At 39.9% G+C, this 57,671-nt stretch carries 54 protein-coding genes and 1 pseudogene (2 of these 55 running past the window's edge); 16 read left to right on the top strand and 39 right to left on the bottom strand.

The window, feature by feature from the left end; genetic code table 11:
- Window positions 1-68: the 3' portion of a LysR family transcriptional regulator gene (locus ACNKW3_RS03895; protein WP_427397957.1), read on the top strand. 811 nt of this gene lie to the left of the window's left edge; 68 of the gene's 879 nt are visible here — the last part of the coding sequence; its start codon lies beyond the left edge, outside the window; its stop codon occupies window positions 66-68.
- 50 nt (window positions 69-118) lie between these two features.
- On the opposite strand, the gene ACNKW3_RS03890 is transcribed toward ACNKW3_RS03895, so the two are convergent.
- The gene (locus tag ACNKW3_RS03890; protein WP_427397956.1) at window positions 119-496 is read right to left on the bottom strand and encodes a VOC family protein; all 378 of its coding nucleotides are present in this window, start codon (window positions 494-496) and stop codon (window positions 119-121) included.
- 206 nt (window positions 497-702) lie between these two features.
- Window positions 703-1,674 (bottom strand): GTP 3',8-cyclase MoaA, encoded by a 972-nt coding sequence (gene moaA / locus ACNKW3_RS03885; RefSeq protein WP_427397955.1) that lies wholly within the window; start codon window positions 1,672-1,674, stop codon window positions 703-705.
- 126 nt (window positions 1,675-1,800) lie between these two features.
- On the opposite strand from moaA, the gene moaB reads away from it, so the two are divergent.
- From moaB to ACNKW3_RS03860, 5 genes are all read left to right on the top strand, one after another.
- Window positions 1,801-2,307, top strand: coding sequence for a molybdenum cofactor biosynthesis protein B (moaB, locus tag ACNKW3_RS03880; protein ID WP_427397954.1), 507 nt, complete (start codon window positions 1,801-1,803; stop codon window positions 2,305-2,307).
- Entirely contained in the window at window positions 2,307-2,798 is a 492-nt protein-coding gene (gene moaC / locus ACNKW3_RS03875) for a cyclic pyranopterin monophosphate synthase MoaC (protein ID WP_427397953.1), read from the top strand. Before moaB ends, moaC begins: the two co-directional genes overlap by 1 nt.
- A complete protein-coding gene (gene moaD / locus ACNKW3_RS03870) occupies window positions 2,795-3,043 on the top strand; it encodes a molybdopterin converting factor subunit 1 (protein ID WP_427397952.1) in 249 nt (82 codons plus the stop codon). Before moaC ends, moaD begins: the two co-directional genes overlap by 4 nt.
- Before the next feature lie 3 nt (window positions 3,044-3,046).
- Window positions 3,047-3,469: a molybdopterin synthase catalytic subunit MoaE gene (gene moaE / locus ACNKW3_RS03865; RefSeq protein WP_427397951.1), complete on the top strand. Its 423-nt coding sequence runs from the start codon at window positions 3,047-3,049 to the stop codon at window positions 3,467-3,469.
- Between the two features lie 116 nt (window positions 3,470-3,585).
- Window positions 3,586-4,662 (top strand): acyltransferase family protein, encoded by a 1,077-nt coding sequence (locus ACNKW3_RS03860; protein ID WP_427397950.1) that lies wholly within the window; start codon window positions 3,586-3,588, stop codon window positions 4,660-4,662.
- Here ACNKW3_RS03860 and ACNKW3_RS03855 read toward each other — a convergent pair.
- Window positions 4,643-5,800 carry a serine hydrolase domain-containing protein gene (locus tag ACNKW3_RS03855; RefSeq protein WP_427397949.1) on the bottom strand — a complete coding sequence of 386 codons (1,158 nt, stop codon included), beginning with the start codon at window positions 5,798-5,800 and terminating at the stop codon, window positions 4,643-4,645. The genes ACNKW3_RS03860 and ACNKW3_RS03855 overlap by 20 nt on opposite strands.
- Before the next feature lie 218 nt (window positions 5,801-6,018).
- Between ACNKW3_RS03855 and ACNKW3_RS03850 the strand changes: the two genes are divergently transcribed.
- Both ACNKW3_RS03850 and ACNKW3_RS03845 read left to right on the top strand, forming a co-directional pair.
- Window positions 6,019-6,705: an ABC transporter ATP-binding protein gene (locus ACNKW3_RS03850; protein WP_427397948.1), complete on the top strand. Its 687-nt coding sequence runs from the start codon at window positions 6,019-6,021 to the stop codon at window positions 6,703-6,705.
- Window positions 6,695-7,936, top strand: coding sequence for an ABC transporter permease (locus ACNKW3_RS03845; RefSeq protein WP_427397947.1), 1,242 nt, complete (start codon window positions 6,695-6,697; stop codon window positions 7,934-7,936). The genes ACNKW3_RS03850 and ACNKW3_RS03845 overlap by 11 nt, the downstream gene beginning before the upstream one ends.
- 584 nt (window positions 7,937-8,520) lie before the next feature.
- On the opposite strand, the gene ACNKW3_RS03840 is transcribed toward ACNKW3_RS03845, so the two are convergent.
- The 6 genes from ACNKW3_RS03840 to ACNKW3_RS03815 all read right to left on the bottom strand — a co-directional run bounded on the left by ACNKW3_RS03840 (window position 8,521) and on the right by ACNKW3_RS03815 (window position 17,957).
- Window positions 8,521-9,441 (bottom strand): PEP-CTERM sorting domain-containing protein, encoded by a 921-nt coding sequence (locus ACNKW3_RS03840; protein WP_427397946.1) that lies wholly within the window; start codon window positions 9,439-9,441, stop codon window positions 8,521-8,523.
- A 179-nt stretch (window positions 9,442-9,620) separates the two neighbouring features.
- Window positions 9,621-12,350, bottom strand: coding sequence for an XrtA/PEP-CTERM system TPR-repeat protein PrsT (prsT, locus tag ACNKW3_RS03835; RefSeq protein WP_427397945.1), 2,730 nt, complete (start codon window positions 12,348-12,350; stop codon window positions 9,621-9,623).
- 142 nt (window positions 12,351-12,492) lie between these two features.
- A complete protein-coding gene (locus ACNKW3_RS03830; RefSeq protein ID WP_427397944.1) occupies window positions 12,493-13,353 on the bottom strand; it encodes a ThiF family adenylyltransferase in 861 nt (286 codons plus the stop codon).
- Window positions 13,354-13,378: 25 nt separating this feature from the next.
- Window positions 13,379-14,233, bottom strand: coding sequence for a PEP-CTERM/exosortase system-associated acyltransferase (locus ACNKW3_RS03825; protein ID WP_427397943.1), 855 nt, complete (start codon window positions 14,231-14,233; stop codon window positions 13,379-13,381).
- A 715-nt stretch (window positions 14,234-14,948) separates the two neighbouring features.
- Complete coding sequence (locus ACNKW3_RS03820; RefSeq protein WP_427397942.1) at window positions 14,949-17,276, bottom strand: efflux RND transporter permease subunit; 2,328 nt, start codon at window positions 17,274-17,276, stop codon at window positions 14,949-14,951.
- Between the two features lie 162 nt (window positions 17,277-17,438).
- Window positions 17,439-17,957, bottom strand: coding sequence for a DUF2058 domain-containing protein (locus ACNKW3_RS03815; RefSeq protein ID WP_427397941.1), 519 nt, complete (start codon window positions 17,955-17,957; stop codon window positions 17,439-17,441).
- A 146-nt stretch (window positions 17,958-18,103) separates the two neighbouring features.
- On the opposite strand from ACNKW3_RS03815, the gene ACNKW3_RS03810 reads away from it, so the two are divergent.
- Complete coding sequence (locus ACNKW3_RS03810) at window positions 18,104-18,850, top strand: PRC-barrel domain-containing protein (protein WP_427397940.1); 747 nt, start codon at window positions 18,104-18,106, stop codon at window positions 18,848-18,850.
- A 97-nt stretch (window positions 18,851-18,947) separates the two neighbouring features.
- On the top strand, window positions 18,948-19,802 hold the full coding sequence (locus tag ACNKW3_RS03805; protein ID WP_427397939.1) for a substrate-binding periplasmic protein: 855 nt from the start codon (window positions 18,948-18,950) through the stop codon (window positions 19,800-19,802).
- Window positions 19,803-19,807: 5 nt separating this feature from the next.
- Here the strand turns inward: ACNKW3_RS03805 and ACNKW3_RS03800 are convergent, their stop codons facing one another.
- The 3 genes from ACNKW3_RS03800 to ACNKW3_RS03790 form a co-directional block, all read right to left on the bottom strand.
- Window positions 19,808-21,700, bottom strand: a complete 1,893-nt coding sequence (locus tag ACNKW3_RS03800) for a M48 family metallopeptidase (RefSeq protein WP_427397938.1) — start codon at window positions 21,698-21,700, stop codon at window positions 19,808-19,810.
- 3 nt (window positions 21,701-21,703) lie between these two features.
- Window positions 21,704-22,297 (bottom strand): LemA family protein, encoded by a 594-nt coding sequence (locus ACNKW3_RS03795; RefSeq protein WP_427397937.1) that lies wholly within the window; start codon window positions 22,295-22,297, stop codon window positions 21,704-21,706.
- A gap of 153 nt (window positions 22,298-22,450) precedes the next feature.
- Window positions 22,451-23,368 carry a LytTR family transcriptional regulator DNA-binding domain-containing protein gene (locus tag ACNKW3_RS03790; protein WP_427397936.1) on the bottom strand — a complete coding sequence of 306 codons (918 nt, stop codon included), beginning with the start codon at window positions 23,366-23,368 and terminating at the stop codon, window positions 22,451-22,453.
- Window positions 23,369-23,447: 79 nt separating this feature from the next.
- Here ACNKW3_RS03790 and ACNKW3_RS03785 point away from each other — a divergent pair, with 79 nt between their 5' ends.
- The gene (locus ACNKW3_RS03785; RefSeq protein WP_427397935.1) at window positions 23,448-24,599 is read left to right on the top strand and encodes an acyltransferase family protein; all 1,152 of its coding nucleotides are present in this window, start codon (window positions 23,448-23,450) and stop codon (window positions 24,597-24,599) included.
- 47 nt (window positions 24,600-24,646) lie between these two features.
- On the opposite strand, the gene ACNKW3_RS03780 is transcribed toward ACNKW3_RS03785, so the two are convergent.
- The 3 genes from ACNKW3_RS03780 to ACNKW3_RS03770 form a co-directional block, all read right to left on the bottom strand.
- A complete protein-coding gene (locus ACNKW3_RS03780; protein WP_427397934.1) occupies window positions 24,647-25,057 on the bottom strand; it encodes a gamma-glutamylcyclotransferase family protein in 411 nt (136 codons plus the stop codon).
- A gap of 68 nt (window positions 25,058-25,125) precedes the next feature.
- The gene (locus ACNKW3_RS03775; protein ID WP_427397933.1) at window positions 25,126-27,297 is read right to left on the bottom strand and encodes a prolyl oligopeptidase family serine peptidase; all 2,172 of its coding nucleotides are present in this window, start codon (window positions 27,295-27,297) and stop codon (window positions 25,126-25,128) included.
- A gap of 35 nt (window positions 27,298-27,332) precedes the next feature.
- Window positions 27,333-27,938, bottom strand: a complete 606-nt coding sequence (locus tag ACNKW3_RS03770; protein ID WP_427397932.1) for a hypothetical protein — start codon at window positions 27,936-27,938, stop codon at window positions 27,333-27,335.
- Window positions 27,939-28,052: 114 nt separating this feature from the next.
- Between ACNKW3_RS03770 and purT the strand changes: the two genes are divergently transcribed.
- Window positions 28,053-29,234, top strand: coding sequence for a formate-dependent phosphoribosylglycinamide formyltransferase (purT, locus tag ACNKW3_RS03765; protein ID WP_427397931.1), 1,182 nt, complete (start codon window positions 28,053-28,055; stop codon window positions 29,232-29,234).
- 11 nt (window positions 29,235-29,245) lie between these two features.
- Here the strand turns inward: purT and ACNKW3_RS03760 are convergent, their stop codons facing one another.
- The gene (locus ACNKW3_RS03760; RefSeq protein ID WP_427397930.1) at window positions 29,246-29,584 is read right to left on the bottom strand and encodes a VOC family protein; all 339 of its coding nucleotides are present in this window, start codon (window positions 29,582-29,584) and stop codon (window positions 29,246-29,248) included.
- 202 nt (window positions 29,585-29,786) lie between these two features.
- Here ACNKW3_RS03760 and ACNKW3_RS03755 point away from each other — a divergent pair, with 202 nt between their 5' ends.
- Window positions 29,787-31,265: a methyl-accepting chemotaxis protein gene (locus tag ACNKW3_RS03755; protein WP_427397929.1), complete on the top strand. Its 1,479-nt coding sequence runs from the start codon at window positions 29,787-29,789 to the stop codon at window positions 31,263-31,265.
- 117 nt (window positions 31,266-31,382) lie between these two features.
- Here the strand turns inward: ACNKW3_RS03755 and ACNKW3_RS03750 are convergent, their stop codons facing one another.
- Window positions 31,383-32,066, bottom strand: a complete 684-nt coding sequence (locus ACNKW3_RS03750; protein ID WP_427397928.1) for a cupin domain-containing protein — start codon at window positions 32,064-32,066, stop codon at window positions 31,383-31,385.
- A 108-nt stretch (window positions 32,067-32,174) separates the two neighbouring features.
- On the opposite strand from ACNKW3_RS03750, the gene ACNKW3_RS03745 reads away from it, so the two are divergent.
- The gene (locus ACNKW3_RS03745) at window positions 32,175-32,714 is read left to right on the top strand and encodes an isochorismatase family protein (protein WP_427397927.1); all 540 of its coding nucleotides are present in this window, start codon (window positions 32,175-32,177) and stop codon (window positions 32,712-32,714) included.
- A 4-nt stretch (window positions 32,715-32,718) separates the two neighbouring features.
- On the opposite strand, the gene ACNKW3_RS03740 is transcribed toward ACNKW3_RS03745, so the two are convergent.
- The 13 genes from ACNKW3_RS03740 to ACNKW3_RS03680 form a co-directional block, all read right to left on the bottom strand.
- Complete coding sequence (locus ACNKW3_RS03740) at window positions 32,719-33,483, bottom strand: polysaccharide deacetylase family protein (protein ID WP_427397926.1); 765 nt, start codon at window positions 33,481-33,483, stop codon at window positions 32,719-32,721.
- A gap of 63 nt (window positions 33,484-33,546) precedes the next feature.
- Window positions 33,547-34,815: an amidohydrolase family protein gene (locus ACNKW3_RS03735; protein WP_427397925.1), complete on the bottom strand. Its 1,269-nt coding sequence runs from the start codon at window positions 34,813-34,815 to the stop codon at window positions 33,547-33,549.
- 109 nt (window positions 34,816-34,924) lie between these two features.
- Window positions 34,925-35,599, bottom strand: coding sequence for a nitroreductase family protein (locus tag ACNKW3_RS03730; protein ID WP_427397924.1), 675 nt, complete (start codon window positions 35,597-35,599; stop codon window positions 34,925-34,927).
- A gap of 75 nt (window positions 35,600-35,674) precedes the next feature.
- Window positions 35,675-36,949, bottom strand: a complete 1,275-nt coding sequence (locus tag ACNKW3_RS03725) for a sensor histidine kinase (RefSeq protein WP_427397923.1) — start codon at window positions 36,947-36,949, stop codon at window positions 35,675-35,677.
- A 29-nt stretch (window positions 36,950-36,978) separates the two neighbouring features.
- The gene (locus tag ACNKW3_RS03720) at window positions 36,979-38,310 is read right to left on the bottom strand and encodes a sigma-54-dependent transcriptional regulator (RefSeq protein ID WP_427397922.1); all 1,332 of its coding nucleotides are present in this window, start codon (window positions 38,308-38,310) and stop codon (window positions 36,979-36,981) included.
- A gap of 16 nt (window positions 38,311-38,326) precedes the next feature.
- Window positions 38,327-39,544, bottom strand: a complete 1,218-nt coding sequence (locus ACNKW3_RS03715) for an ABC transporter permease (protein WP_427397921.1) — start codon at window positions 39,542-39,544, stop codon at window positions 38,327-38,329.
- A 10-nt stretch (window positions 39,545-39,554) separates the two neighbouring features.
- A complete protein-coding gene (locus tag ACNKW3_RS03710) occupies window positions 39,555-40,868 on the bottom strand; it encodes an ABC transporter permease (RefSeq protein WP_427397920.1) in 1,314 nt (437 codons plus the stop codon).
- A gap of 1 nt (window position 40,869) precedes the next feature.
- Window positions 40,870-41,586 (bottom strand): ABC transporter ATP-binding protein, encoded by a 717-nt coding sequence (locus ACNKW3_RS03705; RefSeq protein ID WP_427397919.1) that lies wholly within the window; start codon window positions 41,584-41,586, stop codon window positions 40,870-40,872.
- A 14-nt stretch (window positions 41,587-41,600) separates the two neighbouring features.
- A complete protein-coding gene (locus ACNKW3_RS03700) occupies window positions 41,601-42,860 on the bottom strand; it encodes an efflux RND transporter periplasmic adaptor subunit (RefSeq protein WP_427397918.1) in 1,260 nt (419 codons plus the stop codon).
- 254 nt (window positions 42,861-43,114) lie between these two features.
- Window positions 43,115-43,513: a cytidine deaminase gene (locus ACNKW3_RS03695; RefSeq protein ID WP_427397917.1), complete on the bottom strand. Its 399-nt coding sequence runs from the start codon at window positions 43,511-43,513 to the stop codon at window positions 43,115-43,117.
- Between the two features lie 38 nt (window positions 43,514-43,551).
- Window positions 43,552-46,197 (bottom strand): AAA family ATPase, encoded by a 2,646-nt coding sequence (locus tag ACNKW3_RS03690; protein ID WP_427397916.1) that lies wholly within the window; start codon window positions 46,195-46,197, stop codon window positions 43,552-43,554.
- Window positions 46,198-46,279: 82 nt separating this feature from the next.
- Complete coding sequence (locus tag ACNKW3_RS03685) at window positions 46,280-47,194, bottom strand: M14 family metallopeptidase (RefSeq protein ID WP_427397915.1); 915 nt, start codon at window positions 47,192-47,194, stop codon at window positions 46,280-46,282.
- A gap of 85 nt (window positions 47,195-47,279) precedes the next feature.
- Complete coding sequence (locus ACNKW3_RS03680; protein WP_427397914.1) at window positions 47,280-47,714, bottom strand: TerB family tellurite resistance protein; 435 nt, start codon at window positions 47,712-47,714, stop codon at window positions 47,280-47,282.
- Between the two features lie 312 nt (window positions 47,715-48,026).
- On the opposite strand from ACNKW3_RS03680, the gene ACNKW3_RS03675 reads away from it, so the two are divergent.
- Window positions 48,027-48,701 carry a hypothetical protein gene (locus tag ACNKW3_RS03675; RefSeq protein WP_427397913.1) on the top strand — a complete coding sequence of 225 codons (675 nt, stop codon included), beginning with the start codon at window positions 48,027-48,029 and terminating at the stop codon, window positions 48,699-48,701.
- Window positions 48,702-48,778: 77 nt separating this feature from the next.
- Here ACNKW3_RS03675 and ACNKW3_RS03670 read toward each other — a convergent pair whose 3' ends face one another.
- The 9 genes and pseudogenes from ACNKW3_RS03670 to exaC all read right to left on the bottom strand — a co-directional run bounded on the left by ACNKW3_RS03670 (window position 48,779) and on the right by exaC (window position 55,573).
- A complete protein-coding gene (locus ACNKW3_RS03670) occupies window positions 48,779-48,988 on the bottom strand; it encodes a hypothetical protein (protein ID WP_427397912.1) in 210 nt (69 codons plus the stop codon).
- A 12-nt stretch (window positions 48,989-49,000) separates the two neighbouring features.
- Window positions 49,001-49,090, bottom strand: a pseudogene (locus ACNKW3_RS03665) (hypothetical protein); the annotation flags it as partial.
- A gap of 5 nt (window positions 49,091-49,095) precedes the next feature.
- Entirely contained in the window at window positions 49,096-49,644 is a 549-nt protein-coding gene (locus ACNKW3_RS03660; RefSeq protein WP_427397911.1) for a (R)-mandelonitrile lyase, read from the bottom strand.
- Between the two features lie 233 nt (window positions 49,645-49,877).
- Window positions 49,878-51,197, bottom strand: coding sequence for a M20 metallopeptidase family protein (locus tag ACNKW3_RS03655; protein ID WP_427397910.1), 1,320 nt, complete (start codon window positions 51,195-51,197; stop codon window positions 49,878-49,880).
- 53 nt (window positions 51,198-51,250) lie between these two features.
- Entirely contained in the window at window positions 51,251-51,832 is a 582-nt protein-coding gene (locus ACNKW3_RS03650; RefSeq protein WP_427397909.1) for a DUF6151 family protein, read from the bottom strand.
- Between the two features lie 27 nt (window positions 51,833-51,859).
- Window positions 51,860-52,174 carry a divalent-cation tolerance protein CutA gene (gene cutA / locus ACNKW3_RS03645; RefSeq protein WP_427397908.1) on the bottom strand — a complete coding sequence of 105 codons (315 nt, stop codon included), beginning with the start codon at window positions 52,172-52,174 and terminating at the stop codon, window positions 51,860-51,862.
- Between the two features lie 94 nt (window positions 52,175-52,268).
- Complete coding sequence (gene ubiK / locus ACNKW3_RS03640; protein WP_427397907.1) at window positions 52,269-52,520, bottom strand: ubiquinone biosynthesis accessory factor UbiK; 252 nt, start codon at window positions 52,518-52,520, stop codon at window positions 52,269-52,271.
- Window positions 52,521-52,685: 165 nt separating this feature from the next.
- Window positions 52,686-53,888: an enoyl-ACP reductase FabV gene (gene fabV, locus ACNKW3_RS03635; RefSeq protein WP_427397906.1), complete on the bottom strand. Its 1,203-nt coding sequence runs from the start codon at window positions 53,886-53,888 to the stop codon at window positions 52,686-52,688.
- A gap of 167 nt (window positions 53,889-54,055) precedes the next feature.
- Entirely contained in the window at window positions 54,056-55,573 is a 1,518-nt protein-coding gene (gene exaC / locus ACNKW3_RS03630; RefSeq protein ID WP_427397905.1) for an acetaldehyde dehydrogenase ExaC, read from the bottom strand.
- 381 nt (window positions 55,574-55,954) lie between these two features.
- Between exaC and ACNKW3_RS03625 the strand changes: the two genes are divergently transcribed.
- Window positions 55,955-57,671 carry the 5' portion of an efflux RND transporter permease subunit gene (locus tag ACNKW3_RS03625; protein ID WP_427397904.1) on the top strand. The gene runs 818 nt beyond the window's last position, so 1,717 of the gene's 2,535 nt are visible here — the first part of the coding sequence; the start codon lies at window positions 55,955-55,957; its stop codon lies beyond the right edge, outside the window.

Here is a 57,671-nt window from a genome sequence, read left to right as displayed (position 1 = left end):
CTCAAGCACTTTTAGAATTCCTAAAGCAAGAAGTCCCCGCCAAGCACTTACTCAGGATGACGGGGTAGCATATTAGCGGATTCAGAAATCGTTAAATATTGCTTACCAGGGCAAGATACTACTGCATCGAATGCAACCCGATCATGTTTCCTTCAGTATCAAAAGCAAGCACTATAAATCCATGCTCTCCAATAGACATTTTACTGCGCTCTACCTTACCGCCAGCAGCTTCAATACGAGATTCTTCAACAGCGCAATCATCGCATGAGAAATACACAATGGTGGAATTCCCACCAGCCTTAACATCACCAACTTCGACCAAGGCACCGGAAGCCCCGTAGGTATCCATACATGACGGGAACATCATCATTTTAAAGTTTTCATTGGTGGGATCTGCTAATGGCTCAAAAGAGACATTAAAAACACTTTTATAAAACTCACTCGCTCTATCCATATCGTCGACATATATCTCGAACCAACCTACGGGATTTTTCATTTCCATTTTTACACTCCTTTATAGTTAAAAGTAAGAGCACTGCGTCCTTTTGTTGAAATTAGACATCTCTATTATTGCTGTATATTTATACAGCAATATATACGCAGAATTGGAATGCCGCAACAAGTTTTAACCAATGATTAACATTCGATTGGTATGCCATTGTATTGTTTGAAAATATAATTTAATTATCGACTAAAACAGGGCTAGCCGCCAAGCATGGCGAGATGGGTAGTTGCGCCGGTAAATCCTTGCTGTAATTCATGACTAATTTTTTTATCCGTCATAGCGGATTGAATTGCTGATACAGTGGCGTCCACGTCTTGCATTTGTAGATATCGGCGAAGTTCAATGCCTTGTTCCGCAAATAAACATAAATGCAATTTACCTAATGCGGATACTCTTAGTCGATTGCAGTTTTTACAAAAATCCTTACTGTAAGGCATTATTAAACCAATGCGGCCAGCATAATCAGGGTGCGAAAATTCTTGAGCAGGCCCATCAAGCTTGCTACGAATGCACAGTTGCCAACCTTCCGATAACAATTGTTGCTTAAGTTGCTCTCCACTGAGATGATTCCGCTCAAAAAAAGATAAATTATCCCCGGTTTGCATTAACTCTATAAAGCGTACCGAAAAGGGCTTATCTTTAAGCCAGTGTTGAAATTCAGATAAAACGTTTGGATTATATTGTTTCAATAACACTGCATTTATCTTAATAGATGATATTCCCATCTCTGCGGCTTTATTTAATCCAGATAAAATCTTGCTGTGTTGGGTAGATCCTGTAATAGCGGTAAACATCCGTGGATCTAGGCTATCTAAGCTTAAATTCAAAGCATCAAGACCTGCATTTACCAAGGATTCAATTTTGTTTTCTAAATTAAACCCATTGGTGGTCATAGCAACTCGCTCTATTCCAGGGGTATTCTTAGCGATTTTGACAATCTCGACCAAATCTTTTCGCAAACAGGGTTCACCGCCGGTAATCCTCACTTTTTTAGTACCTAGCTGGGCAAAAGCTTGCAGCAAAGTGCTAATTTCATCTAAAGAAAGAAACTCGCGTGAACTATCACATTGGTAACCATTTGGTAGACAATAGTTGCAACGAAAATTACAAACGTCGGTTATCGACATTCGTAAATATTCGAATCGCCTGCCAAAATTGTCTGTTAGCATTATTGTATTATCTCTACTCAAATGAAGCTCAGGTACTATATTACACTAGCCTATTTTGCATTCCAGACTGATTTGTTACTATTCATAACTAATGCGTAAACTTTCTACATAATTAAAGGAACCCTTGTGTCCGCTAAGACAAGTCTTCAAATCGCTATTCTTACCATTTCAGATACCAGAACTATAGACACCGATACTAGTGGAGGCTATTTGGTCACCGCAGTGGAAGCTGATGGACATCAGGTGTATGAAAGAAGCATAGTCAAAGACAATATCTATCAATTACGTGAAATTGTGAGTCGATGGATAGCCGATGAAAATATTCATTGCGTTGTGACTACTGGCGGTACCGGCTTTACTCCAGCTGATGTAACACCTGAAGCTATCAAGCCACTTTTTGATAAAGATGTAGATGGTTTTGGTGAATTATTTAGAGCACAAAGCTTTGAGACTATTGGCACCTCAACTATCCAATCACGTGTCTTTGCTGGGTTTGCCAACCAAACGGTAATTTTTTGCTTACCGGGTTCTACAGGCGCTTGTAAAGACGGTTGGAAACTTATTGCGCCACAACTTGATAGTAATAATAGACCTTGCAATTTTGTCGAACATATCACTAAGAAGCATCAATAATGACTCAATTAACCCATGTTAATCAAAAGGGTGAGGTAAACATGGTCGACGTGGGCGACAAGGAACAAACTCAGCGTGTGGCTGTGGCTGAAGGCTTTATTTATATGTCGGGCAAAACCATCGATCAGTTGAACGAGCAACAAAATAAAAAAGGCGATGTTATTACCACAGCGAAAATAGCCGGCATTATGGGTGCAAAAAGATGCAGTGATTTGATTCCCTTATGTCACCCTCTAATGTTAAGCAAAGTTGATGTAGATATTTTTGTTGAGCAATCTGAACAAAGATTAAGAATTCAAGCTATGTGCAAGCTAAATGGCAAAACGGGCGTTGAAATGGAAGCATTAACGGCTGTCAGTGTAACTGCACTGACGCTTTTTGACATGTGCAAAGCATCAGATCCTGCGATGCGTATTGAAGGTATCAAAGTACTCACAAAAACTGGTGGCAAAACTGGTGATTGGAAACATCCCTCGGTGAATGCCATATGATTCAAATTTGCTTTTTTGCAAGTCTGCGTGAACAGTTAGGAGTTACTAACTTAAGCATAGAGGCGCGTGAAAATTTAACTGTAAAAATGGTTGCTGAAGAAATAGTTAATACTCACTCCGATTGGGCTGATATTTTTCAAGATAAGCAGCTTCTTTGTGCGGTAAATCATCAAATTGTGAGTCCTACGACCATTGTAAAAGATAATGACGAGGTTGCCTTTTTCCCTCCAGTGACTGGCGGCTAAATAATGATCAAAATTCAACAGATAGATTTCGATGTCGGTGTGGAATATAACAAACTCACTGATGCCAACCCAACGGATGGTGCAGTTGTATTTTTTGTAGGCTTAGTAAGAGATTTTAATCAGGGCCATGAAATCACTGGAATGACCTTAGAGCATTACCCTCAAATGGCAGAAAAACAGCTTGCAGCCATTGTTGATGAAGCGAAAAGTAAATGGCAACTAGGCCGAGTCTCGGTAATTCATCGAGTAGGAAACTTGCAAGTTAACGACCAAATAGTTTTTGTTGGCGTCTCTTCTCAACACAGAGAGCAAGCTTTTCAAGCTGCAAGTTATATTATGGACTATTTGAAAACTCGTGTACCCATTTGGAAAAAGGAAACAACCAATCAAGGAACACGATGGGTTGAAGCTGGAATTAAGAGTTAGAGAACAAAAATAAGCCTCAGATATCAGTATGAAGTTTGCCTAAATGCGGAATCTGGTATTAGGATTTATTATTCACTACCGATAAATAACAGATAAGAGTTAAAAAGGACGACAACTTGCGAATTAATCACCTTGATGGTTTACGAGGCTTAGCCATACTGTTGGTGTTCTTTTATCACTCCTACGCTAGGTGGAGTGAAATTGTGCCTTATGGCGATAAATGGCAAAGCGTTATTTTTTTTACTTTCGGTAATACTGGCGTCCAGCTATTTTTCCTTCTTTCTGGTTTTGTAATATATATGACGCTAGAGAGAAGTTCCGGCGCATTAACCTTTATAAAAAAGCGTTGGCTTCGTTTATTTCCTGCAATGTTGATCTGTAGCTTATTGTCTTATTTCACTGCATCCTTTTTTATCGAACGCCCTGCGGGCCAACCAGAATTCACAGATATATTACCCGGCTTAACATTAATAGATCCAGACTGGCTCGGGTGGTGGACAGGGTTAGCTTTTAGTCCATTAGAAGGCGCCTATTGGTCAATTTATGTTGAAGTTAAGTTCTATCTATTTGCAGCCGTTTGTTATTTCTTTATTAGCAAAGATAAACTTCCTTGGTTTATTTTCGGCGCATACCTATTTGCTGTATCTATCACCCAAATGCCGATTATTTCAGACTTACAATGGCTAGAACCTATTCGATGGCGTATTCCATTTTACTCACTTGAACACTTTGGTTGGTTTGCCTCTGGATGCTTTTTTTATCGTTTTATGATTGACAACAAAAAGTATAATTTTGCAATTGCATTAGCAGTAGGAATACTCGCCTCTGTAACAACATCTGCAGGCCAAACTGACAAGTTTTTCGTTTTGTTATTTTTGGTAGCTCTGTTCGCCACAAGCCTAATCTCACCTGTAATTCAAAAGATATTGGCAACTAGGTTTCTACTCTTTTTTGGATTTATTAGTTATCCACTGTATTTAATACATGAAAACATGCTCGTAGCCTCTGTCATTAAACTTGGTAAATTTGTCGACCCCGACGTGGCGCTCTTAGCACCATTGGTCGTTTTAAGCGGGCTATCAACTGTTAGTTATTTAATCGCCAAATTTGCAGAACCCGTTATAAAGAACCAGCTCAAAACCTTAACCAATGTTGGTAATCTAAGAAAAAAAATTAATAAAGCCGATCTCTAGCTGAAGCACTCTGTATTGCAACTTCCGGACTATTATTTTTTGCAACAATAAATTTGTATATGCTGTTAATGGTTTCTTCTGGATAGTTATCGATATCGTTCGTAGAAACAAAAATAAACAAATCCAAATCTGGGAAATAGCTAAATTCAGCAAAGTTATAACCATTTGAGCCATTGTGAGTAATACGGTCATGCTCATTCAATTCAGTAATTGCCCAACCGTACCCATAAAACCAGTTCTGCTCTGGATTCTCCTTAACATGGGGAGAATGCATAAGATTCCAGCTTTGTTCGGTTAAAACCTGTTGATCACGTATAGCTAAATACCATTTAAACATATCATCTTGCGTTGAAAGAAAACCACCCGCGCCCTCGAACCATCTTTCTCCAGGTTTTTTCAACAAATGGGATAATGAATGTCCGACACTTTTACTTTTCGCCTTTATTTTAAACATGCGCTGGAACGCATTCTGATCGGCTCCGTAATTAATTGCTAGTTTATTGCGCTCATATTTAGGAAGCCTGTACCCTGTATAGCTCAAACCGGCTGGCAATAGAATATTTTGTCGAATATAAGCCTCCCAATTTTGACCGCTGACTTTTTCAATAATTCTGGCAAGTAGGCTATATCCAATATTCGAATAGGCATAACTTTCGCCAGGTGAAAACACTAGCTTGGTATCAAAAGCTCTTTGAGGTAATGACGAATGAGGCATCAAGCCATATAAAGGCTCCTTATCAAAATTCGCCATGAATCCCGAACTTTGGGTCAAAAGGTGATGTACCGAGATTGCCTTTTTATCTTCTGGCACATTATCAAAGAAGCTTTCTAGGGTGTCATTGACGGATAGCTTCCCTTGCTCCTGCAATTTAAGAATGGCCGTTGCAACAAACTGTTTTGTTACCGAACCAATACCAAACACTGTATCCTTATCATAAGCAATTTTTTGTTCTCGATTGGCAATTCCATATTGTTGTTGAAATACTATTTGCCCCCCTTGGGCAATGATAAGATTACCTGAAAACGCTTTTTCGGTTAGTGCTGTATTAATATCTTTTAGATCTGTAATACCTTGAGCTAGGGCTGAAAATTGTAGAAATGTTAAGAAAGGCAGTAAAAACAAATTCCCGAATTTCATTTTACTTTTTTCCCCTTTTTGCTAGCGTTGTTTACCGACACTTGACCGGAAATTTACCTATTTTTGTTCATTTTTTTGTGTTTTTCTACCTAATCGTATCGGTGGAAATGACAAAAAGGGTATAGGTCAACTAAGAATTAAACTGTCAGTATCCTTAGTTAGGATGCTATCATAAATTCTAAAATTCGATTATTTACTCTAGGATAAAGTTACCAGTTATGCCGCCAGTACCTGCCGTACAAGTTACAGATCTGTGTTATACCTACTCCCAGTCTGCGCAATTCGTAATAGATATTAAGGATTGGACGCTTAACAAAGGGGAAGGTATTTTTCTTTATGGACCTTCGGGCTGTGGCAAAAGTACATTACTTAACCTTTTGGCGGGCGTTTTAAAGCCAACCGCCGGAGAAATAAGACTCTTAGGCGAAGATTTTTCAAAATTGAAAAACCGTCAGCGAGACAAATTTAGAGCCCAGCATATAGGTGTAGTTTTTCAACAATTCAATTTAATTCATTATCTAAGCGTGCTCGATAATCTACTGCTAGCGACCAAGTTCAGTGGTACTAGAGTAAATAAAGATGAAATATCACATCTTGTAACCGAACTGCAATTATCCGTAGATATATTCAATAGAAAAGCAAGTCAGTTAAGTGTGGGGCAACAACAACGAGTAGCTATTGCCAGAGCTTTAATAAACAAGCCAGAACTGCTTATTGTAGACGAACCGACCTCAGCCCTAGATGAAGATGCAAGAGATAGCTTTATGCAACTCTTAGTATCCTTAACTCAAACTTTCGGTTGTACATTGATTTTTGTAAGCCATGATAAAACCCTCGCCAAATATTTTCACACTAGAGTAAATTTTACAGAACTAAATCAGGGAGTTATGCCCAATGTTAGTTAAACTTGCTTTTGAAAGTTTAAAAAGTCGATCTAGTTCCGTCATCCTAACCCTTTTGTCCATCATTATCAGCGTGGCTTTATTAATAACCGTTGAACACGTCAGATTAGAGGCAAAAAATAGCTTTAACCGCACCATCTCAGGCGTTGATTTAATCGTTGGCGCACGTACAGGACAAATTAATGTATTACTGTATTCAGTTTTTCGGGTAGGTAGCGCATCTAATGTCATGAGTTGGGAAAGCTATCAAGAGTTGAAAAGTAATCCGATGGTTGCGTGGAGCGCGCCAATTTCCTTAGGTGATTCCCATCACGGACACTCCGTTATAGGGACAACTAAAGATTATTTTGAACATTACAAATATGGTAACAAGCAACCTCTAACTTTTAGCTCGGGGGACGTATTTAATGATATTTTTGGTGCGGTTGTAGGCGCCGATGTTGCCGCCGAAAATAATTACAAGGTAGGTGATAAGATTGTCTTATCCCACGGAACGGGTCATGTCAGTTTTAGTCATCATGATCAAGCGCCATTTCACGTTACTGGAATCTTAAAGTCCACGGGAACGCCAGTGGATCAAACTATACACGTGAGTTTGCAGGGTTTAAATGCTGTACACCTCTCTAAAACAGCGTTATCCAAGGTTGTAGAAGCTTACAACAACAAGCAGCACGTAGATTTACCTGAATCTGGAATAAACGCGGTATTTTTAGGCCTATCATCCCCAATAGCCTCATTGCAAATTCAACGCAAGGTAAATACTTACGAAAAAGAAGCCTTATCTGCAATTATCCCCGGTGTAGCTTTGAATGAACTTTGGCAACTCATAGGCATGGTAGAGAACTTATTACTGGTCATAGCTTTTATGATTCTCATCGCTTCCATTCTTGGGCTTTCAACAATGTTGCTAGCCAGCATGCGCGAACGCCATCATGAATTTGCAGTCTTAAGAGCAATTGGAGCGGGTCCATTGGTCATATTTGGCATGATTCAAATTGAAGCTTTATTGTTAGCTTTCACTGGCGCTGTCTTGGCTTTATTAGTTGTTTGGTTAGGGCTACATTTGAGTAGCAGCTATTTAAGCGAGCATTTTGGTCTATTCATCGATACCAATATTTTTCATGCAAATACTTTTATCTTGTTCGCTATTGTTATGTTGGTGACATGCTTTATTGCTTTCATACCAGCGATTTCAGCGTATAGAACTGCATTACATACTGGTTTATCCAAATAGAGCAATATTCTTCGAGCATTAAGCTTAGTTATCGATGATAAATACTGCTATCAGTTATGCTTTAATTTGTTGAATGTAATAGTGCTAACGTGCAATGATTGATTCAATAGTCCTCCAAACAAAGCTATGCAAAAACCTAATGATGTATTATAGCGGTCTTTAATCTCTGGACGAATTAGCCACATATTAAGTATCCCCCAAAGTAGCTTGTTGCATTTCCAGTTGTTACCGACATTCTTTTTGTGGTTACCGCGAATTTTCTATCTAGTTAAGGATCTTATTTCCAGACCGCCGCAACTTTTGCTACCAAAGAAATAGTTAAAATAGGTTAACTATTTTACACAAATGGTTGTTTAAATATTTGGACTGATACATCTATTTGAGAAATAGATTTTTTAACTATCTGGCATGCTAAACGAAAGTTTGAGTGATCAGGAATGATCAAATTTGGCCAGATTTAACCAAAAGGATGTGTTGTTTTTATGAATTTGATCAATGTTGAAAAGTGTAAAAAGATTTGACGATCTGTACAAAAAGAAAAAACCGGCCATTAGGCCGGTTTTTCAGATTCACCAAACGAGGTCTTATTTTCTACGACGTGAAGCTACGCCAAAACCAATGATGCTTAGTCCAAGAAGCGCTAACATGCTAGGCTCTGGAACTAGACTAGCAGCGATACTTCCGTCCAAACCAGACTGACGTGCAGCTTGACCTGAAGAAGTAACAAATAAATCGCTAGCAGTAGGGATTACTGGAGTATCACCGTCTGGGTCAACGTTAGTATCTAGGTTCAACTTCGCATAATCATCGCTTGTTACAGCATCAAGAGCTAATTGCCCAGCGTCTTGGAAGTTGCCGTAATCGTCTTCAACGAAGAAGAAGCCTAGCTCAGCTGAAACGATGTCAAAAAAGATGTTAAGATTTGCAGCTTCAATGCTAGAACCTGTTACTTCAGCAAGCATGATTGAACGGTCGTTCGCATCATTAAGTAAATCGTTGAAGAAAAACTCAATGTAACCAGTGTAATACTGAGGACCTGCAGGCGTTAAGTTTGCAGTCAATGAATACTCTACTTGGATATCCCAAGTTTGTAAGAAACCTTCGTTATCTGTTCCTAAAGGCGGTACAAGTGGGCTAAGAGCATCAATGTCGCATTGACCTAAAGCACAATCTGGAGAAACCAAAGAAGAACTAGTTGATCCGTCGATTGAATTGTAAGGACCGCCAGGGATACCAGCAGCAGCTAAGTCGGCAGTAATGTTAGTATCTGTTACAGTGCCAGCCAATGACATATCTGGGTTTAAATCATAAATTGAAGTAGCCCATAACTGGCTGAAACCTAATTCAGTAAATTGGCCAGTTGCTGTGTCAGCGTCTGCAGAACCAATAAATCTGTTAGTATCATAGCTGTTGTTAGCAAGGTTTATGTATACGTTGCTTGCCATAGCTACACTTGAGCTTGCGATGATTGCAGTTGCAATACATGTTTTAAATAATTTGTTCATTAGTTTTTCCTTAAAATAACTGTTTGGTGAATCTCACTTACTAACAATGCACATAGGATGCCAACTTCTGAAATAAATTTTTTACCTTTATATATCAACAACATAAACCCATCATGTCGATCTGACAATTTTTATTTAATACCAAAGTGTTAAAAATGCTGACAACATTTAATCAATTATTAATTGAAGTTTTCCATAAGCTTTTTCTTCAACGTATCTTGTGAGCTCGTTCTTGGATTCAAACTATTGAGAATTTGCCGCGCTTCTTGTTTTTTGTTTCTTTCAATTAAGACCTGCGCATAATGAAGACCAACGGAAGGGTCTTTGGACGAATTGTTATATGCAATTTCTAAAGTGGTTTCCGCTTCTAATAACAGTCCATTCTTATAAAGAGCCCAACCATAAGTATCTAAAATTAACGGATGTTCGGGCGCTAAATTATTCGCCTGTTGAGCATATTCCAAAGCAGTTTCATTATTTCCTAGTTCTATGTTCACCATGGCTAGGTTATTAATAGCAACTAAGCTGCTTGGTTGGCTTGCCAATATATTTTCATAAATATCTTTAGCTTTGCTATTTAAACTATGCACCATAGTATATTCACCAGCTGCGTATTTCGCTAAAGGATTCGGATTACTGTTTGCTTGCTCAATAAGAAGACTCGCGCCTTTTTCTATTTGTCCATTATATGCCAGCGCAGATGATAGATTGATAGCATCCTCTAGCGCATTTGAATATTCATAATAGGAACTAAGATTCTCAACTGCCTTAGCATACTCGCCTTTGTTGAGAGCAACTATTCCAACATATTTTGGAAGTAAGGTGTTTTTAGATCCAGAAGATGAAAGCATATTAAGTTTCTTATCCGCTTCTGCATAATCCCTGTTCCGAATATAGTCTTGCACTTGAGCAAGCTGCAAAGCTTCGCTATTTGGAAACTTAGCCAAAGCTTGGTTCAGTGTTTGTCGCACTTTAGTAAATTCTTTTTGATTACTATATGTGCCAATAAGTCTTAAGTAAGGCATTACTTGCTCAGGGTAAAGTTGCAACCATCTTTTGTAGATTTCCTCTGCATCTTTAAATTTATCTTGATTGTAAAAAATATCTCCTAGTGACATCAGTCCAATATCAGATAGTCGACTATCTTTTGCATCTAAAATCTTAAATGCTTCATCTATTTTCCCTTGTTTTCGAAGGAAGGCAGCTAATAACATCTTAGGCTGTATAAGCTCAGGATTATCTTTGACCAAGGATTCTATAAAGAGGCCGTCTTCTTCGGAAAGTCCAGTTGCACCTGTTATTTTTAAATATTCTCCGCTCAGAATCTGATTACTAGGCTCGTCTTTCAGTGCTGTTTTAGCTATGTCCATTGCAAGTTTATAGTTTTCAGATTCAACCAGCGATCGAACGTAATTATTGACCACCGGGGTTTTCTCTGGTGACAACGCATAAGCTTTTTCAAATAATGCTAGTGCTTTATCTAGATTACCCGACTTGCCATATATTTGCCCTTCAAGAACAAGTCCTAATGCTGGTTCATCATTCGCTAATGCTCGAGCTAACGCCAATGCCGAATCTGTTTTACCTTGATTAACATAAATCTCAGCCAGCAATAGCCACTTTTGAATCACTTCAGGAGCAAGCTCAATAGATAATCTAATATCATCTACGCCGCTATAATCACCGGCCGCTATTTTGCTCAATCCCTCTTTTAATATGGAATCCGGCGTTTTAGCATCGGTGTTATTTATAATCTGTAATTGTTGTTGGGCTAATGAAAAGTCTTGTAATTTAGCAAAAACATTCGCGGCATCGTTATATAACTCATCATCGAGCTCTGATTGCCCTTTCAATGTTGCGATCGTTTCACCTGCTTCCGCAATAAGCCCTAATTCTAATTGCAATTTGGCCAACACTCGTTGTATGCCAAGTGTTTTTGGAAGTTGTTTAGCACTTCTTTCAATTGATGCATATGCTTGTTCTAGTTTTCCTAGTTTTAAAGCGCTTAAACCAAGAATGATGTCGTTTCGTAATTCAAGTAAACCTTCGTTCTTTGCTTTTTGAGAATGCAAAAAGCTATTTTCATAGTCCTTGTTAATAAAGTCGACTGACGCTTTGTAGAAATTGACAATCGGTTGCTCCGAATTTAATGCCATTAAATAATCAATGTTTGTAGTAGCTTGTTCTAATTGATTAGTGCGGATAAGAACATCTATTAATAAAAACCTGACCAAATGATAATTTGGGTGCAGATTCAATAACGCATTGTAGCTAGGAATTGCCTTATCATAATCACGATTAAACTCGTTGATAATAGCGTGGATAAATAAGTATTCTGCATAATTTCCATGGTCTTGTGGAAATTCAGCAATAGCAGTATTTGCCTCTTGAATATCATTTTTTGTAAAAAGAAGGTAAGCGTTAGCTAAAGACTCTTTGTTTTTATCCTCAAAAACAGGTGTTATGAGTTGATTCAGATTTTCTTTGAGTTTAATTTTAGATAAAAAGATGAAAAGTTGGACTGATTCACTAGCAGCCACATCTGAAACTTTATCGACTTCGCCTGACAAAGCTATAACACCGTCAAAATCTTCTTGATAATAAAGGGCTCTGGCAATGTTTGGTAGAACTATCCGCTTTGGAACACCAAGATCATCAGCTCTTCTAAGCTCTTTTTCAGAGGCTGCGTAGTCACCCAACTCTAAATAAATATTGCCTAATAGAAGTCTTGCTTCCGCATTATTTGTGTCTTGGGCTATTAGGGCTTTCAGCTCGACAACTGCAGTTTTTTTATCTCCAGCTTCAATGTTGGCTTTTGCACTGCTCATTAGTTCTTCGGGCGTCTGCTGACCACAAGATATTAATGTTAAGCTTGCGATTATTAATATCCAACGTATGTTCCATTTCATAGAGCCAATTTCCTTAGAGCCTTAAGGCAAATATTTTATTAAATTTAAACTTACAAACCATTTAAAACGCTAGAACGTGCGGAAACTTTATGATTTATTTAAAGCATAGAAGTTCAACGCTATTGTTATAGTAAAAACCTTACTAGCGCACTAACTTAGATTTTGCGATGCGATACTTCAATTGTTGCAAAGGCCCTTTATTACCAAATGCACATTTAGTTTTAACTAACTTGTTCAAATAAGCATCAAAGTGCATAGCGTAGGGAGCTTTGATAATTTCGCCTCTGTTTGTCAAAAATTTTAACACATTACTGGCGACAACTCCTCCACATAATTTAACACCTGCTATTGTCGAAGGTGTCTTCTGTGCTTTGAAGTTAGCTCCTTCGGGATAAACCAGATATTTCATCTGTATTAAGGAGGGGGATAATCCAACCATGAAGAGCACAAGCTTTTCTTCTAATGTCTCCACTGCTGAAAAGTTAAAATACTGGTCGTAAGACATAGAGCCAGGCAAGAAATTTAACATGGCAACGCCCATACCAATAGGTGCAGCAATAAACACCGGAATTCCCTTTTCTTGGCATTTTTGATACACCAATATTCGAGCTTCTAAGGCGAAGAAATCTAAGCCATCGACATAGCAATCAACGCCATCAAGAAAGCTATCTACGTTTTCTGGATTTACGCCATCCTTGAACGACTGGATAGTGCTTTCGGGATTTATATCTAAAGCAACTTGTTCCATCACATCGGCTTTTTGACGACCAACAGTGGACATGAATGCCCCAGCCTGACGATTGAAATTGTGAACTTCATAATCGTCAAAATCTGAAATATTGAATTGCTGAATGCCAAGTCTGGCGAGAGAAACGATATATTCAGCACCAACGCCGCCACAGCCGGCCACTGCTACCTTTTTGCTTCTTAAAAGGTTTTGTTCCTGTGGCGTTAGCCAACCTATATTACGTGAAAAAGCATTTTCATAATTAAAATTAGTCATTATTCACAACTGATTTATTCATGGTTTATTTTTCTTCGTACAATTGGCCTTCAATCATCGCCAACATATTCTTAAATGCAGTTTTAAGTTGTTTCTTAAATATTCTTGCATCAATGTAATAAGGCGCTCTTTTACCATGGTAATTTACGGTATCGCCAATCTGATTAAATTTGATACCGACAAACTTCATGTTTCTAGCAAGCCTTGGCTCCATCATTACAAATACATGATATCTTCCCGTTCTCAGTGCTGCAGCACCAGCTGCCAAATACAGGCCTATCGCGACGAAAGGAAAACATCTTAATTCTTCCTCAGAATATTCATATTCGTTGATGCCACCAGTTGCAGCATTTTTGAATTTATCCATACGTCTTCGGCGAAAGCTCGCTGGCACCGCCAATCGGGAAATTTCACAAATCTGATTTCGCGGAAAAGCGTTTGGATGTAATTTTTCGTTGGTAATGCTGTCTTTGCAGAATTGTTCTATTGGCAATTGCTGCTCATCATTGTCTGTATAGACCAACCTAACAGTACCAGCGAAATGACGACTGTATTTATGTTGAATAATATAATGCTGAGAATGTTCATCGACCGAAGTTTTTTCTAGCTTATCTTCACACAAAGGAAGATAATTCATCTCTTCACAATAAACCTCATGTCTGATTCGATAACACTTATCGAGATCTTCTTGAGATTCGGCGATTTCAGAATGAAAATACTCGCAAAAATGCTGAGCTAACTGCTTCGCTTCTTTCGCCTTGTTATAGGCATCAACAACTTTTTTCACTTTACTTAGGTTATCCGATTTGAAATGTTTTATGGCCACAAATAAAGCATGTGGAATTGTGCTCCAAAAGTCATGAATTTGTTCTGAACGCATTTGGTTATTTACCTTACAATAGTATAGTAATCGTACTGGCTCAATCAAACTTTAGAGAAAAACGTAATAAAGTCTGATCTTTCACCCACCACCCTTTGTATAAATTAAAAGTAAAATATCCATATAGACTCTAATAGCCCGTCTCCGACGAACTATGCGACGCACGCACAATCAAGATGCATGCCAAAAGCAGTCGCTTATTTACGATAAAAAAACGCTTACAAATCAATAGTCGTCTTAAGAAAAAAAACGTATCACCTTCTCTTCATTATGAAAAGTGTCTCAAAAAGGAGACAGTTGAATTTAATACGCATGTAAACTCATCGTTTAATTTGTTAAGTAGTTTCGCTTTTATTGTTAATGTTTATAAATATTGCGAGTTAAAATTAAACCAAAGTCTATTTTTTGACGCTTTTTTTTGCGATTATGAAAATGTGATGAAAAAGAGACACTTTAGGAAGAATTCAAATTTTAATTGGGTTACAGAGCTTGGATTAACCTCATTAAAGAGCAAAGATTTTTCCTAAATTTCTTGAAGTATCATTACCTTATCTAATCATTATTATTATTTTTGCAAACGTCTTATTTATAAAATCACTTTTTTGAACTTTTGAAAAAAAAAGTAATTCTTTATTTTGATTAATATCAAAATCGCTGCAATTTGCAAATTATTTGACGATTAGAACAATATTTAAGCAGTGAGTATTATAATCAGTTATGCTTTAGATGTATTTTCTGACAGTTCATAGCCATTGCGATAAAACAACAGCAACAGTGACGGTAACACAATAAGGTCGATTGCTAGAGCAAGTACTATTATAGTAGCTGTTAATATGCCCATTTCAGAGTTAATTGCGAAATCTGACAACCCAAGAACACTGAATCCGCTGGCGAGTACTATGGTGGTGATAATTAAGGCTTTACTTACGTGCTTAAACGCGTAATTCACTGCTTCTAAGCTGTTTTTGCTTTGTTTAAAGTTTGACTGATATTTAACCAGAAAATGAACAGTATCATCCACTATAATGCCAAGCGGAATGATCATAACCACAGCGAGCGCCATGCTTATGGTGCCAGAGAATAAATACCATATTCCAAAACCAAAAACCGCAGGGAAAATATTAGGTATCAAGCTGATAACACCCAGTTTAACATTCCTTAGCGCAAAAAACAGAACAACTGAAATCAGCAACAAAGCGACTATAGTTCCTTCTAATATACCGTCCATGTTCGATTCACTTATATGGGCAAATATTAAGGGGATGCTTGCCCCACTAATTGTATATCCAGCTCCATTGTCAGCTACCCATAACTTAGCTCTACTTTCAAAATCCGTAAGCGCAATACTGCCTAAGTTTTTTGTGGTAACTATTAATCGAATTCTCGATTTACTGATATCAAGCTGATTATTAACGTCAAGACCGTAGGGTAAGGACATCTCATAAAGTAAGGTGTATTGTGCTGCTAAAGTACGCTTTTCGGGCATGCTATAAAAATCTGGGTTATCTTGATTTAACACCTTGTTCAAACGTTTTAATATATCTGCGTATGATAGAACATGATCCACCTCAGGTTGCTCTCTTAACCAAGATGTAAATTCGTCTAAAAATGCTAAAAACTTTGGATCGAATATGCCGTTTTCTTCGCCGGTATCTATGGCTAAGTCTACCGTAGTAAGTCCTGTTAAATTTTCCTGTTGATAGTCTGCAACTTCTCTAAATTCATTGCCTTTATTGAAATAATCTATAGGAATATCGTTCAACTGATTTTGACTCGCCAAATAACCAAAACAAACAAATAAAGCCGTAACAGACACCAATATTGGCTTGCAATATCGAGTTAAGAACACTGTATATTTGTGCCAGATATTTTCAGAAGGTTCCCCTGCCTTTTGTTCTTGGCTAATCACAGTGAAAGGAAGTTGAACTTTCTTAAGTAGCGCTGGAAGTAAAAAGATTGAAAACCCGCAGGCGAATATCACGCCAATTGCGACTAAATTGCCCATATCATGAAGCACTGGTACTTCGGCGAAATTTAAGGTTAAAAAGCCTAATGCTGTTGTAGTACTTGTGATTAGAACGGCACTCAAGTTGATTTCTAACGATTTACCGATAGCCTCCTGCTGACTATAGCCATCTTCCATAAACTTTCGAGTACTTGAAATTATGTGCACGCAATCGGCAATGGCTAGAGTCATGATGATCACAGGAACATTCACAGTAGCAACGTTAATAAACATGCCTAACCAACCGCCAAGTCCCATTGTTGAGGCTATGCTTACCATCACAATCAAGAGCGTAAATAACGTCCCTTTAAAAGTCTTCATAAAAAGGGTCAGTAGCAAGGCAAAGATAGCAAACATCAATGGGAAAAGGGTCATGGCATCTTTTTGTGCAGCTAAAAAGAACGAATCTGTCATGATTACCAAACCGCTAAGACGAATTTCGTGGGCTTCATTTTCCTCAATAACAGGTTGAATAAGATCCCGTAAAAACGCGCCAATTTGATTAATTTCTTTGGTTTGATCACCGTTTGGTAATTGAACCGTAATATTAATCATGGCCACTGAACCATCTTCAGAAATCAGTTTGTTGATAAGTTCTGGCTCAGACAAACTCACCTGTCGAATGGTTTGTATATCTTCGGTTGAGAGGTTATCGGTGCTAGGTACCAAATCTTCTATGACTAGATCTTCATCATATAAATAGGTCCGCTGGTAATTGGTAATTGAATCGACCCTTAAAGATAATGGTGTTTGCCAGCTTTGCTCGGTGAGTTTTTTAATTAGGGCTAGGCTTTGTTGATTAAATAAATCTCCATTTTTCGCGCTAATAACAATAGATGCACTTTCATTTTTACTAAACGCTTTTTGCATCTGCTCGTAAGCTACTCGTTGGGGGTTATCCGGCTCAAAAAATACCCGATAATCACCTCTAAAATAGAGGTTCTTGGCGCCAATGGAGGTTAAGACAATAATAAGTAAACAACTAAAAATCAGAATGCTTGTTCGTTTGTTGATCAGTGTGATTAGAAAATTATGCATGTTGTCTTTTACTTATTACCCTTGATTGAGAATGTTGTAGAGTACTGACTAAATTTTCGGCCGAATTTTCAAAAAGTTAAATCTACAACCTTGGTCATTAACTGGGCAGTAATCTCTGTGAAATTAATTGCCATTTAAAGTGACGCTCTTTAGCTCAAGTCCTTACCACATAAGATCATCTGGCACTACGTAATCGGCATAAGGATCGTCTTCAATTGGAATTTCTTCTGACGTTTTATTTTCAATCATTACACTGGTATCGCGCTCACTGATTTTTTTACCAACAACATTGGGCACCACTATGTAGCCACCCTCAAATCTTGCGACAGCTAAAAGTCCTTTAACTAACTGTGCACGCGTCGCTTCATCGACGTAAATACTTTTAATAATTGTGCCGTCGGTAAAATTGTATTTGATGTCTCCTTTACCCAATTCAATTTTGTTAGCGACGATCAACTGCTTTATCTGAGCTTGGATTTCTCGTTCCAATTTTTGTTCTTGTTGCTGTTTATTCAGTTCTTTTGCCCGTGTTTGTTCTGCAATTTTTTTTGCCTCTACACTGGCTTTTACTTCTTTAGCTAAGGTTCTCGATTTTTTGGAGCCTTTTTTAGCTTTGTTCGCTTGTTTATTGCTTACTAGACCAGCTTTCAACATTTGTTCTTGAAGGGATAATTTACTCATAACACCGATATTTAAAACTCAACTTTTAACGCTAATAATAGACGTTATCACTCATTTAAAAAAGCGTACTAAAGGAATTTCCTTTGTCAGCAATCTCAAATTAGACAATTTCCGTATTCTACTTCATAGTTATATCGGAGGACGTTATGAATATCAGCCTAAAAACACTGCTAAGTTTTGATGTAAATGCCACAGATGGAGCACTGGGTCACATACAAGATGTATTGTTTGATGATGATTCCTGGACAATCAGATATGTGAATGTTGATACTCAGCGCTGGAGACCTTTATCCAAAAAAGTACTGGTGACACCAGTTTCACTAAAACTTCTCGATACTCAAGAAGAAACCTTGGATATCAAACTCAGCAAACAGCAAATATTAGATTGCCCTTCAATTGAAGAACACCAGCCTATCTCCCGTAAATACGAACAAATAATGTTCGACTTTTTTGGATACGGATATTATTGGAATGGTTTAGGTCTTTGGGGAGATTTTCATACCCCAACCGCTTTGGCTGAACAATATGTACAAAAAGAAGATATTGAGGCTTTAGAAGATACTGAAGATACCTCGCCTAATCTAAGATCAACCAAAGAATTAAAGCATTATGATTTAGTGGAGTCCGATGGCATGAAAGGCCATGTCACAGACTTTATCGTTGATGCAGACACTTGGTCGATTCTATATATTGTAATTGATACCCGCAATTGGTTACCTGGCGGCAAAAAAGTGATGATTCCTATTAGCCATTTGCAAGATATCAGTTGGAAAGATCAGGCTGTTTACTCTGATATCAAAGTTAAAGATCTAGAACGAATTCCAGCTTTTGATGAAGGAAAAATTAACAATAACGAGTTCCTTACAGAGATCGATCAAGCCCTTAAAAATTAAATAGATAGCCCTTAAAGTTAATATTTTGTTAACTAAATGTGGTTTTATTTGATTTATAAACTACACTAAAGTTGTAAAATTTGTTAGGGCAATCGTTATGAAAACCAGTTTAAGCTTGTTCATCATGGTGTTGTCTCTTGGCCTTGTATCTTGCTCTCAAGATCAAGGACAACCCATGCAAAATCAAACATCAATAGTGTCCTCAGAGACCACCTCCTCTTCTCAAGATGAAGCTACTTCATCCAACAAACAAACCTGTTCACTTACTATTGGTTTCGATGTATGGGCGCCGTATCAGTATGTAGACGTAAATGACAGGGTAAGCGGTCTTGATATTGAGTTGATCTCAGAGGTCACCGATTATATGGGCTGCACGGTAGATTTTCGGCAAGGGACATGGGTGTCGTTGTTGGAAGATTTGCGTAATGGTGAAGTTGATATGCTATTAGGCGCCTCTAAAACTGAGTCTAGAGAATCTTTTGCGTTTTTCAGTGAACCATATCGTACTGAGGAGTTTTCTTTGTATATTCGCAAAGACGACGCTAAAAGGGCAAAGTATGAAGACATAGCTAGTTTCATTGCAAACGGCAGCAAAATTGGCGTAGTAAGCTCTTATTATTATGGCGACAAGATTTCATCCATGTTAGACGATGAAAGTATTCAAGAGCAGTTCGTGTTCGGCATTATGGGCGAATTAAATGTTGCCCGTTTGCTTGATATGGACATTGATGCCTTCTTGGAAGATAACTTTGTCGGGGCCTCTATGATTCGTCGAAAAGCGTTGGGCGATTACATAGTCCCCCACGGCTTCACCGTGAACACGGGCAACATCTATGTGATGTTCAGTAAGGGCTCTGTTGAACCTGAACTAGTTTCACAATTTAACCAAGTGCTAACATCCCTCAAAGCGGGTGAAGAATATTCAGCCATAATGCAAAAATACGCCAATTAACCTTACTAAGCTTTGCTCAATGTCTGAAAAACAGGCATTGGGCAACCTAAGGTTTCGGCGATTGCACGCATTAACTCCTGCTCTGTATGGCAGTATTCGTCATCTTGAGTCATCATGAAGAAAGCTATTTTCAATAGTTGTTCTTTTCTTTTTGGATATAAGCTGCGTAGTTGTATGACAGCGCCTGCAAAGTCTTCTATTAACACAGGGCCTGACGGATCTTTACTTTGACCTGAAACCTCTACTGAAAACAATTCCTTTACTTGTTGTTTTACTGTTTCATGGTGTTCTGGCTTGACACACTGATCCAATATGAGCTGTAAAAAACAATTTAACTCTGTTGCTACCTTGGCAAAATCTTTGTGTCTATGAATTGGTACTCTAGCCGTTTCAAACTCAGTTTTTAAATATTGAGTTGTGATAGAAAAGACTGTCCATTCAAATAAGTCTAGCTGGTTATCAGCATTTATCAGATATTTTAGATTTTCCTCAAATCGATAAAAATTGATTTTCGACATACTTCTTAAATTAGGCAATGCTATTTCTAGCACAGGTAAACGCAAACTTTCCGCTAGATCTTGGAATTCAGGGAGCATGGTTTGGAATTCCTCAAATTGAATCTCAGGCAGTTGTGTCTTTAAATATCCAATTTGATTATCTAGAGCTTTATCTTTAGAGGTCTTGCCTACTAACAATGCATAAATAGCCGACTCTGCTGATTCGGTATTATACAATCTTGGTTTAATTACACTTGGGATACTAGCGATTAAGTTTGTAGCCGTTTGAATATGTTGAGTAGCCAAGTTTCCAATATCAGACGTATTAATTTCACTAGGTTGAGGAGCAAAGCCCGAAGTTTGCTCATTTTGTCCGGAAGATGTCGGGGTATACTCTTTGAATTTGCCTCTAAATAGTGGATCTAACTTTTTAATTCTATCGTTTAGAGGAGGATGGGTTGAAAACAAGCCACCAAATTTTGATTTAATCGCGTCGGCAAAAAAAGCATGACTAAACGAGCGGGCTTCTGAGGTTTCTAGATTGCCGTGAGATTTGATTCCACCAATCTTCTTTAGGGCGTTGGCGATACCTTGATTGTCTCGGGTAAATTGCACTGCTGACGCATCTGCTAAATATTCTCTTTGTCGACTAACAGAAGCCTTTATAATATTCCCGAAAAACACGCCTGTATAACCTATAACAACAAAGCCCAAGCCCATAAGTGCAATGTTGCCGTTGTTTTTGGAGCGACTGGAGTGGCTAGTCGTTTGCATTATTCTATAGCCGATCAGCGCGATAATTAGAATACCGTGCAAGACGCTGACTAAGCGCATATTTAAACGCATATCACCGTTTAAAATATGGCTAAATTCATGGGCAATAACCCCTTGAAGTTCGGCTCTGTCTAAATTATCTAATGCGCCTTGGGTCACACCGATAACAGCATCATCAGTGGAATAACCAGCGGCGAAGGCGTTTATTGCATTTTCATTTTTGAGTAAATAGACTGGCGGCACAGGCGTTCCTGATGCTATCGCCATTTCTTCTACCACGTTTAACAGCACTTTTTGTTGATGATTTTGGGTGTTGTGATCAATTTTTTCACCGCCCAATGACTGCGCCACAACACGCCCACCGGCTGAAAGTGAAGACATTTTATACAGGCTACCGCCTGATATCACAGCTAAGATACCCAGTGAAATCCAAGCAAACATTTCCCAATTGAAGTTTGCCATTATGAGATCAAAAGATAAGGGTTGGCCTTGTAAATCAAAATAGATGAACACGCCCATGATGGAAATATTGGTCACTATAATTAGCGTTACAACCGCCATAGTGAAATAAAACAGCAACCATTTTGTGCTGGTTCGGGCGTTATCTTGTGATTCAAAAAAATTCATAAATTAGAAGCTTACTTTTGGTGCTTCCTGAATTTTGTCACTGTCTTGGAACTCAAGTAGAGCCGCATCTTCAGAATGGCCAAACATATTCGCCAGCATATTCTGGGGGAAACTTTGCTTATAAGTATTGTAGGCTAAGACTTGATCATTATACGCTTGGCGAGAAAAGCTCACTTTATTTTCTGTCGAACTCAATTCTTCGCTTACTTGCATCATATTTTGGTTAGCTTTAAGGTCAGGATAAGCTTCCATGACTACGTTTAATCTTCCTAAAGCACCGGAAAGCATAGCTTCTGCACCTGCAAGATCTTGCATAGCCGCACCACTCATATTGTCTGCGGCTTTAGACAAACCAGCAGATGCTTGATTACGCGCTGCTATCACATTTTCGAGGGTTTCTTTTTCATGCTGCATGTAGGCTTTGGCGGTTTCGACCAAATTAGGGATCAGGTCGTAACGACGCTTTAATTGCACTTCAATTTGCGCAAAGGCATTTTTGTAGCGGTTTTTGAGCGCTACTAATTTGTTGAAGATACTGATTAGATAGAACGCGATAATAACGATAACCACTATGGCAATAATGCTAGTAATGTCCAAAGTACTCTCCTTGTAGGGTACACATTAGAAAATGCAGTATATGAAAATATTCAGGGGCTGCATAGCTTTGCTAGAACGAAAATTGTAACGCAATTTTACAATCTTACTTTTAGACACCAACACAATTGATGAGCAAAGATAAACTCGCTCTAGTTAAAGAGATAAATTTTGTTTAAATGCGTCTTTATAGCGCCTTGATAAATTCAATTGCTGGCCATTTTTTAGTGTGATTTCACCATCGCCGCTAGGCTGATAACTGATGGATTCAATAGCGTCGTGGTTAACCGAATACGATCTGTGAATTCGAGTGAATTTTGATGACAGTTTATCCGTCATCTCAGTTAAGGTGCCGCGTAAGGGATATATGCGATTATTACTATACAAATTGACGTAATTTCCTGAAGACTCCATCCACTCAATTTCATTGGTCTTTAGCAAAAACTCTTTGTCTAATTTTCGAACCAATAAATACTCTGGAAATTTGACTGTTTGTTTTGAGTCATCGCTCGTAGAAGGTGAATCATTGAGAAAATTCGCTTCACCTTTTAATCGGCTATATAGCATTTTAAACAAGGTGAACAACATCAATACAAATAAATAGCCCCAAACATCTTTACGATATTCATAGAAAAATTCACGTAACCAGGGACCAAAGCTATAGTTGCCATTAGCCAATGAATAAATTAACTCACGCAGTAATACCATCAATACAACATGTGAAATGGCGTATAACAAACTTACTAAAATATGTGCTCCAACCTGCTTTAGTGGAGCTTCAAACCTAAGTGGATATGCCCGCCAGAACATCATCAAAAATGGCAACACTATGACATTCGCTATTAAACTTGAATATTCCCAAACAAAGGGTTCCCAAAGGGATATTTGCGCCTCGCCATCCCTAGTAACCTCCATCCAAACAGAAGTTGCATTGATGGTATTGTTGATAAACATGTACACCAATATTGCAACGATGAAATAAAGCGTAGGGCGTTTATCAATACGCTCGATCCATTTGGTTAAAAAGGTATTTTTTTCATCCCTATTTCCCACCGTTTGTCCCTTTTCTTCCACCGTTTCGTCACCTGAGGCTAGTTAGACCAGACATTCTACTACAAGATTTGTTTCGCAAGATTAATGGAGAGCGGAAGTAATGACAATAGTTGAAAGACGAGATGATATTGATTGGTTAAGAGTGTTGGCTTTTTTTATTTTAATCGGCTATCACATCGGTATGTTTTACGTGCTTGATTGGGGATGGCACATTAAAAGCGAACACCAAAGCCAGATCTTGCAAGATATAATGATTTTGTTTAATCAATGGCGAATGTCTTTGCTGTTTTTTATTTCGGCTATGTCCTTGGCGTTATTTCAGCAAAAGTACGGTTTGAAAAATGTATTATCTATTCGAAGTAAACGCTTATTAATACCCTTAGTTTTTGGCATGCTGGTTATAGTGCCTCCTCAGCTGTATATAGAATTGCAGCATAGCATCGGATACGACAAAAATTACCTAAGCTTTCTTTCTGAATACTACAATCTAGATACTCAGCTAGCCCCTGAAAAACAAAGTGTAATAGGCCTTATTACTTGGAATCATCTATGGTTTTTACCCTATTTGTTTGTGTATTCAGTCATACTCTTGCTGATACATAAAGCGATTACTCGATTGGTAGAGTCCAGCTTTATACAAAAGCTTTCATTACCTGTTTTTGTGGCGTTGCTTGTAGTAACAACAACGCTGATATGGCTGGCATTACGCCAAAAATTTCCAACCACTCATGACTTAGTAAATGATTGGTACAGTCATGCTAAATACTTTTGGGTATTTTTGGTAGGATACGGTTTAGTATATACCCCTAAATTATGGGATTCCGTCGTTCACCATCGCTGGCGACTTCTCATGGTAGCAGTTGTGTGTTATGCGTTCATTATTGCAGATAGACACGGTGCTTGGACGTTTTTAGCTGATAGATTTGAAACTTCTCTGTTAGTGAAAAGCTTTTATGGAAGCGTATTTACACTAAATCATTGGACTTGGATACTTGCGCTAGTGGGTTTGGCAGGCCACTATCTTAGATTCACTAACCAGTTTTTAAGATACGCTAACACCGCTATTTTACCTTGGTACATGTTGCACCAAACACTCATTATCATTGTGGCCAATTACTTGGCACCGAATCGATTACCTGTAGTGATTGAACTAAGTTTAATTACCGCAATAACATTAGTGGGATGTTTTGTAGGGTACGAACTCGCCAAGCGTATAAAGCTACTAAGACTTCTTTTCGGCCTAAAACACTAAAAATGGAGCCGTAGTTCATTTTTTTGGAAAAATGAACTACGGCTCCATTATTTCTTATTCGCAAAGGCATAGTAATCACCGCTTGGTATTAGCTCTAGCTGTGTCACATCGCGGTTATAGATATACACCCAAGCCGTTAACACAATTGACTTCGACGTTAGCACTCGGCATAGTTTTCGAACATACTCATGAGGTTTAACATGATGCTCTGAACATTCTTCGTAATCATCTAAGAAAGAAAAAAGCACCTCTCTATTTTTAATTCGATACAACTCCCCTATCACTTGGTCACCTTCTGTATCAGATTCGATTACACCTGGATAATCACCTAGGTTAAACATTAAGCCTTGAAGTGTTGCAAAGCTCGAAAACTCTGCGTTCTGGATAAGTTTTCTGTGTTGGGGGGAATCTATAGATTTTAGAAGAGTACCGTAAACAAACAAATATTCATTGGCCACTGGTAACTCCAAAAATGGAGTCGTAGTTCATTTTTGGGGAGAATGAACTACGGCTCCATTGTTTGTTTTTAGTTGAGGGTGGTGATGCCCATGTTGTATAGGGTGAAGCCGTAGAGATCAGCTACCTCTTCTATGGTTTTGCTGATGGGTTTACCAGCACCGTGGCCCGCATCAGTTTCAATACGGATTAAGGTCGGATTATCACCTGTTTGATGTTCTTGCAGTACCGCTGCGAATTTAAATGAATGAGCTGGAACCACTCTATCATCATGATCTGCTGTTGTGATTAGCGTTGCAGGGTATTCAACACCTGATTTTACATTGTGAACCGGTGAATAACCTAACAAGTACTCAAACATTTCTGGGCTCTGCTCTGAAGTACCATAGTCATACGCCCAACCGGCACCGGCAGTGAAAGTGTGATAACGCAACATGTCCAATACTCCAACCGCAGGCAAGGCTACTTTAGCTAGGTCTGGTCTTTGGGTCATTACCGCACCAACCAGCAGGCCGCCGTTAGATCCGCCTCTTAGCGCTAGATAATCATTGCTAGTGTAGTTATTTTCGATAAGGTATTCAGCTGCTGCAATAAAATCATCAAACACATTTTGCTTTTGCATTTGCGTACCCGCTTTATGCCAAGCTTTACCATACTCACCGCCACCGCGTAAATTAGGCACAGCATAGACGCCACCAAGTTTAAGCCATGCAGCTACAGTAGAACTAAAGCTCGGCGTTAAGCTGATATTAAACCCACCATAACCATATAAAATTGTGGGATTTTTACCATTTAACTCGGTATCTTTGTGATAAGTAATTATCATTGGAACCTTGGTTCCATCTTTAGAAGTGTAAAACACTTGTTTCGATACATAATCTTCGCTGTTGAAGCGTAATTCTGGCTTGTTGAATAATTCGGTTTCACCAGACTCAATATTAAACTCAAAAATAGAAGTTGGTGTCACGTAGTTGGTAAAAGTGTAGTAAGTACTTACAGCATCTTTTTTGCCGCCAAATGAACCAGCAGATCCTAAACCTGGTAATTCGATTTCTCTCACAAGGTTTCCTTGCAAATCATATTGCATTACTTTTGAAATGGCATCGACCATATATTCAGCAAATAGAAATCCACCCGCTGTACTCGGGCTTAATACATTTTCAGTTTCGGCGATTAAATCTTTCCAATTTGCAACATCTGGATTTTTCGCATCAGCCACAATAATCTTAGTGTTAGGTGCGTTCTCGTTGGTCACTAAAAACAATTTGTCGCCGCTACTGGTTAACATATAAACATCTGCATCTATGCTTTGTTTAACCGTTTTCCAACCAGCTGCTTTATCCTCTAAATCCATCAAGTAAGCGCGGTTTCCAGAGGTGGAATTTGCTGCACTTACAAACAAAAATCTATTATCTTCACTGACTTGGGCACCAATATAACGATGTTTTTCGCTATCAATATGACCAAATACCTTTTCATCTTCTGACTGAGGCGTTCCAACTTTATGATAATAAAGTTTGTGCTGATCTGTTTTCTCACTTAGCTCTGACCCTGTGGGTTTGTCGTAGCTGGAATAATAAAATCCATCGTTTTTGTACCAAGATAAACCACTGAATTTGACGTCTTGAAGCGGTTTCCCAATGAATTCTTTGGTTTCAACATCCATGATATACACTTGGCGCCAATCACTACCACCAGTGGAAGTTTGATAGGCGACTTTTGCACCATCTTCAGAAAATGCCATTCCGGCTAGAGACACTGTTCCATCTTCACTGAAGGTATTGGGATCAATAAAAACTTCAGCTTCTGCATCACCTTTCTGACGATATACAACGCTCTGATTTTGTAAGCCATCGTTTTTATAAAAGTAGGTATATTCACCTTCGGTAAATGGTGCTGAAACCCTTTCGTAGTTGATAAGGTCTCGCACCACGTCTTCAATCTCTTCGCGATAAGGAATCTTACCTAAGAATGCTTGAGTTACTTGATTTTGCTGTTTTACCCAATCACCGGTTTCCTCACTCATATCATCTTCTAACCAACGATAGGGGTCTGCTACTTCAGTGCCAAAATAGGTATCAATAACTTCTCCATGTCTACTCACTGGATATTGTGTTTTGCTTGAACTCACTGTTGACTCACTCTCTTTGGGGACTTCTGATGCTTCCTCAGTTTTTGGCTGGCAAGCTACCAATGTGCTCAGCAAAACTAGAGGTATCGCTTTTAAAAGGTGTTTTTTCATGTTTTCTGCCTGTTACTTTTTTGTTTTTATTAAGATTATTCTTTTTCGTAACCCCAAGGTGTTGGGGGTATTTCAATAGGTTTGGTCAAATCGAAATCTACTCTAAATTCTCTTCCTTGGCGAGTTAATCGATAACTGAATTGCTCAGGATATACAAACATTTGCCAAGTATTACCAATGGATTGAGGCAATTGCAATCGGCTGAATAACTGTTTTGAGTATTCGTCAGCAGGGAACGATTGAATATGCGCATAACCAGCGTCTAATGTATGCCCGCCATACATAGTCAATGAATCATCCTCACCATTTTCTAGTCTATGATCATGTTTTAAACTTAATCCACTGCCAGTTTTGGTAATGATCCAAGTACGTGAAGCGTTTTCTCCTACGTAAAAAGGAATTTCCAACCGCGATTCTGTGCACTTGCGAACAAACATCACCAAGGTTTTATCAGTAAATCCATTTGAAGGTGGTGTATCTACACTCAATTTACCTTCAAACGCCTTTCCACAATGTGCCGCAATAGATTGAAAAAATGCATCATGCGTTGGAATAGATACCAATGGCGCGGGTCGTGAAAAGCTAGGCTCACTTAGCAGTAAAAATACAAGGGTGATTGTGGAGATTAGAATCAAACGCATATTTATTCTCGTTTTTTCATTCATGCTATCACAACAAACAACAAGAGCGTGTTTATCTTTGATTTTATTTTATCTCTAAGCTATTTTGTGTCAAAAATTTAGAGATAGGCAAAAATGACAATTTTAGGCACACCTTTTTCTCCGTCATCCACAAAAGTTCTTTTACTCGGTTCTGGCGAGCTTGGCAAAGAAGTTGTAATTGAATTAAAACGCTTAGGGTGCGAAGTGATAGCGCTCGATAGATACGAAAATGCACCGGCAATGCAAGTGGCCGACCGAAGCTATACCTTATCAATGCTTGATGGTGAGGCGCTTGAGAAAATAGTTACCCAAGAACAACCAGATTTTATTGTTCCTGAAATTGAAGCCATAGCTACTGCTAAATTAATTACCCTAGAACAGCGGGGATTTACCGTTGTTCCAAGTGCCAAAGCAGCCCATCTCACCATGAACCGAGAAGGTATTCGAAGACTAGTAGCTGAGGAGCTTTCTTTACCGACTTCAGCCTATAAGTTTGCGGATAATTTAGATGATTTTGAAGATGCCGTTGAAGAAATAGGTTTTCCATGCTTAGTAAAACCCATTATGAGTTCTTCGGGTAAGGGGCAATCGACATTGCGCAGCAAGGACGATGTAAAACAAGCGTGGCAATTAGCTCAAGAAGGTGGTCGCGCCGGCGCAGGCACTGTTATTGTCGAATCATTTATTGATTTCGATTACGAAATTACGCTTCTCACTATTCGCCATAAAGACGGTACTAGCTATTGCGAACCCATTGGACATCGTCAAGAAGACGGTGATTACCGAGAATCTTGGCAGCCACAACAAATGAGCGAAATAGCGCTTAAACACGCAAAATCCATGGCAAATAAGGTCACAGCTGCTCTGGGTGGATATGGCTTATTTGGTGTCGAACTATTCATAAAAGGGGATGAAGTCTATTTTAGCGAAGTCTCACCTCGTCCCCATGACACTGGCATGGTTACCCTTATATCCCAAGATTTATCTGAATTTGCCTTACATGTTCGGGCATTCTTAGGCCTGTCGATCCCAGATATTACCTTTAAGGGACCATCAGCCTCTGTAGCTTTGTTGGTAGAAGGGGAATCTACGAGTATTCAATATCAAGGAATTGACAAAGCCCTTAGCGTTCCTCAAACAGATATTCGTTTGTTTGGTAAGCCAGAAATTAAAGGGCGACGTCGAATGGGTGTGTGTTTAAGTCGAGCAGATTCTCCAGAAGCAGCTGTCGAAAAAGCGTTAGGAATGGCACAACAAATTCAAGTCGAAACTTGATTTAATTTCGATTAAAAATGTTGATCAAACATAATTAAGTTACCGTCTGGATCTTTTAGCATAAAGTGCGTAGGTCCAGATTCTCCGGAGGTCGGCGAATCAATAGTGTAGCCTTTTGCCTTAATTTCAGCTTCAATAGCACGGGCATCCTTAGGATTAAAGGTAAGAATGTTCTGCTCAAACATATCTTGAAACAAACCAATCACCACAGTGTCTTTTTGCATTATCAACCATTTTTCTTCAATGCCGCCGCACTCAGGATGGCATTGAAAACCCAAACTTTCATAAAACTCTTTAGATTTTGCAATATCTTTAACGGTAAGACTTACTGAAAATTGCCCTAACTCCATAACTTTCTCCTTGTACTTTTAAATTAGGTCGCAAGTTTTTAATCAAGGGTTTACTTGATCACAAGATTTTAAGCATAACCTATTTCGTCTTTTTTACTAGCGAACTGACTCAGCTAAATTTTTTCGCAAAAAAAGCTAATTTATAAGGGCATTTCGCCGATAACGAAATGTGCTTTTGGACTTTTAATATAAGGTATCTCTGATGGTTTATCCTTGGATTGAAAAGGGACATAAAGTTTACAAAGGAGTGTTATTTTTTCAGGCGTTTTTAACCCTGTTCATTGGGTATTTTACTGATACCCTAATGCTTGGACTTGTTGCTGGCATTATTATCTTGGCGCTTCCTCTCGCTATGATGCAATTGCAACAACACAGCCGAGTTACTTGTCATGCTGCGGTCATAGCAACTCAATTATTTGCTGCTTTGCATATTCAGCAATACGGCGGTACTACCTACATGCACTTTGAAATTTTTGCAGTGATGGCAATGACCACCTTATATCGTGATTGGACGGTAGTGGTTTCAAGTGTAGCGGTTGTCGCACTCCACCATATCAGTTTTTATATTATGCAATCCAGCGGAATGCCTGTTTTCATCTTTGAAGAGTTATACCTCACCTTCTATGTGCTAATCGTTCACGCATTATTTGCCATCGCAGAAGGTATTGTGCTTGGGTTTATGGCTATTCAATCTAAAAATGATGGTGCGTCTGGTCAAGAGCTAACGGAAGCCGTCAACACCATAATGGCTGAAAAGGGTACTTTCAACTTACATGTGAAAACCTCTGGCTCAACGCCGGCTTTACGCCAATTCGAAGCCTTGATTAATGCATTTTCTGAATTCATTGAGCATACCAAGTCAGTTGCAGGTGTACTTGATCAGGTTTCCCAAGAAGTAGGCACCTTATCTAAAGAAGTGAAACAAGCGAGTACAGATACTACGGGCCAGGTAGCAACCATAGCAGCTGCTACTGAAGAAATGACAGTAAATAACGACTCAGTAGCTTCTAGAGCTAATGAGGTCAACACCCTGTCTTTGAATGCGAGAGATTCCAGCATTGAAGCTAAAACCGTGGTAGTAGAATCCAATGGTGATATTGTTTCGCTACAGCAGGATTTAACCAGTACATCTAGCGCTATTTCTCAGCTATCGGAAAAATGCCAACAAATTGAAGATTTTATGGCGTCAATTAAAGCCATATCTGAACAAACTAACTTACTAGCGCTGAATGCTGCTATTGAATCTGCGCGCGCAGGGGAACACGGTAGAGGTTTTGCGGTAGTTGCTGATGAAGTGCGCCAGTTGGCTATGCGCACCAAAGAAAACACTGAACAAATCAGCGAAATAACCGCGGCCCTGATTCATGAATCTACAGTGTCTGTGCAACAAATGAAGGGCTGTGTAGAAAAATCAGGCAAAGTATCAAATTCATCAGATTCAGCTAAACGCATTATTGATACAGTTGTTAGTAGCATCAGTTCTGTGACCAACAACATGACGTCCGTGGCCGAAGCAATTCGGGAGCAATCTCAAGCTTCTGCTGAGATCTCTAAATCCACCAGCTTGCTGGCGAATACATCAGAAGCACTTTCATTAAGTGCAGACCATACAGAGCAAAGCTTCTCTAGTTTAGGTGGTCAAATAGCGCAACTGCAACACCAATTGTCACGTTTTAAATAAACCTTAGATTTTAACTAAAACAGCTGCTCTTTCTTTATGAATAAGGCAGCTGTTTTTATTTATAAATTTAAAATTATTTATTGAGTTTCAATGGCTGAATTCACAAACTCATCAACGCTATAAAAACTTGTCGCCCATTAAATTCGCATCTAGATGACCAACTTTGACGTAGATTAGCGCGCCTTGCTGTTGAGTAAAGGGTGTGTGTTTACTAAATCTGGGATTTCTTATCCAACTCCCTGCAGGATAACTTCCATATTCGTCGTTAAAGACACCTTCCAAAACCAAGATCTCTTCGCCACCAGGATGTGTGTGATTTGAAAATTCTGTATTTGGCGCCCAACGTACAAGTGCAGTACTGACCCCATCATGATCGTGTAAGGGTAACACAGATAGCCCTTCTACTTGACCTGGTAACCATTTGGCTATCTTGGTATTGACCACCATAGATTGCAAATCATCTTCAGCAAATTGCCATAGTTTAACCAAAATTGTACAACCATCTTTGGAAAAAGGCGTATGTTCACTCCCAGGGGGGTTACGTAAATAAGTACCCGCTGGATAATCTCCATGTTCGTCACTAAAGGTGCCCGACAATACGAAAATTTCTTCACCGCCTCCATGAGTATGGGATGAATAACCAGCGCCTGCAGTGTATTTTACGATGCTGGTAGCCCTCGCAACTTCTTTGCCCACGCGATCTAACATCATGCGGCTCACTCCAGGTAGTGGTGAATCCACAAATTGGTATTGCTCGGGTAAAATGATCACAGGTTGTGTAAAATCACTATTAATTTGCATGTATTTGCTCGCTAAATAATTTGCTTTACTGCTACGAGAATAACATCAATAAAGCCTAATTTTAGTGAAATATTCTTGGCATACAACTGGCTTTTGGGAGGGGATTTTATGTTGAATTTAGATGACACTGGTGTTGTGCTAATTGATATTCAAGGGAAATTGGCGAACTTGGTGTATGAAAGCGATGCCTTAATCAATAACTGTGTCGACTTTGTTGAAGGTGCGAAAATTCTAGGGCTTCCGATTATTTGGTTGGAACAAAATCCTGAACGCTTAGGCCCTACCAGCAAGAAGCTTAATAAAGCGCTGAGCAACTACAAACCGATAACGAAATACACTTTTAACGCATGCGATACACCAGAGTTTATTGACGCAATAGAATTCCATAATAAACAAAACTGGCTATTATGCGGCATTGAATCTCATATTTGTGTTTATCAAACTGCCGTAGGGTTACATGAAAAAGGAGTAAAGGTACAAGTGGTGAATGAATGTGTGTCGTCTCGTACATTGGAGAATAAACAATTAGCCTTACAAAAGCTCATGCAAAAACAGATTGAGATAACAGGTATTGAAACCTGTCTATATGAACTCGTGGGTGATTGCCGTTCACCACATTTCAAAGCAATTTTACAACTGATAAAATAGGTCGTTAAGGCTGTTGAATTTTTTGCATGATATTAACGTAAGAGTCGACCCAATATTTATCTTGATTGTCTGCCAAGAACTGCAACAGCTCTGCGTGAGCTTGTTCAGAAACCGCTAGATGATCACCGCCTATTCCATGAAATAAAATACTCACGATCTTGGTGCCAGGTTTGGCATTTTGCACATAGCTGATGAGCGTTTTACCGTCGACTTCACTAGGCGCATGCAGTATTTCAGTGCCTTGTTCTACGCCTTGCCCCTTCACTCCAACAAACATTTGCTCCACTGCGGGCAACAGTGGCTCTCCTCCCACTAAGAGATCACCGCATGGCAAGGTTAAGGTTCTGTGAGTTTTTCCATCTAAAGATTGTAAAAGACTATTTGCGACCGCTATTTCCATACGCAATTCTTCAACGCTGCGTTTATCAAGGTCTGTAAATGGAATTACCCAGTCGCGATTAGGCTTACTGCCACGACAGCCATGAAACAGTGAATGATTGCCTAATTCATGACCATTTGCAGCCACAGCACGCCATTCTTCGATACGATTAGCAAAAGCTTCGGAACGCGGCAGTAAATAAAAAGATGCTTTAAATTGGTGTTTGTCCAATTGGGGAATGGCTGTATCTAATTGGCTGTTTAGCGCGTCGTCATAACTCAAGCTGACAGCCAATTTTTGTGTATGTTCTAAGGTTCTTTGTTCTTCTGCATTGATCGCACAAGAACAAAGTAAAATGCTAAGAATAAATCCAATACTGTGTTTTTGCATCACTGAGACCCTTTTAAAAAACTACTCTAGCGCTACTAGTTAAATTAAAAGGGTCTTGTAAATTTATTCAGGTTGTTTATAAACTTGCCCTTCTTTCATTACAAAGACAACTTTCTCAAGTAATTCAATATCTTTCAAGGGGTTTCCTTTAACTGCGATAATATCCGCAATCTTTCCTTCGCTCACACTACCTAAGATTTTGTCTTGCTTAAGTAGTTTTGCCGGATTAATAGTCGCTGCTTGAATAGCTTGTAATGGCGTCATACCAAACTTAACCATACGAGCAAATTGCTTGGGATTATCGCCATGAGGATAAACACCAGCATCACTACCAAACACCATATTTACTCCAGCTTTAACTGCACTTTCAAAATTCGCGCGCTGAGTTTTACCTACAGTGCGCTCCTTAGCTAAACTTTCTTCTAAGATCCCTGCTTTTTCGCCTTCACCCAGGATATATTCTGTAACGTAAATATCCATGGATAAATAAGTACCTTTTTCTTTGGCTAATTTAATCGCTTCTTTATCGATAAAACTGGCATGTTCAACTGAATCCACTCCGGCTTTAATGGCAGATTTGATACCTTCTAACCCGTGAGCGTGAGCTGCCACTGTTAATCCGCGCATGTGGGCTTCATCAATTAGGGCTTCCATTTCTTCATAGGTAAACTGTTGCACACCTACTTTCGTGCCTTTAGACAATACGCCGCCTGTAGCGCAGAATTTAATTACCGTAGCGCCGAACTTTATATTTTCTCTTACTTTCTCACGTACAGCCCAAGGACCATCAGCAACACCATCAGACTTTACACCATACTCAAAAGGCAACAAGTTGTTATCACAATGACCACCGGTTACGCCGATTGAACGACCAGCAACAAACATGCGTGGGCCTACTAGCTCACCATCATTGATAGCATCTCTTAATGCCACATCAGCAAATCCGGGGGCGCCAACGTTTCGCACAGTGGTAAAGCCGGCTAATAAGGTTTTCTCGGCAAATCCAACACCTTTCAAAGTAGTACGAGGTAAAGAGGCATTCAAGCGTTTATAGCCGTGCTCATTTGCATCAGAAGTTAGATGCACATGCATATCCATTAGACCTGGCAACAAGGTGTGGCCAGACAAATCAATAACATCTGCGCCTTCTGGAACATCTTTTGATGCAGTAACAGCTACTACTTTGCCTTCACTGATTTCGACTAAAGGCGATTTTATTACTTTGCCATTAGTAACATCTATTAATGCGTCAGCCTTTATATATTGAGGGTTGGCAAATACTGCAGCGCTGAATAACAGGCCAATTAAATTGATAAGAGAAAAAGGGCGCATGGTGAATCCTATTTTTATTTTCTAGTCAGTATAGCAGTCAGTTAGTCGGTGGTGAATAAGCCTTTAGGTATATTGGTGAAAAAATCGCTATGCTTGAAACATTTGCTAGTTATAAAAAACTAGCGATTTCCGTTAAGGATTTTTTCTTACGTGCATGTTCAGGAACGCTCGCATCCTTTGCTGGATAGCCTGCAATAATTAGCATGTAGGCTCGTTCGTTGTCTGGTCGCTGGCACACTTGGGTGAGAAAATTCATGGGTTTTGGGGTGTGAGTCAAGGTGGCAAGTCCAGCGTTATGTAGAGACGTAATTAACATGCCTACCGCAATGCCAACAGATTCGTGAACATAGTAGTTCTGACGTTTCTGTTCTCCTTCGAGCTCACCAGTTTTCTGGCTAAACACAGCTATCAGCCAAGGGGCTGTTTCCAAATATGATTTATTAGCGTCTGTACCTAATGGCTTAAGATCTTTTAGCCATTGCTCACCTGCTCTGCCTTGATAAAACTCTCGCTCGTGAGCTTCGGCTCGCTCTCTGATCTGACGCTTGACTGATTCAGAATGAATGGCTGAAAAATGCCAAGGTTGGTGATTTGCGCCGCTTGGCGCGGAACCTGCGGTTAAAATACAATTTTCAATGACAGTTCGAGATACAGGTCGATCGCTGAAACTTCGCACACTATGGCGACGCCGCATTTGCGCAAGAAAATCTGCACTGCGCTGCTGCATCACTTTTTCGGGGTATTCAATAAAATCGTCTAAAGGGCTGTTTTCATGAGGCTGCATAATTATTTGAGCTCTTTTTATAAATTAATTATGTATTGATCTATTTAATCAGACCTTGCAAATGCCTTGTTTATTTTAGCCTTGTTTTTGCAATGGCAAAGATATTCTTACCTCTAAGCCGGTTTCTGGCCTATTTCTCAGGGCAATTTGACCATGATGAGCATCTACTATTTCCCGACACAAGGCAAGGCCAAGACCTGTGCCAGAAGGTTTGGTGGAATAAAAAGGCAATAACGCGTTGTTTAGCACTGATTCCCCCATCCCTTTACCCTTGTCTTTTACGCTGATCACCACTTGCTGTTCCACATTCCAAGCGCTAACCACAATGTCCTTGATTTGTGAGCCAGACTCATGGGCATTTTTAATCAAATTAATCATGAGTTGCTCTAGCTGAATAGGATCCGCGTAAAGAACTAAATTAGTGTCACCTTCTAGGCTAAATTGCCATTGTTGCCCAAGAGACTGAGTGAAACTCTGCCAGTCAATTGTTTGAAGCTTAGGTTCGGGCAATTTGGCAAACTTGCCATAGCCTTGCACAAAATCACACAAGTGCTGAATACGATCATCTATGGTACTAAAAACTCTTGAGAGCTTTTCATCTTCAACGTTGCCCGCCAGTAACTTTCCACTGTTGAGCATAGAACTTATGGGGCCAAGAGAATTATTTAATTCATGACTGATAACGCGAATGACCTTCTTCCACACTGCCACTTCTTGACGACTCATTTCTCTTGTCATTTGCTTTAGAATATACAATCTATGTGGCTGATTATTTAGATTGAATTCACCTGTCGTAAGATACCAGGTTTGGCTATCTTGTTGTTCCCACGACATGGTGAAAAGACCATCTTGCATACCGTTGAAAATTTCTTTCACCCCAACTGGCGTCCCTTGCACTAAATCATCGATTAGCACGCCTTCTAAGCCAGTTTTGGTTTTAAAAAACTGCTTAGCAGCGTAATTACTAAACACGATTTGGCGTTTGTTATTTAGTAAAATAAGCACTTCCGGCGAGCTTTGGGTAATCTTATCCAGCAGTAATTCTCGTTGATATAGCCAATGTTTCTCGGCGCGTAATTTTTCTGACGTTGCATTGTATAGCGAGCAAAGCTCACCAAATTCATCGTCTTTTTTGTACGCTAAACTCGTGGAGTATTCACCATCTTTGAGATTGAGTAAACCTAACTCTAATGCATCTATGCCACTATTAAGATCCCGCAGAAAATAAGCCGCTAGAGCACTCGAGAAGACAACCACGGCCAGCAGTAATAAAACGCAAATCCATAGATCCAAGGAAGAAATGTATAAAATAGCTACACTAACGATCAGGCTACAAAGAGTAACTGTCATTGTGAGTTTGTGCGCTAGCCTAAGCCCCATTAATACTCGATTCCAAATTTATTTAGCCGTCGATACAGCGCTTGCCGGCTTAGACCAAATTGTCGAGCAACTCGAGCTATAACACCTTGATGTTCACGCATTGCATCTTCCAATGCCTGTTTATCTGGCTCCTGAGCTGGAACTTTATGATGCTCGCTTGTAAGATCCATTAACACGAAATCTGAAGCTTCTATAATCCCTGTAGGCTTCATTACCGCCACTCGCTTGCAAGCATTTTCCAGCTCTCTCACATTTCCCGGCCAAGGATATTCAAGCAATGCTTTTTCTGCCCCTAAACTAATATCCCGTTTGGGCAGGAAAAAGGCGACTAAAGGCATGATATCATCCACCCGCTTAGCCAAAGGTGCTAACGGTATTTCAATCACATTTAAACGGTAGTAGAGATCTTCTCGAAATTTATTCGCTCTGATGTCTTCTGGTAAGTTCGCATTAGTCGCACTTATTACTCTTACTTTTGTTTTCTGGGTCGCAACAGATCCTAAACGCTCGAATTCACCAGTTTGCAACACTCGCAACAGCTTTGTTTGTCCTTCGTAAGATAAATTACCAATTTCATCTAAGAAAAGTGTGCCGCCATTGGCTGCCTCAAAACGCCCGATACGGGTCTTATTTAAGCCTGTATAAGCTCCAGCTTCAGCGCCGAACAATTCAGCTTCAATTAAATCTGCGGGTAATGCACCACAGTTAACTTTGACAAAAGGTCGATTTGCCAAAGAGGATTCAGCATGAATCAATTCTGCGATTTTTTCTTTACCTGCACCGTTAGGGCCTGTAATCAATACCGAAATGTCTGCTTTTGCAACTTGAATTGCCATGTCTACCGTACGTTGCATGGCTGTACTTTGATATATCAAACCAACTGATTGCGCTGCACTTTGGCTATCTTTTACGCCCTCCACCTGACGGAGAATTTTTTCATGCTGCTGTTTGCTTTTACCCAGTTCAACTAGGTTTGCCACTGTGTTGACCAGCTTTTGGTCGTCCCAGGGTTTAGCTATGTAATCCACTGCACCCGCTTTTACTAATTCGACCGCTTGCTCTAAGTCTGTCCAAGCGGTGATTAAAATGATCGGCAAATGAGGGTTGATTTTGCGTAATCGATAAAAGAGTTCACGACCTTCTTCACCAGACGTGGTATCTCGGGTGAAGTTCATATCCTGAATAACCAAGGCAACCCTGAGTTGATCCACTAGTTTTTCCGCTTCACTGGGCGAAGTAGTCGTAATTACATCGTACCCGTGAATCTCAAGCGCCAGCGATAGTGCTTGTAACACCGCTGGCGTGTCATCCACTATGAGAATTTTGTCCATAAAAAGTTAATTCACATCAAATTGTTCGGGTTGCTATGCTTGGCGATATGTTAGCGGCCTTGTTTGCCGGTATTAACACTGACAGTAAACTGATTATAAACACCCCAATAGCAGTCGCAACTACATAATACAAACTTAATTTTGGTAACGAATATTCTGTCATTAAGAAATGACCCAAACCTATAGCGCCAGTAATTCCTACCGCTAATCCAAGTACACAAACCAATGAATTCTCTACTAAAAAATAGCGTACTATGGCTGATTTTCTAGCACCTAAGGCTCTTCTTGTACCAATTTGTTTGGTCCGTTTGCTAATATTAAATACGGTTAAACCAAATATGCCTAGGGCTGTGACCAATACCAGGATTACCATTAGTACTATTAGCATACGCACCATGAGTAAGTCTGCGGCATTGTATCTTGCTTTGGATTCATCCATGCCGCGTAAATTGATAATCACTCTTTCATTATATTGTTCTAACAATAAGTCCTCTATTTTGCCTATAACCTCAGATCTGTCTTGAGCTTTAGTTCGCACAATAAAGTTTTGATACACACTGGCTTCTGCATATGGGATCAAAAGCAAATTATCTGGGCGTGAGTCTTTCAGCCATGGTCCTTTCATCTTTTCTACCACACCTATAATTTGAGCACCCATATTGCCAGTGAAAATATGTTGACCTAAGCCGTCACCTTCAGGAAACATTTCATCTAAAAACGATCGGCTTACAATAGCAACTGGTGGTAAATCTGCTCGAGTATTGGTAACAATCACATCGCTGGGAAGAAAGCCTCGGCCTTCTGCTATTTCCACGCCTAGGGCCTCAAAAATGTGTTCATCTGCGCCTATATAGGCCGCGCGAACTTCACGATAGTTTTCTTGTTCATTTTGGTCGCGTGGTAAGTTAGCAAAAGAGCTAGCGGATCCACTGCCACTTAAAGGCACACTATCCACGTAGACTGCATCTATCACACCGGGCATATTCCGCAGCAGCTGTTCTGTTTGTTCCATTTGTTGCGATAAGTCTTCAACATCTCCAAAGGTATTTAGTGAAAATGAAAACACTTCATCTTCTGGATATCCTGTATCTTGAGAAATATATTGTACGCGGTCATACACGATAAATGACGCGTTACTCACAATGGCAGTTGCAATTGCAATCTGAATCAACAACAAAAAAGCGCCTGCTTTAGAACGTCGTAATGCGCTGATGGTGGGTTTAATATCTAACATTTTTACTTCCTTATTGCGTTTTCAAGCAGTAAGCAGGGTTGGTATTGCAAACCAACCAAGCAGGGTAAAGCCCAGCTATAATACATGCTAAAATAGCGATTAAAGGCGCAGCTAAAAACATACTCAAATCCATAGTAGCCAAAGCGTCATAGTAGCTATAGGTTGACCTCACGCCCCATAATCCGAGTTGAGCGATGGCTATCCCCAAAGTTCCTCCGATAAGCCCTAACAGCGATACCTCTACCAAATGCTGCATAAACACTTGGCGTTTACTGGCGCCTAAGGCTCTGCGCACTCCCACTTCTGGTACGCGTTTTAAAAACTTACCAAGTAACAAGCCAACAATATTTGCCACACAAACTGCCAGAAATAAAAAACTTAAACCCACAACTACTCTATTATCCTCAGTGACTACATTGTTGTAATCCAGCCATTGCATCACATTTTTTAGGTCAAAATGCACGTCTTGGCGTTCGAATCGGCCTAGGGTTGCTTGCTCGGTTAAATAGTTGGTTAAAAAGTTTTTATATGAGGTGACTTCTTCAGGAGAATCTAATTGCACCCAGAATTGTAGCCAAACTAATTCCGAGTTAAGTTTGTCTTGAAAGGATCTTATATCTTCATACTTCCAACCATTGGTATTACCCCAATTGTTAACTTCTAAAGGTTCTATCAGGGAAAAGGGAATAAATACCTGTTCATTTTGATTAAAAGCACCATTGGTTAAGTCGTAAAATTTAACGTGATAATCAAAATCATCAAATACACCCACGATACGAAATGCCACTTTATCGAAAAATACTTGTTTGCCAACGGAGTTTTCTCCACCAAACAATATGTCGTTGAGTTCGGCACTTATTACAGTGACTAACTCGCCACTATTATCACTCTCATCTGACCAAGGACCACCGTAAATAAACCTCATGTCGAACATAGTGAAAAAGTCGTTATCAATCAGTCTCACTGTTTCCATAAAGGGTTTAATTTGGTCATCATTTAGATGCACGCTATAACCGGTTTTCACTGAAGGTGTTTTTAACGCCGGAATATCTGCTTGATATAGGTTTTTCGCGTCTATGTAAGTCAATTGATGAGGCAGATCGTCTTGGGTCCACCAGTTAACCCCTTGATCACGAGTATTTAATTGCGGATGAAATAATTTACTGCTTTTGTGCGGCATTGGGTCCATGGACATCATGTGATACACAGACAAACTTGTCATAGTCACACCAATGCCCAATGCTATTGCAATGATCATCAGTAAAGTGGTCATGGGTGTGCGTTTAAAACTACGAACACTCAAATCCAGATAATGCGCTAGCATATTACACCTCGGCCACAGCAGGCTCAGTACCTGCGAGTTGTTTTTGATAAAGTGAAAAATCGGCAATTTGTCCATCAACTACTTGAATATTTCTAGGTGCACGTCGCGCCAATTCGGGATCATGGGTAACCATAATAATAGTAGCCCCTTCTTGATTGATTTTTTCAAGCAACTCCATTACCTGTCTGGCCATCAAACTATCGAGATTACCTGTAGGTTCATCCGCTAATAAAAAACGAGGACGACCCGCCAAGGCACGAGCAATAGCCACTCGTTGTTGTTGCCCTCCAGACAATTGTTGGGGTAAATGCTTCAATCGGCTGCCAAGACCAACTTGTTCCAAACATTCCATCACTCTTGCTTTACGTTCTGCAGATTTAATTCCTCGATATCGAAGCGGCACTTCTACATTTTCAAAAATATTAAGATCTGGAATAAGGTTAAAGCCTTGAAAGATAAACCCAATTTTTTGATTGCGTAAATCTGCACGTTGATTGTCACTTAATCGCCCAATGTCGATACCGTCCAATAAATATTGCCCTGAGCTGTAGGTTTCTAACATTCCCGCAATATTCAAAAAGGTGGTTTTACCTGAGCCAGAAGGACCAGTAACTGCAATAAATTCACCTTCGTTTACTTCTAAATTAAAATCGCGTAGGGCATGGGTTTGTACTTTTTCCGTGGTGTATACCTTGCTGACGTTTTGCATAGTTAACATAAGTGTTGTTCCTTTTAATTTCTCAGCAGAACAGTGTCTGCGTCGATAAATTCTTGATAATTTGAAATAATAATTTGATCGTTTGCTTGCAGTCCGGTCAAAATCTCCACTTCACGCATGCTCTTAGCGCCAACTTCGATATCGACTTTGTGGGCAATATTGCCCTCAAGCTTATAGGCTATAAAACCACCTGACTGCATGAAGCTACCCCGCTTTACTTTCAATACGTTAGATTTGTTATCTAACAGTACGCGGGCTGTGACTTGCTGATTTTGGCGCAGCATGGTCAAATCTGGCTGGTGTAGCTTAACCCTAGTGGTGACCTCGCGATTTTTTATTTCCGGCGATACGGCGGCCAAAGTACCTTCTAGTATAGAATTCCCAATACGTAGCTCAACTGGCAACCCGATGCTTAGTTCACTTGCATAGCTTTCAGCAACGTTAACTTCTGCTTCATAAGCTGTAAGGTCAACTAAAGTCATCAATGGCATGTTTTTATCTACCAAGGCTCCATGTTGCACCAGCAGATTTCCTACTACGCCAGTAACGCTGGCGGTTACATTGAGCTGCTGAATTTTACGCTCTAGTTCTTCAACGATTAACTTTTGCCTGGAAAGCGTTGAACGAGAAACATCAAGCTCGAACGCTAAGGTATCTTTGGCGAGATCAACTTCTTGTTTGGCATGTTTGAAATTTAATTGTGCGCGAGCAAGATCATCTACCGCTTTTTCTAGGTCTATCTGGCTGATTAAATTGTTGATGATACTTTTTTGTGCCCGTCTGTTTTCTCTTTCAGCTGCTTGCAAGTCTACCTCTGCAAGATCCAGTTGTTTGGTGAGTTGAAGGGTTTGTCGACGAGCGTCTAACTCCTGTCTCGCAAGCTGTCCTTCTAACCTTTGTTGCTCTGAACGCTCTTGCTCAAGTTTATTTTGCAATTCAGGACTTTCCACTACCGCGAGTACCTGACCGTATTCAACACTGTCACCAGCATTTACGGTTAATTCGACAAATCCTTGTTCTGGGGCGTACAACTGAGGCGCGTTAGCGGCAACTATACGGCCATTTGCAATAATGTCCCGTACCAAGTCGCCGGTTTCCAAGGTGGCAATTTGTACTCGAGCCATATCAACCGATTTATTGGCAGAAGGTTTAGCAAACACCAAGCTAAGAACTGCAATAAGCACCAATACTGTAATAACGCCAGCTGCTAACTTAACCTTGTTCACAGAGGATTTTTCTAAAACCACATCCTGACCGCTAGTATCCTTAATCATCACAGAAGTCCTAATCTGGTAGTTTAGGTGTTTCCACCAGACAAATTAGCCATGCAAAAAACAGCACAGAAAGAGGGGATAACAACAAATAAATAGCTAACATAAACGACCTGGCATTAATAAAATGGTAAAAACTTGATATTACCTATGCCAGCTTCGAGCCAACTCTTATCTTATTGAAAATACTATAAAATTAAGAAATATTTGCGATTTTTAAAGTGTCCGCGGACAGCTAAAGTGTCCGCTCCGGACACTTATTTAAGGACAAAAGCAGAAGGAAGGAGTTCGGGGACAGTACAGTGCCAAGCCACATCATCCTGCATGGATTTACTTTCAATCCAAGTACTTGCGTCTGCTGCAAACTCAACGATCACTTGTCGACATGCTCCGCAAGGCGTTAAAGGCGCTTCTTGATTGGACATTAAACGGACAGATGTAATTTTTTTCATGCCCTTTGTCACTGCCGAACAAATTGCATTTCGTTCTGCACATTGAGTGAGCCCGTAAGATACGTTTTCTACGTTTACCCCGTACTCAATGAAAGACTCCCCATCAATTTCATACTCAATTGCAGCGGCCACTTGGACGCCTGAATATGGACTGTAAGCCTTTGTTAATGTTTGTTTTAATTGTTCAAATATTGGGTCTTTCATAATAGTTAGTGTTGTTCCTGACAAATTATCAATACACTTTATTTGGCTGCTTCTTCAATTAGCCATGTTTCATTTTGGATCTTTAACATCACATCTATTCTATTTTGTACATTAAGTTTGGCCAAAATTGAAGATACATGATTTTCTATAGTACGTGTTGAACGGCATAATGTCTCGGCAATTTCGGCGTTGCTGCAGCCTTCTGCAAGCAATACCAAGACTTTTTGTTCTTTACTGGTCAAGCCTAATGGATGCTGTTTAGTTTTACTATAGGGTCCACGCTTTTGTTTAGGTAATTCGTTGATAAACCCCGTTTGGGTAGCATAGCGTCTGAGCCAAGCAATGGCGCCGCTAGCTTCTAATTGTTCAAAGATAGAATAGGCCTTAAGTAATTCCTGTTTGCTGTCTTGTGGTTCTTTATTTGATGCCAAAAACTGCATTGCAGCGTTGTAGGGTACGCCCAGCAACATCCAATCATCGACTGCCTTAGGTAATTGAATTGCCGCCAATGGCTCGGGAGCAGTAATAATAGGCAATTGAATTTTATTCGCAGTATAGATTTCGAGTAAATCCATCCAAAGCCTTAGCTCTTGGTACTGCCATGCGTTGAGCACATTTTCAGGTAACTCAGAAAACCAATGCAAATGGGCAAGGCAATCTTCTGAGCGATGATTGAAAAACGCATGTTCTATTAACCCCAAACGAGCCGGTATCATGTATTGATATTCGTCGGTTGCATTCGCGTTTTGCAAGCCATTCGACAACACTTCCAAAGCCTTGGGATCACCTAATCTTGACAATGCTCGTCCTAAAACTAATAAAGAAGGTAACTTCATCAGCAATGTTTGATTTTCTAATTTTTGTACACCTTGAGAAATGGTAACTGCATCATAAAAGCGTCCTTGTTCCAAACGCAATGCCGATTGGATGCCTACCAAGTAATAGGTCCAGGCATCCAAGTCATGCGAGATATCAAATTGGATACCCTGGGTAATAAAACTATCTGCTTGTTTGAGCTTTTTAAACCTAATGTAGTAGTCAGACAAATTAGTGTAAACCCGCGCCGCATCTTCGTGAAAATCTTGTTTTAAGGCAATATCTAAACTCTCGTGCATCATGCTTTCACCAGAGCTATCGCCTTTCATAATAAGAGCAGTTCCCTTGTTGTTAAGGGCATGAGCTCGAATTAAAGGATTAGGAAACTGCTTTTCAAGTTGCAACGCCTTGTCAGCCCAGTTAATCGCGTCTTTGGTTCTATCATTTAGCATGTCTAATTGGGAACGCATAGAATAAGCCATTGCTAGGTCACTGGAAGCTCCCAAGGTTTCAAATACTTGAATGGCTTGCAAAGAAAATTGCTCGGCTCTGTGCGCCTTTCCTTGATACCAATATAAACGGGCTAAAAACCTGAGGTTTTTGCCGACTTTGTCGGTTCTGCCTAAGGCTTTCCATAAATCCACTGCGTGGCGCACTGCATCGATCACAGATTGTTCCATATGAGCAGTTAAACCCACTTCATAGGCCCAACTCTCATACAATTGCGCTTTTACCTGAGTTTCTGCATTGTCAGAAAAATCAAGGGCTCTTTTAAAGTAAGAAGCTGCTTCTTTGTGCGCTCCCATTACTGCCGCTTTGTTAGCTGCCAATGTGGCATATTGAATCACCTTTTCTGCGTTTAATGCGCCTTCAGCGTGCTGGACCATCCACGCTATATTTTGTGCCTGTTCACTTGCTTCCAATACCGATAAAATCTTCTCGTGAAACTGTTTTTGTGCAGTAATTGGCATGTTGTCTAACACGGCCAATCGGGCGAGTTCATGGCAGAATCGAATCACTTGACTGTTATCCACCATTAGGATTCGATATCTTATGCATTGGCTTAGTAAATCATCTACCGCCTGATCAAAAATATCCTCGATTAGCCATACAGGTATGCCATAGGGCATAACAGATAAAAACTGCACAAAATGTCGGTGTCGATGAGAGAGTTTAGCCACTTTGCTATTCACTGTATCCCGAACAGATGAGGGAATACTATTTTCACTCAGGGGTTGAGCTGAAATAAGTTCAGTTACAAAAAAGGGGTTACCAGAGGTGATTTCAAAAATCCGCTGGGCATCTTTGTTTTGTTCTAAAGCCAGCAGTTTTACTGCATCTAAGCTAAAAGGCGAAAGCTCAATACGCATAGTATGAGCAGAAGGGACTAAATTCAGTACAGCTGCAAGTGGGTGTTCAGGAGAAATTTCATCATCTCTAAAGCTAATGCAAATTAAGCAGGGTAAAAACGAAATACGCCGAGCGATGAACTTTAAAAGATCTAAGGTGGCATTATCAGCCCAATGAACATCTTCTATGACAATAATTGTGCCCTTGTTCAAGTCGAATAAAGTATTAAAAAAGATATTAGCAACTTTGGCTGCAAGGGTATTTTGTTCTAGAACATCGATTAAATCGTTAGAAATTGCGCCGGCGATTTCAAGTATTGGCGCATAGGGTTTTGGGGTGGATAATGGATCGCAACCGCTCCAAATGAATTGTTGTTGTAGTGCCAGACGCATGTGCTCGAGCAACACCGTCTTTCCAACCCCTGCTTCCCCTTTTATTAAAAGCAGCTTACCCGAATGTTTGGATAATTCAGCTGCCTGTTTAAATTGTTGTATAGCAAGGTCGCGCTCTAACAACATGGGGTCTTCGTCCTAGAAGATATAATCACATTGTAAAATAGATGAATTCGAGCGCGAATTAAAGACTTTGAGCCCGATATCTTTACGCGATTTCCGATTTCAAATAATCTAAGCCGCCAATAACAGCCGCAATTTGAGCCTTAATACAAATCTCTGGCGTAGATTTTGGGCTATCTGGATACACCTCTGTGGTAGTGACGTAATCAGCATCGGTAAAACCAGCGCACAAAAATAAAGCTCTTTTATCATACTCAATTACGCCTTCTTGCACCATTTCACTGCCAATAATCTGGTTTTTATCATCGGGCGGCGCAATATGGGTTACCTTTTTAACTGAGTTGATGACCGCTTTTTGGAAGTCGAGTTGAGGGCGTGTACTGTCAGCTACGGTATAGAATCCATCTGGAATTCCCCAATCATGAAATTCACTGCCTATTTTGGCGGCTAGAGCGGGCCGGAATTCTGAATCATCAGTATCTGTTGTTTCATGCAGGTCAAAATGGGCAAAAATAGGAACATCCAAAGAATGGACATAGTCCATGACTTTTTGCGCTTCTTGGGCTGGACTGTCTTGAAAAAACGAGCGGTTAGGATCTATAGTTTCAGGATTCCAGCGATTGATAGTTTCATAACCCCAAGGACTAATGCAGGGGGTAATCACAAAGTTAAAATGCGTATGATAGTCGCTGGCATGATGCAGTAAAAATTCTATTGCACCTTGCACGCCGCTAGTCTCATAACCGTGTACACCGCCGGTTATCAGCACAGTGGGTTTATTCAGTGCCATTTGGGCAGAAGTAAAGGCCAATAATGGATATCGGGTTTTGTTGTACGAAAGCGCACCATATTGAAAACGTGAAAAATGATCGGAAACTGCTTGTAGTTTGTCGACGACTTCTCCTTGATAGCTTCGTTTAACTTCCTGTTTGGATAACCAAAGTCCTTTTTCTTCATCACCCCAAGGTTGCCCTTTGGTACCAATTGGATAGGCTTGCATGCTCTGTCTCTCTTTTATCTTTATAATTTTATTTTGTCGGAACTGGTTGGTTAAAACCAGTATCAGTTAGTCCATTATATTTGGATTAAGAGGCATTCGCGAGTTTGGATTTTATATAATCAGAATGGCGGATATATAACAAATCTGCCACTTTACGAATCAAGGCTTCCTCGTATTTGCTTAACTCGCCGTCAACATAGGCCACCGCCCAAAGTTTGTCGACCAGCGCAACTCTTTGCTCATATTCGTAATGTTCGTTAATAAGCGCAGTAAACGGATGAACTGAAGTTGCTTCAGTTTCGCGGCTGTTTTGAATAAGATCAGTTAGTTTTTCTTCCGTTAAATCAAAGTTTCGCTTTAACAGTTCTCTTACTTTTTGGGTTTCTTCTGACGTCTCTTCGTAATCAGCTTTAGATACTTCCAATAGCAAAATAGCACATGCTTCGTGGAGCTTTTCTGCTTGTGATTTTTGATCGTCATTGTCGTTAGTTTCGAAGAACTTCTTAAATTTTCCTAGCATTTCAATTATAAACTTTTAGTTAAGAGCATAAACTTTGAACGCAAAATTAACGATTAAGTTCATACTTCTTGTTACCTTGTTGAACCATAAACTAAATACGCAAATTCGGAGGTTTTGGGACACTCGTGTATATTATTTAGTTTGAGCTCTATTCAACCGTCAATAAATTTTACACTCGCCTAGTATTTACTTCTTAAATACCACCTAATTCACTGATTTTTTTAATAAATAATATTTGGCCTAATATTTGCGCAGTATTTTTCTGCTGCTAACGCAGTGGTCATGATGTTTGATTAATAAGGAAATTTAGTTATGAATTTAAAAAAGATGTTGGCCGGAGTATGTTTACTTTTAATAACAAATCTTCAAGCATGGGCAACACCAATAGAAATCCTCACTAATGGCGATTTCGCTACTGGGGATCTAAGTAGTTGGACTCAATCGGATCCAATTACGCCTTTAGAATGGGGAGTTACGTCTGCGGCACCTATAGGTGCTTATTTTCTTGAATCTTCAGATGGTAGTTTCTTCGCGTCTCCATGGGAAGAAGGTCCCAACCCACAAACTACAACCTTGTTTCAAAGAGTTGATTTAGCCACTTTATCAGCAACGTTACTGGGTACTTTTACGTTTTCGGCTGAAGCAATTTACGCAAATGATAGAATTACGCTAGGCTACGAGCTTTATGATACAAATTTAAACTTGCTAGCATCGCAAATAGTGTTTACTGGTTTGGGCGGACCTAGCGCTAACAACCAGAGTATTTCGCAAACTTTTTCGCTTGTATCAGATACCCGTTATATCAGCTTTATTGCTACTGGCGAATTGATCAACGGCTCTTATATAGATGCAGGATTTGACAACGCATCCATTTTAATGGAAGTACGACAAGCCTCTGCGGTTTCCTCTCCTCACGCCCTTATGCTATTTGTTTTGGGAATGATTGGGGTGGCTAGCGTTAATCGAATTAAAAAGAGCAAAGACTAAACCGAGTTAATATAGCAACTTAGTTTAAAATCGACGTTGAGTATACTCAACGTCGAACAGTCTTGGGGTATGCCTAATTATTGAAGTGCTTTTATGACGTTTTGGGATGCTTCAAGACTCACTTGTTTCTTAAGCAATGCTAAGCTATCTTCTGGAGATGCAAAAGGATCCGCTATTTCCCCTTGAATATCCTCTTTGCCTTGAGACTTTCTGGCTTCCACCACTTTCATGTTAGTGCCCAGCGCATTCAGACTACGAGGAAATCCTGCATATGCATACAAATGCATTTGCAACTCTTTAATTTTACTTATGGATAGACCATTTTCTAATCCTTGTGTTACTGCTCGTTCAAGGGCGATTAAATCACCACTGGCGGTAAAGGCCGAAATTGTGACTAAAGCTTGTTGTTCAGCAGACAGTGCCTTAATACTTTTTGCTCTTCTTGGTTAACGGAGAAGACTTTCTGATAAACCTCATCTGTTACCTTGTCTTTCCAAATTACATTTTTGCCGTCTTTACTGCCGGTCAGCGCAATATGCGTCATAGCAGCATGTGGCGTAGCACCATGCCAATGATCGATGTCTTTAGGGCACCATACAGTTTCACCAGCATGGAACTCGATGACCCTGCCATCTCTGGTGCCAGTAACTGCTGTCCCCTCTGTTACTACCATATGCTGACCTGCAGGATGTTGATGCCATGCAGTGCGTGCACCTGGTTGAAAGGTAACATTGGCGCCGGAATAGTGTGCGGTGTCATTATCTGGAAACAACATTTGTACGTTTACATCACCGGTAAAATATTCCTCTGGCCCAACAAAAGACTTTTGCTCTTCGTCTGGATAATATTTTTGTTCAGTTTCGCTGGCATTTGCACTAAAGCCAAAAACGACTAAACAACTTTTAGCAAGTACTGACAGTTTTTTCATATTAGGTAACTTCATTATTTCCTCTATAATTGTTTATAGGAATTGATAAACAAGGCGCCAAACTTGTCATCACCAGGGTTACCTATTTGTATGTAGAAATTTGATTTTTGGATAGTTAGATTATTTGCACAATTGTCTAAAATGCATGCCTAAAACTCTTGATTTGATTAAAGAATGCTAAGAATTGACGAAAAAAAGCCATCGCTAGAATGTAAAGTGATGGCTTTGCTATGTGTTTGCTATTCAGGCTACTCTTGTAATAAATCCAAAAGAGCCGTCACTGTGGTTTCAACCGCAAAAGGCACGGATCCATCCGGTTCAATTTTGAATAATGGTGAGTGATGAGAGGGAACCGCAGGTCCACCATTGGCTGCTTTTTCAAAATCAGCTTTAGGTGTTCCACCTACTGACCAGTATACACTTGGTATATTATGTTCATGAACAAAATAAGGAAAATCTTCTGCACCCATTCCTTCAGACGGCTTTTCCATTAAATTACTGGCACCGAGTTGCTGTTTCCACGCCTTTTGTAAACGCGCGGTCAAAGCATCGTCATTAATTTGCGGTAATGTGCCTTCTTCTAAAGACACCCTAACTTCAGGTAATTTATCTTCCGGTAAACCGGCAACTCTTCCCATGTTTTCAGCAATCCGCTTAATTCCATCAAGAAGCTTATCCCGAGTCTCTATTGTTGCACTGCGCACGGTTATTTTTAAATGCGCCTTATCAGAAATAATATTATGTTTGAATCCGCTATTAAAGGCACCTACAGTCACAACGCCAGGCTCTTTGGGTCCTAATTCACGTGACACTAAGGTTTGTAACGCCAAGACAATTTGCGAACCAAGCACCACTGGATCTTTTCCGCCTTGAGGGTAAGCGCCGTGTGTACCTATACCATGTACAATAATATCAACGCTGTTTGAACCTGCCGAAGTAGGTCCAGCAAATACATTAATTTTACCGGTTTCGAAGTTAGAACTGACGTGTAAAGCGAGGGCATAATCTGGCTTTCCATAAGTCTCCCAGATATTTTCTTCCATCATTTTGCGCGCACCCATGATGCGCTCTTCTGCAGGCTGAGCCACCAACATAAGGGTTCCTGACCAATCATCTTTGTGGGTAGTCATATAACGGGCTGTACCAATCAAAGAAGTGATGTGGACGTCATGGCCGCAAGCATGCATAACCGGACGTTCTTCTTTGGTAATAGGATCAAACTGCATGGCTTGTGACGCATAATCCAATCCGCTAGCTTCTTTAACCGGCAATCCGTCCATGTCGGCTCGCATCATTACCGTAGGGCCTTTGCCATTTTTTAACGTTGCAATGATTCCGGTTTCGGCAATACCTTCATGCACAGTAAAACCTAGAGCTTTTAAATCTTTGGCTATGCGAGCAGCCGTTTTAGTTTCAGCCATTGATAGTTCAGGATTCTGGTGAAAATGGATAAAAAGCTCTTTTAAATAAGCTTGATAATCTTTCTCAATTTCCTTTGTTAAGTTGGCAAAACTTGATGCGCTGACCAAGCATAACCAAACAAATACAATGATATTTAGTGTTTTCACAGTTAACCCCTTTTTGTTATTTTAATTTGTTTAAATGCTACCCGACTACATCTTTAATTTTTTGGCGCTAATTTGCTTTCAACCAATGGGTGACCATCGGGAAAGAATACTGATGGCTGGTGTTTCGCAAAAATCTTACCTTTAAGCATGAACCACAATATCTTAGGTAAAAAAGTTTTGGGAAAGGTCGGATGCACATCTTCTGGCACATTCCCGATAGCATGGCGACCGTATGCTTTTAAAATAACAGGTCCCAAACATTGGTCCTTTGTTTGTCCATTCCCAAATTTCATAAATGTGGTTGAAATGCCCACAAAAGGCACTTTGGCTGAACGCAAGGTGTTAGCGATAGGCATATTACAGCAGCTAGTATGCCAACGGAATAAGCCTTTCGGGCTCAATTGCATACAACTAATGTTTTCTTGTCCTTGGGTAATTTGTAAATAGCTAGGATATGTTTGAAACAAATCGGAAGCCCCATGGGCATCTAATACCGCCGACGCAGTACCTAATTCTGTTGCGTACTTTTGACAATCGCAACACAGACATTGAACATGAAAAGCATCCGACTTTACGACTTTGAGTTCGCCTTTTACCGAGCCGCAGGCACATTCTAGAGGAAGGATTTCACTCATATTCAAATCTCCAAGGCAAATTAGAAATTACTCTAAAATCATATTGCACCACTGCAAATATTCTTTATTAGTATCTTTAACTTCAATTTGCGTAATGCAGGGCGTGTCATAGGGATGGATTTCGCTCACAGCTTGAATCAAATCGGCGAATTTCGCCTTGTCATGTTTTAGCAAAAGCAGTGATTCCATTTCCTGTTGAACATCTGTATCCCCTGAAAAAATCGAAATGACTTCGGGAATAATATTGCCACACACTGCCAACTTAGCTTCAATCATCATTTTTGCGATGTATTTCGCTGAAGACGCATTAGCGCAAGGTATATAAGCGATTGCTAGTTCCATAACTTCTCCGAATTATATCGAAGTTTACAGTACTGAAAACTGCATCTGTTGGCAATCTAAGAATTGTGTATTTTTTGTTTACTGCAACCTAGGCCTAATCTTTAGTAGATTGATTTTCTAATTCTGCAATACGGGCTTCTAGTGCTTCTAACTTTTCTCGAGTTCGAATAAGTACTTGGCTTTGAATATCAAATTCTTCTCGACTGACAAAATCTAGCTTAGTTAACTGAGCTTGTATAACTTGTTTTACCTTGGTTTCCGCTTCTTCAGCCATGTTTTTCATGCCTGGGGGAATGGCATTGGTGATATTTCGCGCTATTTCTTCAATTTTTTTGGGATCCAGCATGGTCAGTCCTTCTTCTTGTATGCTTTTATCTATTCTAGAGAAGAGTGAAAGACTTTACTACAAAAGAAATTGTTTGCTTGTGTTTAGAGCGCTTTGGAACTAGGAATTAGGAAGGCTCAATAAACTTAAAACCAGTTAAGAAAATTGAGCCTTACTCTTAAGAAATTATATGGATTCGACGTCAAATTCTACTAGAGGATCAACATCTGCTTCATAGTCAACATCGTCTAACCCAAAACCGAATAGCTTAAGGAATTCGTCTTTGTAAAGTTGATAATCTGTCTCATCAAACAGATTTTCATCTGTGACTTTTGGCCAAAGGTCGCGGCAAGCTTGTTGCACATCGTCACGCAGTTCCCAATCATCTAATCTTAATCGGTTACTGTCATCGGTAAGCTCATCAGGTGAGCATTGGTTGTATAGGCGCTCTGCAAACAAACGATAAATTTGTTCCATGCAGCCTTCATGTAAACCCTTTTCGCGCATTACTTTGAATACCATAGACAAATACAAAGGCATTACAGGTATTGCAGAAGAAGCTTGCGTGACCACAGATTTTAAAACCGCCACATTAGCACCACCACCCATTTGTTTTAAATCACTGTTGATGGCATGAGCAGCGCGATCTAAATCTTCTTTTGCTTTGCCTAATGCTCCATGCCAGTAAATCGGCCAAGTGATATCAGAGCCAATATAGGAATAAGCAACACTTCTAGTACCTTCAGCAAGCACACCAGCCTCAGATAAAGCTTGCATCCACAATTCCCAATCTTGCCCGCCCATTACGGTTACAGTTGCAGCTATTTCTTCTTCTGTTGCCGGCTCAATCTCAGCATCGATGATTACATCTCGATTTGTATCAATTGCGGTAGATTTATAGGGTTGACCGATAGGTTTTAGCACGGAACGCACAACTTCACCTGAGTCAGGCATTTTGCGTACAGGAGAGGCCAAGGAGTACACCACCATATCAATTTGGCCTAGGTCTTGTTTAATCAGCTCTATAACCTTAGCTCTTGCCTCGTGAGAGAAGGCATCGCCGTTAATGCTTTTCGCATACAAGCCTTCCTCTTTCGCTGCTTTGTCGAATGCCGCAGCGTTATACCATCCTGCCGTACCTGGTTTTTTCTCTGTAGCAGGTTTTTCGAAAAATACGCCAATGGTTGCAGCACCACATCCAAATGCCGCCGCTATTCGAGATGACAAGCCATATCCGCTGGACGCCCCTATCACTAATACACGTTTAGGTGCGTTTTCAATGGTCCCTTTAGCCTTTGTTAAAGCAATCTGTTGTCTGACATTTTGCTCACATCCAACCGGATGAGTAGTAGTACAAATGAACCCGCGAATTTTTGGTTTTATAATCATCGAATATGTCCTTTAGGAAAATCTGCGCCCATTGTAATGTCGTGCCAAAAGATAACAACTCGGACAAGCTACAAGGGTAATGTTTTATGGTTTAGAATTTTTGCCTTAGTGTAACAAAAAGGCGCAGTAAAAACCGCGCCTTTCGCATTATGAACTTCTTTTTAAGTTTAGAAGAAACCTAGCGGATTTACATCATAACTGACCAGTAAGTTCTTAGTCTGTTGATAATGTTCAAGGGCAATTTTATGGGTTTCACGACCAACCCCTGATTTTTTATATCCACCGAAAGCTGCGTGTGCAGGATATGCATGGTAACAGTTGGTCCATACGCGACCGGCTTGAATACCACGTCCCATGCGGAAAGATAGATTCATGTCACGAGTCCAAACACCTGCGCCTAAACCAAATTCTGTATCGTTGGCTATATGAAGAGCTTCAGTTTCATCTTTAAAGGTAGTCACACCAACCACAGGCCCAAAAATTTCTTCCTGGAACACGCGCATGGAATTGTCGCCTTTGAGTAACGTAGGTTCTATGTAAAATCCTTTTTCGAAACCTTGCACTAGTTGCTTAGAGCCACCAGTTAAAACTTGCGCACCTTCGTTACGACCTATATCTAAATAATGAAGAATTTTATCAAATTGTTCTTGAGACGCTTGCGCACCTACCTGAACTTCATCATCTAAAGGATTGCCGCGCTTTATTTGTTTCGTTCGAGCAATAACCATTTCGATGAATTTGTCATAAATTGTCTCTTGAACCAGGGCTCGAGATGGACAAGTACAGACTTCACCTTGGTTAAAGAACGCAAGAACGGTACCTTCTACACATTTGCTTAAGAAGGCATCTTCGTGGTCCATGATATCCGCAAAGAATATATTAGGAGACTTACCACCTAATTCCACAGTCGATGGAATGATATTATCAGCAGCATATTTCAGGATTTGCGAGCCAACGGGCGTTGAACCGGTAAACGCGATTTTCGCAATACGTTTGCTCATGGCCAACGCTTGGCCCGCTTCTTTACCATAGCCATTTACTATGTTTAACACACCTGGCGGTAGTAAGTCCTTGATCAAATCGGCAAACACTAAGATTGAAGCAGGTGTTTGCTCCGCTGGTTTTAATACTACGCAGTTGCCCGCGGCAAGTGCAGGACCTAGTTTCCATGCTGCCATTAATAATGGAAAGTTCCACGGTATGATTTGGCCAACTACGCCTAAAGGTTCATGAAAATGATAAGACACTGTGTTGCTATCAATTTCGCCTATACTGCCTTCTTGCGCCCGAACACAACCGGCAAAGTAGCGGAAATGATCAATACATAAGGGAATGTCGGCATTCAGAGTTTCTCTAATCGCTTTACCATTGTCCCAAGTCTCAGCCACTGCCAACATTTCTAGGTTGGCTTCCATGCGAGCAGCTATTTTTAAAAGGATGTTAGAACGTTCGGTTACTGAAGTCTTGCCCCAAGCATCTTTTGCTTTATGCGCGGCATCTAGGGCTAGGTCGATGTCATCACTGGAAGAGCGAGGAATCTCACAAAAAACTTCGTTATTAACGGGTGAAACGTTTTTAAAATATAAACCTTGTTTGGGTGGTACCCATTCGCCACCAATAAAGTTTTCATAACGTGATTTGAAGCTGACTAAGCTGCCAGCTTCACCGGGTGCTGAATAGATCATAGGAATCCTCCTGCTTTTAGTTACCACATAAAAATTTGACCTTTTCATGCAACCCAAAGCACAAATCTAGGTCAATCCGAAGTGCCCCATGTATAGCACATAGAATTAACACCTGTAATTCACTAAGTCTAAAGTCGTAGGGGCTTACTCAAAGCACGAGCGTAAATAATGGAGCCGTAGTTCATTCTAAAAATGGAGCCGTAGTTCATTATCGCCAACTTGGCTTCAGGAGTTTTCAATGTTTACGCTGAGGCGATAATGAACTACGGCTCCATTTTTAGAATGAACTACGTCTCCTTTATTTTAACCTTGCTTTGCTGGCGCTTTTGGCATTCTTCTTGTATTACTTAACGTTAGTTTAACAAAACAAATGTTTGAGAAATGATGTCAATTGCAGATAAATTAGTCCATTTTTGTACCCAAAAACCTAAATTGGTGTACGGAATTTTACTTGTTTTAGCCATCGCTTTTACGGCGCAAATGCCGCGGATAAAAGTGGACACAGACCCAGAGAACATGCTGGATGCAGAGCATCCGGCTAGAGTGTTTCATAACGAGGTAAAGACTCAGTTCGCCATGCATGATGCGATAGTGGTTGGCATAGTGAATACCCAAGATGAAAATGGTGTCTTCACCCAGCAGAGTCTTGCTGACATTTATGACATTACAGAGTCAATTCTGTCAATTGAAGGGGTTATTAATGCTGATTTAATGTCCATTTCCACAGTGGATAACATTTCCCAAGAAGCTCCCGGTACTATTCGATTTGAGTGGATGATGTCTAATCCACCCTCATCTGCTGAAGAAGCAAGTAACATCCGTAGCAACTTAGCAAGACTTCCCCTGCTACAAGAAACTTTGGCCTCGCAAAACGGTAAAGCGGCTGCTATTTACGTGCCCATTGCAGATAAAAATCAAAGTTACAATATTGCTGAGCAAATTCGGGCTGAAATTGATCAACTAGATGGCACATCCAATTGGTATATCACTGGATTGCCCGTCGCTGAAGATCAATTCGGCGTAGAGATGTTTATCCAAATGGGAATTTCAGCACCGCTAGCGGGTTTAACCATTTTCATTCTATTATTCATATTTTTCCGCAATATTCCCTTAATCATTGCGCCTATGGTTGTTGCTATGGCAACCGTTCTAATCACCATGGGCGCCTTAATTGGAATGGGTTTCACTGTCCACATTATGTCGTCAATGATTGCGATCTTTTTAATGCCGATCGCAGTGGTTGACTCAGTGCACATATTGTCGGAATTCAGCGATCGCTATAAGCCAGGTAGAAACTTACAAGAGACCATTGAAGAAGTGGTGGGGCATCTATTCACACCTATGTTGTATACCTCCGTTACTTCCTGTATTGGTTTCTACTCGTTAATGTTAACGCCCATTCCACCAGTACAAATATTTGGTGCTTTTGTCGGCACCGGTATTTTACTGGCGTTTTTAATCACTATTACTTTTATGCCTGCCTATTTATCACGCATGAATGAATCCAGTCTAGACAAACTTCAAGAAGTCATGCACTCCCAACAAGGTGGCAGTAAAATAGCTCGATTTGCCAAAAGTTTAGGCGGTTTTGCGTTAAAATTTAGAGTGGTTTTAGTATTAGGTTTTGCAGCTGTATTCGCGGTTTCAGTTTGGGGTATTACTCAAATTCAAATTAATGACAATCCCGTAAGATGGTTTAAGCAAGACCATGAAATTCGAGTTGCTGATCGCGTGTTAAATGAGCAGTTTGCAGGTACTTATAACGCTTACGTGGTGCTTAGTAGCACAGAAACCTTAGCCCCTTTAAATGACAGATTAAAAAGCGCACCAGAAAGTTTAACCACTTGGGTACAAGATGTGGTCCAGGAATTAGATAGTCAAGTCATTAGTGAGCAATACCAAGAATTATTAATTCGCATAGATGATAAATTATTCTCAGATGTCACCGATGAAGAAGATCAGTATTTATCCATTTTAATCAACGACATGGAGCAGGCTCTAAGTCAATCCAAGGTTTTCCAGTCACCTGAATTATTAGCTTACATAAGTGACATGCAGGATTACCTGCAAGCTTCAGGTTTGGTAGGTAAATCCAATT

This window comes from Glaciecola sp. 1036 (genome assembly GCF_050306235.1).
GTDB lineage: Bacteria > Pseudomonadota > Gammaproteobacteria > Enterobacterales > Alteromonadaceae > Glaciecola.
The sequence above is the reverse complement of the archived record's forward strand: the minus strand, read 5'-3'. Positions and strand labels throughout refer to the sequence as shown.

Coding starts and splice junctions, on each gene's coding strand:
- ACNKW3_RS03890 (WP_427397956.1), bottom strand. CDS start 496: ATGAAAAATCCCGTAGGTTGGTTCGAGATATATGTCGACGATATGGAT.
- moaA (WP_427397955.1), bottom strand. CDS start 1,674: ATGCTAACAGACAATTTTGGCAGGCGATTCGAATATTTACGAATGTCG.
- moaC (WP_427397953.1), top strand. CDS start 2,307: ATGACTCAATTAACCCATGTTAATCAAAAGGGTGAGGTAAACATGGTC.
- moaD (WP_427397952.1), top strand. CDS start 2,795: ATGATTCAAATTTGCTTTTTTGCAAGTCTGCGTGAACAGTTAGGAGTT.
- moaE (WP_427397951.1), top strand. CDS start 3,047: ATGATCAAAATTCAACAGATAGATTTCGATGTCGGTGTGGAATATAAC.
- ACNKW3_RS03855 (WP_427397949.1), bottom strand. CDS start 5,800: ATGAAATTCGGGAATTTGTTTTTACTGCCTTTCTTAACATTTCTACAA.
- ACNKW3_RS03850 (WP_427397948.1), top strand. CDS start 6,019: ATGCCGCCAGTACCTGCCGTACAAGTTACAGATCTGTGTTATACCTAC.
- ACNKW3_RS03845 (WP_427397947.1), top strand. CDS start 6,695: ATGTTAGTTAAACTTGCTTTTGAAAGTTTAAAAAGTCGATCTAGTTCC.
- ACNKW3_RS03840 (WP_427397946.1), bottom strand. CDS start 9,441: ATGAACAAATTATTTAAAACATGTATTGCAACTGCAATCATCGCAAGC.
- prsT (WP_427397945.1), bottom strand. CDS start 12,350: ATGAAATGGAACATACGTTGGATATTAATAATCGCAAGCTTAACATTA.
- ACNKW3_RS03830 (WP_427397944.1), bottom strand. CDS start 13,353: ATGACTAATTTTAATTATGAAAATGCTTTTTCACGTAATATAGGTTGG.
- ACNKW3_RS03825 (WP_427397943.1), bottom strand. CDS start 14,233: ATGCGTTCAGAACAAATTCATGACTTTTGGAGCACAATTCCACATGCT.
- ACNKW3_RS03820 (WP_427397942.1), bottom strand. CDS start 17,276: ATGCATAATTTTCTAATCACACTGATCAACAAACGAACAAGCATTCTG.
- ACNKW3_RS03815 (WP_427397941.1), bottom strand. CDS start 17,957: ATGAGTAAATTATCCCTTCAAGAACAAATGTTGAAAGCTGGTCTAGTA.
- ACNKW3_RS03810 (WP_427397940.1), top strand. CDS start 18,104: ATGAATATCAGCCTAAAAACACTGCTAAGTTTTGATGTAAATGCCACA.
- ACNKW3_RS03805 (WP_427397939.1), top strand. CDS start 18,948: ATGAAAACCAGTTTAAGCTTGTTCATCATGGTGTTGTCTCTTGGCCTT.
- ACNKW3_RS03800 (WP_427397938.1), bottom strand. CDS start 21,700: ATGAATTTTTTTGAATCACAAGATAACGCCCGAACCAGCACAAAATGG.
- ACNKW3_RS03785 (WP_427397935.1), top strand. CDS start 23,448: ATGACAATAGTTGAAAGACGAGATGATATTGATTGGTTAAGAGTGTTG.
- ACNKW3_RS03775 (WP_427397933.1), bottom strand. CDS start 27,297: ATGAAAAAACACCTTTTAAAAGCGATACCTCTAGTTTTGCTGAGCACA.
- ACNKW3_RS03770 (WP_427397932.1), bottom strand. CDS start 27,938: ATGCGTTTGATTCTAATCTCCACAATCACCCTTGTATTTTTACTGCTA.
- purT (WP_427397931.1), top strand. CDS start 28,053: ATGACAATTTTAGGCACACCTTTTTCTCCGTCATCCACAAAAGTTCTT.
- ACNKW3_RS03760 (WP_427397930.1), bottom strand. CDS start 29,584: ATGGAGTTAGGGCAATTTTCAGTAAGTCTTACCGTTAAAGATATTGCA.
- ACNKW3_RS03755 (WP_427397929.1), top strand. CDS start 29,787: ATGGTTTATCCTTGGATTGAAAAGGGACATAAAGTTTACAAAGGAGTG.
- ACNKW3_RS03750 (WP_427397928.1), bottom strand. CDS start 32,066: ATGCAAATTAATAGTGATTTTACACAACCTGTGATCATTTTACCCGAG.
- ACNKW3_RS03745 (WP_427397927.1), top strand. CDS start 32,175: ATGTTGAATTTAGATGACACTGGTGTTGTGCTAATTGATATTCAAGGG.
- ACNKW3_RS03740 (WP_427397926.1), bottom strand. CDS start 33,483: ATGCAAAAACACAGTATTGGATTTATTCTTAGCATTTTACTTTGTTCT.
- ACNKW3_RS03735 (WP_427397925.1), bottom strand. CDS start 34,815: ATGCGCCCTTTTTCTCTTATCAATTTAATTGGCCTGTTATTCAGCGCT.
- ACNKW3_RS03730 (WP_427397924.1), bottom strand. CDS start 35,599: ATGCAGCCTCATGAAAACAGCCCTTTAGACGATTTTATTGAATACCCC.
- ACNKW3_RS03725 (WP_427397923.1), bottom strand. CDS start 36,949: ATGACAGTTACTCTTTGTAGCCTGATCGTTAGTGTAGCTATTTTATAC.
- ACNKW3_RS03720 (WP_427397922.1), bottom strand. CDS start 38,310: ATGGACAAAATTCTCATAGTGGATGACACGCCAGCGGTGTTACAAGCA.
- ACNKW3_RS03715 (WP_427397921.1), bottom strand. CDS start 39,544: ATGTTAGATATTAAACCCACCATCAGCGCATTACGACGTTCTAAAGCA.
- ACNKW3_RS03710 (WP_427397920.1), bottom strand. CDS start 40,868: ATGCTAGCGCATTATCTGGATTTGAGTGTTCGTAGTTTTAAACGCACA.
- ACNKW3_RS03705 (WP_427397919.1), bottom strand. CDS start 41,586: ATGTTAACTATGCAAAACGTCAGCAAGGTATACACCACGGAAAAAGTA.
- ACNKW3_RS03700 (WP_427397918.1), bottom strand. CDS start 42,860: ATGATTAAGGATACTAGCGGTCAGGATGTGGTTTTAGAAAAATCCTCT.
- ACNKW3_RS03695 (WP_427397917.1), bottom strand. CDS start 43,513: ATGAAAGACCCAATATTTGAACAATTAAAACAAACATTAACAAAGGCT.
- ACNKW3_RS03690 (WP_427397916.1), bottom strand. CDS start 46,197: ATGTTGTTAGAGCGCGACCTTGCTATACAACAATTTAAACAGGCAGCT.
- ACNKW3_RS03685 (WP_427397915.1), bottom strand. CDS start 47,194: ATGCAAGCCTATCCAATTGGTACCAAAGGGCAACCTTGGGGTGATGAA.
- ACNKW3_RS03680 (WP_427397914.1), bottom strand. CDS start 47,714: ATGCTAGGAAAATTTAAGAAGTTCTTCGAAACTAACGACAATGACGAT.
- ACNKW3_RS03675 (WP_427397913.1), top strand. CDS start 48,027: ATGAATTTAAAAAAGATGTTGGCCGGAGTATGTTTACTTTTAATAACA.
- ACNKW3_RS03670 (WP_427397912.1), bottom strand. CDS start 48,988: ATGCATTTGTATGCATATGCAGGATTTCCTCGTAGTCTGAATGCGCTG.
- ACNKW3_RS03660 (WP_427397911.1), bottom strand. CDS start 49,644: ATGAAGTTACCTAATATGAAAAAACTGTCAGTACTTGCTAAAAGTTGT.
- ACNKW3_RS03650 (WP_427397909.1), bottom strand. CDS start 51,832: ATGAGTGAAATCCTTCCTCTAGAATGTGCCTGCGGCTCGGTAAAAGGC.
- cutA (WP_427397908.1), bottom strand. CDS start 52,174: ATGGAACTAGCAATCGCTTATATACCTTGCGCTAATGCGTCTTCAGCG.
- ubiK (WP_427397907.1), bottom strand. CDS start 52,520: ATGCTGGATCCCAAAAAAATTGAAGAAATAGCGCGAAATATCACCAAT.
- fabV (WP_427397906.1), bottom strand. CDS start 53,888: ATGATTATAAAACCAAAAATTCGCGGGTTCATTTGTACTACTACTCAT.
- exaC (WP_427397905.1), bottom strand. CDS start 55,573: ATGATCTATTCAGCACCCGGTGAAGCTGGCAGCTTAGTCAGCTTCAAA.